The sequence below is a fragment of the Roseovarius autotrophicus genome (assembly GCF_018069895.1).
Classification (GTDB): Bacteria; Pseudomonadota; Alphaproteobacteria; order Rhodobacterales; family Rhodobacteraceae; genus Roseovarius; species Roseovarius autotrophicus.
The window spans coordinates 56,155-109,935 of sequence record NZ_JAGQDH010000007.1 but is presented as its reverse complement, the minus strand read 5'-3'; the positions used below and the strand labels follow the sequence as shown (position 1 = coordinate 109,935).

Sequence of the window (53,781 nt, the reverse complement as noted above, 5' to 3'; positions counted from 1 at the left end):
TGCCCGTTCAGCACATGGTTCCAGTCATAGCCCAGTTGCCCCAGATACCACGCGACGACGCCGACGCGGGTATTGAACATGAACATCCACAGCACCCCCGCCACTGCAGGCGCGACCGCATAGGGCCAGATCAGCAGGGTGCGATAGGCCCCGGCGGATTTCACCAGCCGGTCGGCCATCACCGCCAGAAACAGCGCGGGCACCATCGCCGCCAGCGTAACCAGTGCCGAAAAGATCGCCGTGGTGCGGAAGGCGGCGCGGTAATAGGGATCCGAGAGCAGGAAATCGAAATTACCCATGCCCACGAATTGCGAGGACAGGCCGAACGGATCGGGAATGAACAGAGATTGCCAGATCGCCTGTCCCGCCGGATAGAAGAAGAACACCGCCGAGATCGCCACTTGCGGGGCGATCAGGCAGAGCGGCAGAAGCCAACCCTTGAAGGTGACGCGTTTTTCCATGGTGCGGATCGTCGGGGGCCGGGCGCGTGGCCCGGCCCGCTCCTTGTCTTAGCGGTTGGCTTGTTCGAAGCGGCGCAGCAGCGCGTTACCGCGTGTCACGGCGGTGTCGAGCGCGGCTTGTGCGGTCTTGTCGCCGGCCCAGACGGCCTCGAGTTCCTCGTCGATGATGGCGCGGATCTGGTCGAAGGAGCCAAGGCGCAGGCCCTTGGAGTTCTCGGTCGGCTCTTTCGCGGTCATCTGCCGGATCGCCACGTCGGTGCCGGGGTTGGCCTCGTAGAACCCCTGTGCCCGGGTCCGCTCGGCCGCAGCCATGGTGATCGGCAGATAGCCGGTGTCCTGATGCCACTTGGCCTGGATCTCGGGCGAGGAGAGGAAGTTCATGAAGGCGGCCACGGCCTTGTATTCCGCAGCGTCATGCCCGCCCAGCACCCACAGCGAGGCGCCGCCGATGATGGTGTTCTGCGGCGCGCCCTCGACGCCGTCCCAATAGGGCAGGTGGCGGATTTCGAACTCGAACTGCGCCTCGGCCTTCACCCCGGCATAGCCGGCTGAACTTTCGGTGAAGAGTGCGCAGCTGCCGCTGCGGAAATTGGCGCCTGCCTCGTTACGGCGTCCGGCATAGACGAACTTGCCGTCCCTTGCCCATTCGCCCATCTTGGCGATGTGCTGCACCTGCACCGGCCCGTTGAAGGCCAGCTCGGTGTCCAGCCCGTCAAACCCGTTCGCCTGCGTGGCGAAGGGCACATTGTGATAGGCCGAGAAGCTTTCCAGATGCACCCAGCTTTGCCAGGAGGTGGTGTAGGGGCAGCTGTGGCCCGCCTCCTTGAGTTGGCCGAGCACCGCATCGACGTTCTGCCAGGTGCTCAGGTCGGTATCGGGGTCGATCCCGGCCCCGGCGAGCGCGTCGCGGTTGACATAGAGCACCTGCGTTGACGAGTTGTAGGGCAGCGACAGCATCTGCCCTTCTGCGGTGGTGTAATAGCCGGTGACGGCGGGCAAATAGGCGTCGGGATCGAAGGGCAGGCCCGAGTCGGTCATCACCTGATAGACGGGATTGATCGCGCCCTTGGCGGCCATCATCGTGGCTGTGCCGACCTCGAAAACCTGAAGGATATGCGGCTGTTCGCGGGCGCGGAAGGCGGCGATCCCGGCATTGAGCGTCTCGGAATAGTTGCCCTTGTGGGTGGCGGCGACGGTGTAATCGGACTGGCTGGCGTTGAAGGTTGCGACCTGCTCGGCCAGCAGGTCGCCCAGACGGCCTGTGAAAGCGTGCCAGAACCGGATTTCGGTCTGCGCCGTGGCGGCAAGCGGTGTGATGATGGTGGTGGCGGCGAGCAGCGCGCCGAAGGCCCGTTTGATCATGGTGTCCTCTCCATTGGCGGTGCGCAGCCGGGCATCCCCTGTCGGCTGCGGGATTCTTGCATTCTTCACGCTACACGCAATTTGACATAAGGCAATGATGTATTTACGCTTGCGTTCATAATATCATATTATCGTCACACTTCCCTTCATCCTGATCGGAGCCGCTCGTTGTCGTCCCGCCTGCGCTTGCGCCAGCTCGAAGCCCTCGATCGTGTCGCCGCGACCGGCTCGATGACACGCGCCGCCGAGGAACTCGGGATTTCCCAACCGGCGGTCAGTCGGCTGCTGTCGGATCTCTCGGGGCAGGTGGGCTTTGCCCTTCTTGACCGGCGCGACGGACGGCTTGTGCCGACGCAGGAGGCGCGGTTTCTGTTGCCTGACATTCACCGCGTGCTGGAAACGCTCGACCGGATCGGCGAGGCGAGCCGCCATCTCAATGACCGCAAGGCGGGGCATCTGCGCCTTGCCTGCCTGCCGGGTTTTGCCAACTCGCATCTTCCCGGCGTGTTGGCGCGGTTTCTGGCCGATCGTCCTGGCGTGACCGCCACGGTCGAGCCCGACCGCCCCGAGCGCATCCTCGAATGGATCGTGGGCGAGCAGTTCGATTGCGGCATTACCGACGGGTTCGAGGGGCATCCGGCAGTCCTGTCCGAGGTGGTGCCGATCCGAACGGTCTGCATCCTGCCGCCGTGCCATCCGCTGGAACGCAAGGCGACGATCACGCCTGCCGATCTGAAGAAGGAGCGGATGATCCATACGCGCCGCGACAGCGCCTTTTTCCGTGCGTTGAACGAGGCGTTCCTGAGCGAGGGCGTCACCATGACCACGCTCATCGAGATCCGCCAGTTCACCGCCGCCTGCGAGCTTGTGCTGCGCGGGGCGGGCGTCTCGGTGATCAGCGCGCTCGACGCGGCGGGTTATGAGGCGCGTGGGCTGATCCATCGCCCCTTCGTGCCCGAGGTGGTGCATCGGCTGGCCCTGGTGCGCCCGGTCCATGGCGCGCCCTCGCTGTTGACGCTGGAATTCATGGACGCCTTCCGCGACAGCCTGCGCCCGTTCGAGGCGGGCTAGGGTGGTGCGTCGCCATGCGGGCGGGCGCGGGGTTGTCAGCGGGACCAGATGCCCCGAAAGCGACCCGCGTCGAACGGTGCGAGGGAAATCCCTGGCGTGCGCCCTGCGGCGAGGGCGGCGACCAACTCGGCGGTGCCCGCCGACTGGGTCAGACCAAGATGGCCGTGGCCAAAGGCATAGATCACCCGGTCAGCGCGCGGCGCGCGCGAGATGATCGGCAGGCTGTCGGGCAGCGACGGACGAAACCCCATCCATTGCGTGCCGCCCTGCGGATCGAACCCCGGCAGGAAATCGCGGGCCTTGCGCACCAGCGTTTCGGCGCGCTTGTAGTTCGGTGGCAGCCTCAGCCCGCCAAGTTCGACAGCGCCGCCCACCCGCAGCCCGTCTCCGATCCGGCTGACGACAAAGCCGTGCTGGCTGAAGGTCAGATGCGTGCGCAGATCGAAGCTGGCGGAAGGGAAGGTTGTGTTGTAGCCGCGCTCGGTTTCCAGCGGGATCCGGTCCCCCAGCGTGCGCGCCAGATGGTGCGACCAGGCACCTGCGGCCAAGACGACCTGATCGGCGCGGATCGTGCCACGCGCGGTCTCGACCGCGACGCCCGCCTCTGCCTGCCGCAAGGCGCGGATATCGACGCACTCGATCACGCCACCAGCGGTCACGAATTGCTGCGCCAGATGTTCGGTCCACCGCGCCGGATCGACGGTGTTCATCCAATCGGGCGTATAGCCCGCATGGGTGAAGCGCGGGCTGAGACCGGGCTGGATCTCGGCCAAGGCACCGGGGCTTTCCAGCAGGTCGAACCGCACGCCATGCTGGCGGCGCAGCTCCCATGCGGGCAGGCTGGCGCGATAGGCGGCCGCGCCTTCATAGACCTGCAATTGCCCCTCGCGGCGCATCAGTGGCTCGCCCGCGACATCCACGATCAACCGCTCCAACGCGGCGCGAGAATGGTGCATCAGGCCCGCCTGTGCCGCGACCGCCGCCGCATAGCGATCCTGCCAACTCGCCCGCCAGAACCGCAGCATCCACGGCAAGAGTGGCAGCACATAGGCGGGCGGGATCGACAGCGGCCCCAAGGGATCAAGCAGCCATTTTGGCGCCTTGCGCAGGATGCCGGGGGTCGCCAGCGGCTCGATGTCGGTATAGGCAAAGGCCCCGGCATTGCCGCGCGACGTCTCAGCGGCGACACCCTTGCGGTCGAGAATACGCACAATGTGACCATCGCGTTGCAGCGCAAGGGCGCACGTCACGCCGATGATACCGGCACCGATGACGAGGATTTCAGAGCGGGCCATGGGGCACCTTTGCCGTAAGGGTCAGAGACGGATACCGTTGCGGAACGGATCGTTGGGGTCAAAAAGCAACGTGCTTTCCGCCATCACATAGGCCCGCCCGGTGATCGACGGGATCACCCCGCCGTTCGGGCCGGGGGTATAGGACAGCCGGTAAGTGCTGCCGATCACGCTTTCCTGCACAATCTCTTGCCCCACTTCCAGACGCCCCTCGGCGGCGAGACAGGCCAGCCGCGCCGAACAGCCCGTGCCGCAGGGCGAGCGGTCATAGGCATTATCGGGGCACAGGACAAAGTTGCGGCTATGCGCCCCCCCGTCGTCAGAGGGGCCGTAAAAGATCACATGATCCACCTCGATCCCCTGCGCCTGCACCGCCGCGCGCACCGCGATGGTGACATCGGTCAGCGCCCGGATATTGCCGGAATGGACGGGAACGGGACTGGGATCGACAAGGAAAAAGAGATTGCCGCCATAGGCCACATCGCCGGTGACAGCGCCGATGCCCTCGACATTGACCGTGATGCCGGTATGGGTGCGGCGGCTCTCTATATTGGTGACGGTGACGGTATTGGCGTCGATCAGATCAACGGTGACGATACCCACGGGCGTCTCGATCCGATGCGTGCCGGGTTTGATCCGGCCCATATGCGCCAGCGTCACCACAAGCCCGATGGTGCCGTGACCGCACATGCCCAGCACCGCCTCGGCGTCGAAATAGATCACGCCGGTCACACAGGTCGGATCAACCGGCGGCACCAGCAGCGCGCAGACCATCGCCACCTGCCCCCGCGGCTCCAGACTGACCGATTGGTAGAAATCGCAGTGCTCCGAAGCCAGCCGTCGGGCGCGCTCTGACAGGGGACCAGATCCGAGCGTCGGCCCCCCGTCGAGGATCACGCGCGTCGGCTCGCCGCCGGTATGGCTGTCGATCACATGCATTCGGCGATCACCCCGCCCTGTTTTGTCCAATTGGCAAACCATGTGTTGAACTGATGGAACTGCGCCTCGCAGAACCGCGCCTGAGAGGGTGAGAGCGCATCGGTTTCGTTGATGTTGAGGTGGTATTCCTCTTCGCCCTTCAGCACCATCAGATGCTTGAAGTAAAGCACAAGGTCCACACCCTCGTCGAATTTGGCGATGACATGCAACGCATCGGCCAATTCACGGGCGCGCAGATCCGCCTCGGGGCAACCCGTTGCCGCGCGCCGCGACAGCGCCACTTGCAAGAGCGCCTCTTTGGGGAAAATCGTGCCGATGCCGGTGATGGCGCCGACCGCGCCGCATTTGACAAAGCCGTGATAAACCTCGGTATCGACGCCCACCATCAGGATCACGTCATCATCCTGCGAGGTGATGTGCTCGGCGGCGTAGCTGAGGTCGTTCTTGCCGCCGAACTCTTTGAAACCGACGAGGTTCCTGTGCTCTGCGCGCAGGGCAAAGAACAGATCAGCCTTGGTCGAATAGCCATAATAGGGGCTGTTGTAGATGATCGCGGGCACATCCGGGGCGGCCTCCAGAATGGCCTTGAAATGGTTGCGCTGTGCCGCCACCGACAGGCCCCGCGACAGAACGCGCGGGATCACCATCAGGCCCGCGGCCCCCACCTCTTGCGCATGTGCCGCATGGGCCACGGCGGATTTCGTGTTGATCGCCCCGGTGCCCACGACCACCGGCACGCCCGCGCCGGTTAGGCGCGCGACACCCTCCATCCGTTCCTCGTCGGTCAGAAGTGGCCAGTCTCCGCAAGAGCCACAATAGACCACGCCGGACATGCCCGCCGCGATCATCTCTTGGCCTTTGCGCACGAGCGCGTCGAAATCCGGCTTGCGATCCGGGGTGCAGGGGGTCAACAGGGCGGGAATGGTGCCGTGAAAGACGTCTTTGTTCATGGGGAAACTCCTTTGGATGGGCGTTGGGCCTGTGGCGGCGGTCAGTGGCCCGTAGGGGCCGGAGCCGCGGCAATCCACGGCGGAGGGGTTGTGGGGGCCATACCCGATTGCGCGGTCTGCGCACATTGTGCGAGTGATCCAAACCGCACGGCGCGATTGCTAAGACCCGGCGCATAATGCGCGTATTTGCCGGAGTTGGTCATCAGAACCTCTGCCGAGGGGGGAAAGACCGGCTCGGAAATCGAGCACCAGCAGATATCGGGCACGATGGTCACACCGGCGGCCTCGAGCCGCGCCTTGACACCATTGGCGGCAATCAACGCCAGCGTGCCACGCCCCAGCGTGATGATGGTGGCCACCGCCGGATTGACCTGCCGCCCCGCCATCATATCCGCAAAGGCCACGCATTCGGTGGCGGAAAAATGCGGGCTGCCAAGCGCCACCAGATCGACCTTGTCGGCGCCCTGATTGAACCCTTGCCAGAGACGGGCGAAATCCTGTGCCGTAATGCGCGCGTGATCGGCATCGGGCGTGGGGGGCATATCCGCCTCGGGCGTGATCCCCTTGATATGCATCATGGGTGACGCAGAGGTGGTGCCATAGGCGGCGCAGAGTGCCTTGAGATCATCGTCGGAGGGGTTCAGCCCCTCCAGCCCGCGCAAGAGCGGGATACGGTCGGGGGCGACCTGTCCGACAATCCAGCCCAGCATCGGCCAAAAGGCATCGTCGCTGCCTGCGGGCACCTCGATGTCGATGATCCGGCGCGGCGCGCGGTTCTGGTCGAGATAGACGCCCGACCGCGCGGCCCGCCCCGTGAGCGCGATGCAAAGGTCCATGAAATCGGCGTGTTTGACGGTGCGCGCGCCCAGAACCGTGTTGGCATAGATCACCGCGTTGCTTTCGGCCCAGGCGATATCCTCGCCCGCGACCGGCTTGTCCTCGAGCAGATAGGGCGCGCAGGTGAAACTGGGACGCGCGCCCATCTCGACATAGGCATCGGCCAACTGGCTGGCGGGCAGGCCGAAATCTTCGGCCACGCCCTGCGCGCGCCAATTGGCGTGATCGACGGAAATGGCGTTCATCGTGGTGGGCACGCGCACCCGCCCGCCCTTGTCCGCCATGGCACGGGCAAAGGTCAGAAAGGCGGGGCTGGCATAGATACAGCCGTCGATATGCACGCGGGTCACATCGGTCAGGCCCGGCGCGCCTTGGGCGGCGGCAAGTGTGGTGATGATCTCCATCGCCAGTTGCGCCGCCTCGCCATGTTCCCCGGCAAGAAAGGCGCGGTCGGTCTCCGTGAGGGCCAGCCCCTCAGAGGCAACGGGGGTCAGCGGCCAGTCCAGATCGCCCGCGCGCAGATGGGTGGCGGTGATCGTGGCGCGGGGTTCCCGCGCCAGCCGGTCATAGTCCGCGCCCGAGAGACGCAGGACGGCAATGGGCCGATCAAAGAGGCGGGTGGCCACAAGCGCGCCCAGTGTCAGAATATCCTCACCCTCGCGGAAAATCAGCGCCTTGGGCGCTGCCCCGGCAAAGGCCAACCCCAAGAGCACGCCGCTGCCGGTGCAAGAACCGCGACTTGTCGGCATCATCACCACATGACCGGCCAGCGATTGCCCCTGTTGCGGGTGATGCGCGTCGATGATCTGGCCGGTCATCGGATCGACGCCCCCCCAGACGCTCAGACCCTCCTTGCAAACCAGGATTGGGCCTTCGGCATTCGCGGCAACGATCAGGTCGGGCATGGGGCCACCTCATGAGAGAAACGGCTGCGCCGCGCGGCCTGATGCGGGAAACGCGATCATGCGATTTTTGTTTCCCCTCGGCAGGCCCGCGTTGCTATTGTTGCGCAGGGCACAAATATGTGCTTAAACAATCATAACTGGTAAGAAAAGAAAAATAATGGCGAAAACAGAAAAAACCGGCCCGGTCGCAACCGATGACGATTGGCAGGCAGAGCGCCAACAATTGCGCACCGACCTTGGTGCGCGCATGAAGGCGGTGCGGCAGGCCTGCGGCTTCACCCTTGAAGTGGCGGCACAGCGGACCGGGCTTGCACTCTCGACCATCCACAAGATCGAGAATGGCCGCGTGTCGCCCAGCTATGAAAACCTCGTCAAGATCGCCCGCGCCTATGAAATCGGGATGGAGCGGCTTTTCTCCGCCGATCACGAACCCACGCAAACCACCCGCCTCACGGTGACCAAAGCCGGGCAGGGACGAAAGGTGCGCGCAAAGAATTTCGAATACGAGATCCTGTGCAACGCCATCGCCGAGAAGAAGATCATCCCGCTTGTCACCCGAGTCGAGAACCGCGCGCCGCTGATGCGCGACGATCTTGAATCGCACGACGGAGAAGAGGTGCTTTATGTGCTGTCGGGGCGGGTGGAACTCGTGGTCGAGCATTATGAGCCGGTGATCATGGAGCCCGGTGATTGCGCCTATTTCGACAGCACGATTCGCCACGGGCTGCGCGCGCTCGACGATGACGAGGCGCGGGTGTTCTGGGCCTGCACCTATACCGACGTGGCCAACTGATCCGATAATCCCCGACCCGAAGGAGGTGCCGCAATGGCCGATCCGAAGACCATTCCCGTAGCCGAGTTGCTGGCACAGGTCACAAAGATCTTCGAGAGGTGTGGACTGCGCCCCGAAAGCGCCGCCGCCGTGGCCGGGGTGATCGTCGCGGGTGAGCGCGACCATTGCAAATCGCACGGGATCTACCGCATCGAGGGCTGTCTGCGTGTTCTCGCGGCGGGCAAGGTGGTGCCCGATGCCGTGCCGGTGATCCACGATGCAGGCAAGGCGGTGATCGAGGTGGACGCGGGCGGCGGGTTTTCCAATCCCGCCTTCTGCGCCGCAAGGGCTGCGCTGGCGGCACGGGCGAAGGAAGTTGGCCTGGCCGCGCTCGTGATTCGTGATTGCCTGCATTTCTCGGCGCTCTGGCACGATGTCGAGGCTCTGGCCGAGGACGGGCTTGCCTCGCTCTCGATGTGCCCAAGCTATTCCTTCGTCGCGCCCGCGGGTGGTACGAAACCCCTTCTAGGCACGAACCCGATCGCCTTTGGCTGGCCGCGCCCCGGTCCGCATCCCTATGTGTTCGATTTCGCCACCAGCGTTGCCGCGCGCGGCGAGATCGAATTGCACCGCCGCGCCGGCACGCCCATTCCCGAGGGCTGGGCGATCGACCGCGACGGCAACCCGACCACCGATCCCGAAGCTGCGCTCGGGGGGGCGATGCTGACCTTCGGCGCGCACAAGGGATCTGCCATCTCGACCATGGTCGAATTGCTTGCGGGTGCGATGTTGGGAGAGTTCATGAGCAAGGAGGCCCTCGATTTCATGGGCGGCACCGATCTTCTGCCGCGCCATGGCGCGCTGATCCTGGCGCTCGATCCGGCGAGTTTCGCCGCGCGCAGCGGCCGCGATCCGATTGCCGAGGGAGAGCGGCTTCTGACGGCGATCGGTGCGCAGGGCGCGCGCCTTCCCTCCCAGCGTCGCTTTGCCGCCCGCGCGGTATCGCTGCGCGACGGCATTCCCCTAAGTGCCGCCGAACTGGCGCAGCTGGCGCGGTTCGAAACCCTCGGGCTTGCCGCTCTGACCGCCTGATCCGGCGCGGATGTCAAAGGCGGGGCACCGCGCCCCGCACCTTTTCCGCGGGCTGCGCCTCAGCGCACGGCGGCCAGGAATTTCCGCGTCTCGGGATGCTGCGGATCGACGAAAATCTGATCCGGCGCGCCGATTTCGGCCAGGATTCCCTGATGAAAGAACGCAACCCTGTCCGAGACATCGCGGGCAAATCCCATCTCATGGGTCACACAGATCATGGTCATGCCCTCTTCTGCCAGCATCTTGAGGGTTTCGAGAACCTCGCCCACCAACTGCGGATCAAGCGCCGAGGTCACTTCGTCAAAGAGCATGTAATCGGGCGACATGGCCAGTGCGCGCGCAATCGCCATACGTTGCTGCTGCCCACCCGAGAGGCGGGACGGATAAGTGGTCAGCTTATCGCCCAACCCCACATGGCGCAGTTGCTTTTCGGCGATTTTCGCGGCATCGGCGCGGGGCATGCCCAGCACCTTGCGCGGGGCAAGGGTCACGTTTTCCAGGACCGTCAGGTGCGGAAAGGCGTTCCACTGCTGGAACACGATGCCGACCTTGCGCCGCAGCTTGTTGAGATCGGTCGATCTGGCATGAACCTCGATTCCGTCGATCAGGATCTTGCCGGAATCTATCGCTTCAAGCCCGTTGATGCAGGTCAGCAGCGTCGATTTGCCCGACCCCGAGCCGCCGATCACGGTCACGACCTCGCCGCGTTGCACCGTCAGGTCGATCCCCTTGAGAACCTCCAACTCGCCAAAGGATTTGCGGACATTCTGGATCTCAATCATTGGACCACCTTTTTTCGAGATAGCCGCCGAAACGGGCAAGCGGGAAGCTGATTATGAAATAGAACGCGCCACAGATCAGCAGCAGGAACAGCGGCTCTTGCAGGCGCGTGATCAGGATTTGGGTGGATTTCAGAAGTTCGGTCACCTGCACCACATAGACGAGGGCCGAGTCCTTCATCACCCCAAGCGCCAGACCGATCCACGATGGCAGCGCCACCCGCGTGGCCAGCGGCAGCACGATATAGCGCATGTCCTGACCCCATGTCAGGCCCAGTGACCGCGCGGCGCGGCGGGTGATCTCGGGCACGGCATCAATGCCGCCGCGCACGATCTCTGCGCAATAGGCCGAGGTGTAGAGAGACAGCACGATACAGGCGACGGTAAAGCCCGAGATCTGGAGCTGAAGCACCATGCCGATGAAGGCATTGCCCAGCACAAGCTGGATCAGCAGCGGCACCGAGCGGAAGATGTCCAGCACGAATGTCAGTGGCGCCGCCAGGATCGGACCAAGCTGCACCCGGATCACCCCGAACAGGATGCCAAGCAGCGTGCCGATCACGACCGAGATCGCGGTGACGATGATCGTCATGCCCGCGCCCCGCGCGAGGAAGATCAGATCATTGACGGTAAGGGCGGTGTCGAACATGGCGTGTCCCCCCTCAATACCGGAAGAGACGCGCCGCGATCAGGCGGCCGCCAAGGGTGATCGTCTTGGTGATCAGATAGAAGATCACGGCCGCCAGCGCGAACAGCTCGAACGTGCGGAAGGTCAGCGCGTTTAGATCCTGCGTCACACCGTAAAGGTCGGTATTCATGCCCACAGTCACGCCTAGCGAGGTCATCAGGATGGCCCAGACCATCTGGTTCGTCATCGGCAGGAACGAGATGCGAAGCATCTGCGGCATGATGATGTAGCGGAACGACTGCAATTCGCTCAGGCCCAGCGAGCGGCCCGCGCGCGCCTGCGTGTCGGGGATCGCCTTCAGGGCGCCGCGAAAATTCTCGGCCAGGTAGCCCGCGTTGTTGAAGGTGATGCCGATCAGGATCGACACGAACGGGCTGAAATGAATGCCGAAACTCGCCACGCCGAAATGCGCCATGTAGATCTGGAACAGCGCCGGTGTGTTGCGCGCGACCTCGACCCAGGTGGTGGCAATGGCGATCAGCGGGCGCGACCCGGACAGGCGCAGCAGGGTCAGCACGATTGCCAGGGCGATCCCCATGATCATCGACAGGATCGCGATTTCCATCGTGACCAGCGCCCCGTCCAGCATCTGCGGCAGGCGATTGAGCGCCTGTTTCCATTGAAAGGTATAGTCGAACATCAAAAGACCCCGCCCCTTGGGGAAACAGCAAGTGGCGGCGCGGGGGGGCCGCGCCGCCTGTCGGATCGCACCCTGTCAGCGATAGACGTTGGGGACCACCAGTTGCGGAACCTCGCCGCCGACCCATTTTTCATAAAGCTCGTCGTAGCGACCAGTGCGGACCTGCTGGTTCACGAAGAGGTTGAGGTAGTTGAGAAAGCCATACTCGTTCCGCTTGGCGAACAGCGCCACATAATCCGTGTCGAACGGGGCAAATCCCACGACCGAAATATCCCCGAAATTGCCCGATTGCACATTGGCCTGTGCCACGGTCGAGGTGGATACGGTGGCGTCGAGCTGGCCTTGGCTGAGCGCCAGGAAAACATCGGCCTGGGTTTGATACGGGCGGAAGTTGCCTTCGCCCCATTCCTTGACCTGCGCCTCAAGCGCGATGGCCTCATAGGTGCCCGCAACAGCCCCCACAGTATAGCCCTTCATCCCGTCGTAAGAGGTGATGCCGGTTTTGTTGTTGGCGGTCACGGCCATTTCAAAGGCGAAATAGGGGATTGAGAAACCGACCGTCTTGGCCCGCTCCAGCGTGTCCGAGGTCGAGGCCACGCCGACATCCACCCGGCCCGACATCAGCGCCGGAATCCGCTCTGGGAAGGGGGTTTCCACGATCTCCGCCGTAACGCCGAGGGCGGCAGCCAGATCCTTGCAGTAATCGACGTCAAAGCCGATGGGCTGGTTGTTGGCGTCACGCATCCCCATGGGCGGAAAGTCGAGAACGACAGCGCAGCGCAGTTTGCCCGAAGAGATGATGTCGTCGAGCTTGTCGGCCTGTGCCGTTCCGGCAAGGCCGGCCATGCTCAGGACGGCGGCAATCAGGGTCAGTTTGTTCATGTTGAGGCCCTCTCTGTTGACTGCGACTCACCATGGAGCGTTTGGTTCTTTTTTGCAATAATTTTCCTATAAGAAAAATACTGGCACATGAGGAAAATGTTTGATAGTCACGGCGCAACTGTCGAGGGTTCTGAATTTCCTCGTGAATGTCGTGCGCCGGACCCGCTTTGGCGCCCCGGCCCGAGCGAGGGATGTCGGCCTTTGCCAACGGAAAGGAGACGACATGAGTTTCATCCCACACGGCAAGCACCTGATCGCCGGCGTCTGGCAGGCCGGCGAGACCAGTTTTGCGTCCGAGCCGGCACAGGGGCCTGGCCACCGCTTCTCGGTCGGGACACCGGCCCTGGTTGGCGCGGCCTGCGCCGCAGCCGAGGAGGCGTTCTGGAGCTATGGTCAAACCGAACGCGCTGCCCGGGCGGAGTTTCTCGACGCCATCGCCGACGAGATCGAGGCCCGTGCCGAAGCCATCACCGATATCGGTTGCCAGGAAACCGGTCTGCCCGAGGCGCGGCTGAACGGAGAACGCGCGCGCACAAGCGGCCAGCTCCGGCTTTTTGCCGCGCATCTTCTCAAGGGTGACTATCTTGATCGCCGCCATGACGCGGCGTTGCCTGACCGCATGCCCGCGCCGCGCCCCGATCTGCGGATGATGCAACGCCCCATCGGCCCGGTCGCGGTGTTCGGCGCGTCCAACTTCCCGCTCGCCTTTTCCACGGCGGGGGGCGATACGGCGGCGGCGCTCGCGGCGGGCTGTCCGGTCGTGGTCAAGGGCCACTCGGCCCATCCCGGCACCGGCGAGATCGTCGCAGAGGCGGTTCTGGCGGCAATCGCAAGGACAGGCATGCCGCAGGGCGTTTTCTCGCTCATTCAGGGGGGCGCGCGCGACGTTGGCCAGGCGCTGGTGCAGCACCCGCTGATCCGTGCCGTGGGTTTTACCGGTTCGCTTGCCGGCGGTCGGGCGCTGTTCGACCTGTGCGCGCAGCGTGAAGAACCGATCCCCTTCTTCGGAGAGTTGGGTTCGGTCAACCCGATGTTTCTTCTGCCGCAGGCCGTCGCGGCGCGTGGCCCGGACATCGGCACGGGCTGGGCCGCCTCGCTTGCCATGGGCGCGGGCCAGTTCTGCACCAATCCCGGCATCGCCGTCGTCGAGGCGGGCCCGGCGGGCGATGCCTTCGTCGCCGCCGCCGCCGAGGCGCTGAGCGGCGAGGCTGCACAGTGCATGCTCACCGTCGGCATCGCACAAGCCTACAAGTCTGGCAAAGCCCGCTTCGAACAGCGCCAGACCGTCAAGCCAGTGCTGGTCACGGACAGCGAGGGACGCCATGCGCGCCCCAACCTTTACGAGACCGATGCGACCACCTTCTTGCAGGACCATACCCTGAGGGAGGAGGTCTTTGGCCCGCTCGGCCTTGTCGTCCGGGTGAGTGGCCCGGACGAGATGGAACATCTGGCGCGCGGGTTCAGCGGCCAGCTGACCTGCACGATCCACATGGATTCGGGGGACACGGCGCTGGCGCGGCATCTGATGCCGATACTCGAACGCAAGGCCGGACGTGTTCTGGTCAACGGCTTCCCGACCGGAGTCGAGGTGTGCGATGCCATGGTCCATGGAGGTCCCTATCCTGCCTCGACCAATTTCGGCGCGACATCTGTCGGAACGCTCTCGATCCGCCGCTTCCTGAGGCCGGTCTGCTATCAGAACATGCCTGATGCGCTCTTGCCGGATGATCTCGCGGGTTGACTTGAACGCGCGAAGCATTCCGAATGCAAGTGTGCTGCCCGGTGACCGGCACCGGGCAGAGCCGACAACCCTGCCTGACCGGACTGGAACACGAATGCCCATCATCCGAATCGATCTTTGTCCCGGACGCGAGCATGACATCGGGAAGGACATCTCCAGCGGGATCGCCTGCCTCCTGGACGCGCGGGCCGGTATGTGGCCCGCCGCGACGACCGTGATTTTCCCCAAGATCACCGCGACCAACCGGGTGGTTGGCGGCAAGCCTTGCGCCGCGCCCGGTCGGGAGGGCCGATGATGCGGTCGCGCCTCAACATCAGCGTCATCGGGTGCCATGCCGAAGGCGAGATCGGCGATGTCATCATCGGCGGGGTTCTGCCGCCTGAGGGTGCCACCATGATGGAGCGCATGGTCGCCATGGCGCGCGACCACGACCATATCCGCCAACTTCTGATCTGCGAGCCGCGCGGATCGGTTGCCCGTCATGTCAACCTGATCGTGCCGCCGATCTCGCCCGGTTGCGTGGCCGGGGCGATCATCATGGAACCGACCGAGTATGTGCCGATGTCAGGATCCAACACGATCTGCATTGCGACGGTGCTGCTTGAGACCGGCATGGTGCCGATGCAGGAGCCGCTGACGCGGTTCAGGCTCGATATGCCCGGCGGGGTGATCGAGGTCAGCGCCCGGTGTGAGGGCGGAAAATGCCGATCGGTCACCTTCCGGAACGCTCCGGCCTTCGCTGCGGTCCTCGATGGCGCCCTTGAGGTGGAGGGCTGTGGAACCATTCCGCTCGACATCGCCTATGGCGGGATGTTCTTCGGCATCGTGGATGCCAAGGCGCTCGGGTTCGAGGTGCGGCCCGACGAGGCGCGCGACCTGGCCATGCTTGGCGAGAAGATCCGCAAGGCCGCGCGCGAGCAGTTCGAGGTGGTACATCCCGATTTCCCGAATGTGCGCGGGGTTTCCATCGTTCAGTTCGCCATGCCCTTCGAGGGCAGTGGCCGGGTGACGCGCAACACCTGCATCGTGTCGCCGGGCCGCTCAGACCGGTCTCCGACCGGCACCGGAACCTCGGCCCGCATGGCCGTGCTGCAGGCAAGGGGGCAGATGAAGGCCGGGGACGAACTGATTCATGCCTCGATCATCGGATCGCGCTTCATCGGCAGGATCCTCGAGGTTGCACAGACCGGCGGGCGCACGGTGATCATCCCGCAGATCACGGGGCGCGCCTGGATCACCGGGCAGCATTCCTACCTGCTTGATCCCGAGGATCCCTGGCAGAGCGGCTACATGCTGCCGGACACCTGGGGCGTGACGCCCATGCTGAAACAATAGGCTGGCCTTGCGGGGCCTGCGGGCCGGTGCCTGTCAGCCCGCGGCCGGATCCGGGGCACTGTAGCCATAGATCGGGTCAAGCCGCTCGGCCATCATCGCGTCGATGGCGGCGATCTGGGCATCGTCGAAATAGTCGCGATATCCGCCGACCTTGGCGCGGCGCACCTTGAAGCTGTCGGGATTGTCCTGATCGCGCGGGGCCATGCGCCCGCCCGAGAGGCGGAACGACTGATCGGTTTCTTTCTTCTTCATGTTCTCGTAAGAGGCGAAATCGACCGCATCCTGCACCTGCGCCCCGGTGGCGGGAATGTCGAGAAACCGCGCCACCCGCGTCATCGCCTCGACGGGATCGGCGCGCATGTCCTCATAGCGCACCAGTTCCAGCGCGCGCACATTGGGCATCTCGCGCGCCCAGAGGTTCATGAAGGCGATGACCTTGGGCAGCCCGCCGCCCTCGTGCATCACGAAATCATAGATCGGGCTGTCGTCGCCGTCGGGCAGGTAGTCGTTGAGCGCCTTCTTGCCCGGCCGCATCCGGTAACGCCACTGAAAGAACTGCGACACCGCCACATCGCGCGGATCGCGCATCAGCAACAACACCTTCTTGTCGTAGAAATCGGACTTGTTGTCGGTGTTGCCGGTATAGTCGCCGATATAGTTGTCATGGGTGAAAAACACGCGCGGGATACGGGCGTCCATGTTGTGGAAGTTGTCGAAGCCGATGAGGATATCCTCGGGCAGGGCGTAAACCTGCTGATAGAGCCGCGAGACCATCACCCGCAACCACGTCCGCCCGCTCTTGCCAAAGGACACGACGACGGCATCGGCGTGCTTGAGGCGCGTGAAATGCTGATAGCCGCGCAACCTGCGCTCGGCGCGCAGCCGGTCCTCGTCGCTGGCGCCCGCAAGGGTAAGCCGCAGGTCGAGCAGGCGGCGCGCGGCCTTGCGCCAGATAACCTTGCTGGCCTCGGGCAGGGTGGCGCGCAGCAGGCGGAATGTGTCGCTCATGGTGTCATCGGGACGGGCGCGCCGTCTCGCCTTCGGTCAAGGGATCATCGGTGCCCCGCTTAGACAGGTTACGGCGATTTTGCGACCGGAAAACGCAAGGCAGGGCGAAATGCCGCCGGACCTAGCCGGAGGCTTCCTCGAGCGCAGCCGCGATCGCCGGGCCGAAGAGCCGCTCGCCGCAGGGGCTGAAATGGTCTACGTCCAAAAAGGTGAGGCATCCGTCCTGCACGAGCGTATCTTCGTCGAAGGCAAGCGCATCAATTAGCGAAATGTAACGATAGGCTGGCTGGCCCGCCGCCTTGGCCTTGAGCCTCTCGTCGAGCACCGCGAAATGCGCCAGTGACACCGGATTGAAGCGCAGCCGGTTGGGGTGGTAGTTTTTCAGGTTGTCGAGATCGACGCGCGCCTCGGCGAAGGGGCCGAGCCAGACCACGTCGAGCATGGCGGGAAACCGCGTGAGATAGGCCGCGGTCACCGCGATGTCATCCATTGCGATGCGCAGGGGTTCGCCGGGGAGGAAGGCCGCGTTCTTGTCACCCTTGCCGCGATGATCGAGGATGTAATGCGAGCCCGAGACGTGGAAGATCACCGAAGCGACGCTGTCGCGGTTTTCTTCCAGAAAGGGCAAGATCGGTTCGTAGGGGCATTCCGGCTTGGGCTTGAATGGGCGGCACCCGCCACGCCAGAGCGCGACGAGGAAAGGCGCAGCATCAGTGCTGCGCAGAGCGTTGAAGATGTTGCTTGTGTGCGAGTCGCCCAGCACCAGCAAAGCGCGGCCATGGGTGCGTGCGCACCTCTCGAAGCGGGCGATGAAGGCGGCATCGGGCTGTTGGGCGGCAAACTGGCATTCTGCCTTGGTCATCGACTGTACAGTGGTTTGTGGCTGGTATTTCTCAAAATTGGCGCGGGTGACGGGATCGAGCCGGTGCTCGAGATAGAAGGCGCGGAAACCCTCGGTCTGCTGCCCCGCCAGTCCCAGCCCGCCGAGCAGCACCATCGACAAGGCCGCCGTTCCGAAAAGGCGACCGGCGGGGACCCCCTGCATCCGGCGGATCGGGCGCTCGACATGGCGCCAGCTCAGCCAGGCGAGTGCGAAGGCAAGCGCGCAGACGCCCAGCATCAGCGCCGTATCGTCGCGCCCGGTGCCGATCCGGGTGAAGGCCAGCAGAGGCACATGCCAGAGGTAGAGCGAATAGCTCACCAGCCCGACGAACACCATCGGGCGCAGGCTGAGCAGCCGACCCGCAAGGCTCTGCGGCGTGGCGCAAAGGATCACCATCACCGCCCCCAGCACCGGCGGAAGGGCGGCAAGGCCCGGAAAGCGCGTTTCGCCGTCATAGGTAAGGATCGCGAAGAGGATGAGCGCCAACCCCAAAAGCGCGCCATGACGCAGCCGTCCGCCCGCCCGCAGCGCCCGCCCGCGCGGCGATGCAAGCCAATAGGCCGCGAGCGCCCCGGCCATCAGTTCCCACAGCCGGGTTTGCAGCATGAAGAAGGCACGATCCGCCTTGCCCTGCGCGATATCCCAATGCGCGAGCGCCAGACTTGCCAGCGCCAGCACGGCAAGGAGCGCCACCTGCCGCCGCACGCCCATGCGCCACGTCAGCAGCACAAGCGCCGGAAAGACGAGGTAGAACTGTTCCTCGACGGCAAGGCTCCAGGTGTGCAGGAGCGGCTTGACCTCGGCGGCGGTGGCGAAATAGCCGCTGATGTCGTAGAAGAACACATTGGCCAGAAACACCGTTGCGGCAACCACGCTGCCTGCGAATTCCGCCATGGCCGAGGGGCCGAGCAGCACGAAGGCCAGCGGGTAGCACGCCGCCATCATCACGAAGAGCGCCGGAAAGATCCGCCGGATGCGGCGCGCGTAGAAATTCACCAGCGAGAAGCGCCCCGCGCGCCGCTCGGCCAGGATGATCGAGGTGATGAGATAGCCCGAGATAACAAAGAACACGTCCACCCCGACAAAGCCGCCGGAGGCCCAGGCGAGCCCCGCGTGATAGAGCACGACCGGCAGGATCGCCACGGCGCGCAGCCCGTCGATCTCGGGCCGGTAGGAGAGGGCATGGTCACTCATCTGTGCGGATCGCGGCGGCTTCAGGCCATGCGCTCCACGGTCTGATATTCCTTGCGGCGGTTCTTGGCAAAGCCGAATTTCTTGCGCCGTCCGGTCTTGGTCGAGGTGACAAGCCGGTAGGAGATATCGGTGTGGCGCATCGCCACCGCATGGAACAGCCCCGCCCACCACGCGGGCTCGCGGAGGGTGCAGTGCACGTTTTCGCCATTGGGCAGGACTTTCACCGCCGGGTAGCAGGCGACGTTGGCATAGACGAACTTGTTGGCATAAGCGAACATCTCGTCCACGATCCAGGGCACGTCCGGGGCGGTGATGTGTTCGAGCACGTCGGTGCAGATCACCCCGTCATAGGCGTGATCGGGCAGGTTCTTGAACGGCTCGTGTCCCGGATCGTAGCAGCGGATTTCCTTGACACCCCAATAGTCCTCGATGCTCGGCACCGTCTCGCCGCTGCGCAGCTTGATGTCGCGGCGCAGATAGCCGCCGCCCTTGCCCGCGCCGTAATCGAGGATGGTTTCCGCGCCTGTGCGCGCGATCATCTCCTTGATGCCCGGCGCGTGCTGAATGAGCATCTTGCCCGAGAACGTGTCCTGTCCGGATTTCTTCGACGAGGTTTCGCCTTCTTCGTGCAGCGTCTCATACATCGCGACCATCTCGCGGTATTCAGGGCTTGGATTGTTGCGACCGTAGCTGCTCATCGTCTTGTCCTCGGTGCTTGGATTGTTCTGGAGGAGCGCATACCCGGTCTTGCCACGGGATTCGACCGCAAATTTTTTCCCCGGGCGACAAGACCGGCTAATTCCCGCAACATCTGCACAAGATGCAGGTGCCAAAACATGCAAACGCCGCGCGGTTTGCCGCGCGGCGTGCCGTCTTCGATATCCGACCTTACTCGGAGAAGGTCGCCAGATAGGCGGCCACGTCCTCGGCGCCCTTGCGCAGCTTGAAGGTCATCTTCGAGCGGCTGCCCAGAAATTCGTTCGGGTCGGTCGAGAAGGCGGCAAGGCTTTCCTCGGTCCAGACCTCGCCGGCCTCGGCCTTGGCCTTCAGCCCGTCGGAATAGCCGAAACCCTCGACGCTGCCTATCACGCGCCCGACCACGCCATAAAGGTTCGGCCCGGTCTTGCCGCCACGCACGATCACCTCGGAGGGGGATTCGATCATGTGGCAGGCCTTGCACTGATTGAAGGTCTTTTCGCCGGCGGCGGCGTCGCCCTCGGCCAAGGCGGGCAGGGCGAGGGTGATGAGGGCGGCAGAGGTGGCAAGCATGGTTTTCATCGTGTCTTCTCTCCGTTGGTTTGTCATGGTCGTCGGGTCGGACCTGTCGGGCAACCTAAACTGCCGTGCCCGCGATGCAAGCCACAAGCGGTAAAAGGCGGCGGATTGCCTCAGCCAAGCGCCTCGGCGAAGCGGCGCCGCAGCGCCGTGTCGAGATCGTCCATGGTGACCGGCAGGCCCAGATCGACAAGGCTGGTCACGCCGTGTTCGGTAATGCCGCAGGGCACGATACCCGAGAAATGTTCGAGCTCCGGCTCGACGTTGATCGAAATGCCGTGAAAGCTGATCCATTTGCGCAGGCGGATGCCGATGGCAGCGATCTTGTCTTCCTGCCGTGCGCCGCTGGCCGTGAGGGGCCGGTCGTCGCGCGCCACCCAGACCCCGACGCGGCCAGGGCGAATCTCGCCACGGATGTTGAACTCGGCCAGGGTGGCGATGACCCATGCCTCAAGCTGGCGCACGAAGCAGCGCACGTCACGTCCGCGCGCGTTGAGATCGAGCATGACATAGACCACCCGCTGTCCGGGGCCGTGATAGGTATATTGCCCGCCGCGCCGGGCCTCGAACACGGGAAAACGGTCAGGCGTGATCAGATCGGCGGGTTTCGCGGAGGTTCCGGCGGTGTAGAGGGCGGGGTGTTCCAGCAGCCAGATCGCCTCGGCGGCCTCTCCGGCGGCGATTCGCGCCACGCGTGCCTCCATTGCGGAAACTGCCGCCGGGTAGGGGATCAGACCGGCGGAATAATGCCATTCCACGCCATTTTGATCGATCGCGAAGGGGCAGTTCAACATTGGCGCGTCACTCGGTGGCGGTTGGGGGTGAAATCCGTGGTAGTCTGGACGACAGTTCCAAGGAATCTGATTAAGGGAGAAGAACAATGGTTACAAAGCGATTTGTCATTGCGGCGCTGATGACGAGCGTCGCGGCCCTGCCCGGCACCCAGGTGGCGGCGGATCTCAAGGACGGGATTGTCGGCGGGCTTGTCGGCGGTGCGGTCAGCGGCATCATCGTCAACGAAAGCGCCAAGGCACGCGAGCGCAACCGCGCGCCCACGACCACGACCACGACCACGCCGCAACAGGTTTACCGCGCGCCCACGGTCTCGAGCCAGCAGGTTCGCGAGGAACAGACCGCGCTCAACTATTTCGGCTTTCCGGCGGGCACGCCGGACGGGGTGAGCGGGCGCAACACCCGCAACGCGATTTCGCAGTATCAGGCGCATATGGGCTATCCCGTTAACGGGTATCTGGCCGAGCACGAGCGGCAATTCCTGATCTCGTCCTATTACCGCGCGCAATCGGGCGGCGTGGCCACGTCGCAACTCATTGCCGAGCGCGGGCAGGGCACGCGCGGATTGCTGCACGCCTATCGCGACGAGGCGGCGGGCGGGCCGCAGGCGCAATCGCCGGTGATGGCCGCGATTCCGCAGGGGGCACAGGTGCAACCTTCGGCGGGGTTCGCCGCGCTGCCCAATTTCATGGCCTCGGGCGGGGACGGGCCGTCGCTGGCCTCGCATTGCAATCAGGTAAGCCTTGTCACCAGTTCGAACGGCGGTTTTGTCACCGCCGCCTCGATGCAGGACCCGCGCCTTGCGCTGAGCGAACAGTTCTGCCTCGCGCGGACCTATGCCATCGCCGAGGGCGAGACCATGGCCGCCTCGCTCAAGGGGATCACCCCCGCCCAGCTTGAGGAGCAGTGCCGTGCCTTCGGCCCGGCGATGCGCGACCATGTTGCGGCGCTCTCGCTTCAGGACCGGGGCGAGGTGATCGACGGTGTGCGCGGCTTCGTGCTCCAGACCGGGCAATCGCCTGCGCAGCTTGCCGGCACCGGCAAGGTCTGCCTTTCGGTTGGCTATCGGGTTGACAACATGGCCGTGGCGCTTGGCTCGGGGCTGCTGCTGACTGCGCTCGGACAAGAGGCCTATGGCGAGTTGATCGGTCATCACCTCAACGAGGGTTTCGGCACGACGCGGCGGCCTGACCTTGCGCAGGGCTGGTATCTTGCCGCGATCGAGGCGATCGAGAACGGCGCGACGCCGGTGTTTGCGCCAGGCAATGACGGGCGCAGCGAGTTGCTGCGCCGTGCGATCCCTGGCGGTGTCGCGGCGCCGGGCGGCACCGTGCAACCCGCCGCCGCCCTGCCGACCTTCAAGCTGGATTGAGGGCTGGCGAACAGGCGATGAAAAAACCGGAGGGGCGATGCGATTTGCCCCTTCACAAGCCCCGGCGCATTGCTTATACGGCGCGACACCTACCTGATCACGTGCGGTCGTGGCGGAATTGGTAGACGCGCAGCGTTGAGGTCGCTGTGGGGTAACTCCCGTGGAAGTTCGAGTCTTCTCGACCGCACCATTCACCCGGCAAGATAAATGGAATATGCCCGGCCGGGCTGCGCTGCATGGTGTTGCGGGCGGGTAGATCAGCGCTTTTCCGGTCAGGTTCACAGGCGGACGGTGCCGCCCGGACATCCCCGCTTGCGCGGGGATGATGAAGGTCGCGAAGGCGGACGGGTCAGCCCTCCATCGCCTCCAACTCGTCGATCATGCCTTCGATCATCGCAAGCCCCTTGTCCCAGAACGACGGATCCGAGGCGTCAAGGCCGAAGGGGGCGAGCAATTCCTTGTGGTGCCTGGAACCGCCCGCGCGCAGCATGTCGAAATACTTCGCCTCGAACCCCTCGGGCGCGGATTCGTAGGCGGCGTAGAGCGCGTTCACCAGGCCATCACCGAAGGCATAGGCATAGACGTAGAAGGGTGAGTGGACGAAATGCGGGATATAGGCCCAGAAGGTCTCATACCCGTCCATGAAATCGAACGCCGGCCCGAGGCTTGTCGCCTGCACCGACATCCAGAGCGCGTTGATGTCGTCGGGCGTCAACTCGCCCTCGCGGCGCGCGGCGTGCAGCTTGCACTCGAAATCGTAGAAGGCGATCTGGCGCACGACCGTGTTGATCATGTCCTCGACCTTGCCCGCGAGCAGCACCTTGCGCTCGGCCTGGTCCTTCGCCCCGGCCAGCAGGCGACGGAAGGTCAGCATCTCGCCAAAAACGCTTGCCGTTTCGGCCAGCGTGAGCGGCGTGGAGGCCAGAAGCTCTCCCTGCGGCGCGGCAAGGCGTTGATGCACGCCATGGCCAAGCTCATGCGCAAGCGTCATCACGTCGCGCGGCTTGCCCAGATAGTTGAGCATCACATAGGGGTGCGCATCGGTCACTGTGGGATGGGCGAAGGCACCGGGCGCCTTGCCCGGCTTCACGCCCGCGTCGATCCAGCCACGCTCAAAAAACGGCGCGGCAAGCTCGGCCATCTCGGGGGCGAAATCGGCATAGGCGGCCATCACCGTCTCGCGCGCCTCCTCCCAGCCGATGAGGCGGGTTTCCTCCATCGGCAGCGGCGCGTTGCGGTCCCAGACCTGCATCCGGTCAAGCCCGAGCCATTTGCGCTTCAACTCGTAATAGCGGTGCGAGAGGCGCGGATAGGCGGCAACGACAGCGTTGCGCAGCGCCTCGACCACCTCAGGTTCGACATCGTTGCTGAGGTGCCGTCCGGTCTGCGCCGTCGGCATCTTGCGCCAGCGGTCGAGCACTTCCTTTTCCTTGGCCTGCGTGTTGTGGACGCGCGAAAAGATGCGGATATTCTCGCCAAAGACGCGGGCCAGTTCGCGCGCGGCGGCCTCGCGTTTGCTGCGGTCATGGTCGGTCAGCAGGTTGAGCGTGCCCTCGATGGTCAGATCCTCGCCATCGACGGTGAACGAAAGGCCCGCGATGGTTTCGTCAAAGAGCCGCTCCCACGCGTCGCCGACAACGCCCAGATCGTGCAGGAACTTCTCCAGCTCGTCCGAAAGCTGATAGGGTTTCATCGCGCGGATGCGGCGCAGGACCGGCGCATAGCGTGCCAGATCGGCGTTTTCGGTATACATCGCCCCAAGGGCGCTCTCATCCAGCCGGTTCAGTTCCAGCGAGAAGAACACCAGAGGCGTGGTGAAATTCGTGACCTTCTCCTGACAATCCGACAGGAACTTGGCCCGCGCGCCATCGGTCGTCTGCTGGTAGTAGCGCAGCCCCGCATAGGACATGATCCGCCCCGCTATGCCGCTGATCGCCTCGTCGCGGTGCAGGCAGTCGAGCAGACCGGCGGCATCGAGTTGGGCCAGCCGGCCCTCGTAATCGGTGGCGAAACTGGCACACGCGTCGCGCAGCCAGTCGAGATCGCGGGCAAGCTCGGGCGCGTCGGGGCTGGTGTAGAGGTCGCTCAGATCCCATTCCGGCAGCGGGCCCAGGTTTCTGGCCCCGGATGGGGCATTGGCGTCGCGGACGGGAAAGGGCAGCGTGAACATGCAGGAACCTCGCGTTGTAATCCGGCATCACACATAGGCGGGGCGACGGCGGGTCTCAACCCCGCATCGCGGCTCAGCCATGATGCGCCAGAAGCGCGCGCAGAGTGTCGAGCGTGTCAATCTCGGTCGCGGGCTTGTCCTGACGCCAGCGCGCCATGCGTGGAAAACGCAGCGCCACGCCGGATTTGTGGCGGGGGCTGGCCTGAATGCCCTCAAAGGCGATCTCGAACACCTGTTCGGGTCGCACCTGCCGAACGGGGCCGAACCTTTCCACCGTGTTGCGCCGCACCCAGGCAGTGATCTGGCGGAACTCGGCATCGGTGAGGCCGGAATAGGCCCTGGTGAATGGCACGAACGCCGCGCCGTCGCGCACGGCAAAGGTGAAATCGGTATAGAGATTGGCGCGCCGCCCATGGCCCGCCTGCGCATAGATCATCACCGCGTCGAGCGTGAGCGGATCGAGCTTCCATTTCCACCAAAAGCCCTTCTTGCGTCCCGCGTGATAGCGGCCCGATCGGCACTTGAGCATCAGCCCTTCGGCGCGGTGATCGCGGGCTGTGGCGCGGGTGGCGGCAAGCGCGTCCCATGTGGCGAAGGGGATCGCGGGTGAGGGGCGCAGGGGTGTGCCCTCGGGCAGGGCGCTTACAAGGGCGTCCAGCCGCGCGCGCCGCTCAGTGAAGGGCAGGCCGCGCAGGTCGCGCCCGGCCTCTTCCAGAAGGTCATAAGCCATGAGGGTCGCGGGGGCCTCGCGCAGCAGGCTTTTCGGCACGCTCTTGCGCGTGATCCGCTTTTGCAGCGCGGCAAAGGGCAGGGGGGCCGCGCCGTCATGGGCAAGGATCTCGCCGTCGATCACGGTGCCCTCGGGCAAGAGGTCGCGCAGGCGCGCCAGTTCCGGAAAGCGATCCGTGATCAGTTCCTCGCCACGCGACCAGATGAAAATCTGTCCGCCGCGCGCGATCACCTGCCCGCGAATACCGTCCCATTTCCACTCCGCCAGCCAGTCACCCGGCGCGCCGAGCGCCTCGGGCACGCCCTCAAGCCCGTAGGCAAGGCAGAACGGATAGGGGCGCGACAGGCTGTCGGCGGGGTCATGGGTGTCGATCAGCGCGGCCCAGGTTGTCGTCTCGGGCGTCCAGTCGCCCATCAGCCGATGCGCGATTTCCACCTCGTCGCGCTCCGTGGCGGCGGCCAGCGCGCGCGTCATCAACCTGCGGCTGACACCGACGCGAAAGCCGCCGGTCAAGAGCTTGTTGAACACCAGCCGTTCCAGCGGCGCCATCCCGTCCCAGGCGGCGAGGATCTGCGCCTTGCGCGTGGCCTCGTCGGCCCCGCTCAGCCCGCGCAGACACGCCATCCACCCGGCAAGCCCCTGATCGTGGCGCGTGGCGGGGGCTGGCAGCACCAACGCGATGGTTTCGGCCAAATCGCCCACCACCGCATAGCTGTCCTCGAAAAGCCACAGCGGTAGCCCCGCGCGCTCTGCCGCCCAGTCCCGCAGTCGCGTGGTGGTGATCGCGCGGCGCGGGCGGCGGCCCGAGAAAAGCGCGGCGCACCAAAGGCGGTCGGCGTCGGGGGCGCTGCGGAAATAGCTCTCCAGCGCCGCGAGCTTGACGGTGGTGCGCGTGCTTTGGTCAAGCGCGGCATAGAGGGCGGCGAAGTCCTTCATGCTTCTTCCTCCTCCAGGCTCTCGCCGGTGAATTCGGTGCGCAAGACGCGCGCGTCATAGCCTTGCGAGGCCAGCCAGCGCGCGAACACCTCCGTGTAGCCATGGGTGACATGGACGGTCCCGGCCCCGGTCGCGGCGATGGCACGGTTGAGGCCCGCCCAGTCGGCATGGTCGGAGATGACAAAACCGCGGTCGGCGGCGCGCCTGCGGCGCACGCCCCGAAGCCGCATCCAGCCGCTGGCCAGCGCGGACGAGGCGGGGCGAAACCGCCGCGCCCAGGGGCCCGCCAACGCGCCGGGCGGGGCCATGACCAGCGCGCCGCGCATCGCGCGCAGGTCGGTCGCCTGGGTGACGTGTTGCGTTTCGGGAAGCGAGAAGCCCTGCGCGCGCAGCACCGCATTGGTGGCCTCGATCGCGCCATGGGTGAGGATCGGCGCAATGCCTGGGTCGAGTATCGCAAGCACCCGCTGCGCCTTGCCAAGCGCATAGGCGCCAAGCAGCGAAAACCGCCCTTCGGCGGCATTGGCGGCCCACCAGCCGTTGATCTCGCGCGCCACATCCTCTGGGTCGGGCCAGTCGAAGACCGGCAGGCCAAAGGTGCATTCGGTGACGAAATGATGGCAGCGCACCGGCTCGAACGGGGTTGAGAGCGGGTCATGTTCCAGCTTGTAATCGCCCGAGACGACCCAGACCTCGCCCGCCACCTCGACCCGGATCTGCGCCGAGCCGGGGACGTGGCCCGCCGGGTGAAACGACACGTTCGCCCCGCCGATCCGGCGCATCTCGCCATAGCGGATCGTGTCGAGCGTGATCGCGCCAAGCCGGTGGCGCATCACGGGTCCGGCGATGTCAGTGGCGAGATAGGCGCCGTGCCCGCCCCTGGCGTGATCGGTGTGGCCATGGGTAATGAGCGCGCGCGCCACCGGGCGCCACGGGTCGATGTGGAAATCGCCGGAAGGGCAGTAGAGGCCGTTTGGTGTGAGGGTCAGGACCATGGCGCAATTCTAGCGCAGCTTGCGCACGGGGCCAGCCCTTGCGCCGGGGCGCGGGCGGGATATGGTGCGCGGGTAACGCAAGACGGAGGGACAGGCGATGCGGTTTGCACGATATGGTGCGCGGGGGCAGGAGCGGCCCGCGATCCTGGATGGCGAGGGGCGGCTGAGAGACCTTTCCGGCGTGGTGCCCGATCTGGCGGGCGCGGTGCTGGGCAAGCTGCCGCGCGTCGATCCGGAGACGCTGCCGCTGGTCGAGGGCACGCCGCGCCTTGGCGTGCCGGTGGCGGGTGTGGGCAAGATCGTGGGCATCGGCCTCAACTACAGCGATCACGCGGCCGAACTCGGGGCCGAGCCGCCGAAGGAGCCGGTGGTGTTCCTCAAGGCGATCACGGCACTCAATGGCCCTTACGACCCGGTGATTCTGCCGCGCGGCTCTCGGAAAGGTGACTGGGAGGTGGAACTGGGCATCGTTATCGGCACCCGCGCGAAATATGTGACCGAGGCGGATGCTCTTTCGCATGTGGCGGGCTACACGATCGTCAACGATGTCTCGGAGCGGGCGCTGCAACTCGAAGGCTCGGGACAATGGACCAAGGGCAAGAGCAGCGACACCTTCGCGCCGGTGGGGCCGTGGCTGGTGACGCCCGACGAACTGGATGTGCAGGCGCTTGACCTCGTGACAGAGGTGAACGGCGAGGCCATGCAGACCGGCAGCACATCGCGCATGATCTTTGGCGTCGCTGAAATCGTCTCCTATCTCAGCGGGTTGATGACGCTGGAGCCGGGCGATATCATCGCCACGGGCACGCCGCCGGGGGTGGGCATGGGCCACAAGCCGCCGCGTTTCCTGAAAGACGGCGACGAGATGGTGCTGCGCATCACCGGGCTGGGCGAGCAGCGGGTGCAGGTGCAGGCGCAGCGATAGGGCGGGGCTGGGCTTGGCCTTCTGCTGACGCGAAGGGCCGGGCATCAATGCGCGGGATAAAGGCGCGGAATGCGCCGCCGCGCATTGGCAGCAAGCACCTGGCTGTCCGCTCAATGCCACTCTTGACCGCGCCATCCCCGAACCGGGCGACGACGGCCCGGTCAGGACACTGCCGCCGCCCGTGCCGTGCCCGCATTCCCGTAGAAATCGCAGATCATGCCGAACAGCCGTGCCTGCGTGGCGGGCGTGTCCATCAGCGTCTCGTGGCGCCCGCCGGGGACGATCTCGAAGTGGCTGCCCGGCCAGCGGGTCATGCGGTCATGCACGCGCCCCGCGTCGACGATATCTTCGTCGCTGCCGATGATGGTAAGGCATGACAGCGCCGGCGAGGGCATGCGGGCCAGGGCGCGCGTCTCCTTCAGCGCCTCGTGAAGCCAGCGCAGGCTGGGCCCGCCAAGGCCAAGTTCAGGATGCGCCCGAAGCTGGCAGGCCATGTACTCCCACATGTTGCGGTCATTGGTCAGCTTGTTGGTCTCGAACGGTTCGGTCAGGACGTAATGCTCGGGGCGGGTGCTGGGGGCGTAGAGATGACCGAGGCCGATCTGGCGCACGCTCCAGGCCAGGGACCAGGCCACCGGGCGCAGCGCCTGTGACATCTGGATGCCCCACATCGGCGCGGAAAAGACGGCGCTGCTGACGTCAAGCCCGGCCATCACTGCGCGCAGACCGATACAGCCGCCCATGGAATGCGCGAGCAGATGCCAGGGGCGCGGCAGGTCGAGCGCGCGCGCGGCGTGCATCATTGCGGCCACGTCGTGTTGATAATCCTCGAAATGGTGGACATGGCCCGCCATCGCATCATCAACGAGCCGGTCGGCCAGACCCTGCCCGCGCCAGTCGATCGCGAGGGTGGCAAATCCGCGCGCGGCGAATTTTTGCGCGGCACGACCGTATTTCTCGATGTACTCGGTGCGCCCCGGAAAGAGCAGCACCGTGCCCTTCGTGGCCGCGCGGTGCCAAAGCCCCAACCGGAGACGCGCACCGTCCGCCGCGCGCAGCCAGAAAGCAGCCCCGTCGCCGGGGCCGTCCGCCACCTCCGCGAAGAGCGGCGCCGATTCCATCAGGCGAGCACGCTGCCGAGTTTCATCGCCATCCCCATGTCGCCGTCAACCGAGAGCCGCCCGGACATGAACGCCGCCGTCGGGTCCAGATCGCCCGAGAGAATCGCCTCGAACGTGTCGGCATCAGCCGAGAGTGTCACCTCGGTGTCATCGTCGCTGGCGCGCGCGCCAGCGCCATCGACAACGATGCTGCCTTCGCCCTCGATCACGAATTTCGCGGCTCCTTCGAACCCGTCATCGCCCATCTTTTCATTAAGCGCCTTCACGGCGGCTGCAATCACGTCGCTCATCTGTGCATCCTTTCACGATTGCCATGACGGGGCTTTGTTTCCCGGCATTCTGCGCTACATTGCGCGTGTTATGGGAAACGTCATCAAATATCTCAACCGTATCGTTGCGGCATCTCTGGCGGTAGTCACGATTTCCTTACCCGCCTGGGCCGAGGATAACCGGCTTGACGCGCTTTTCGCGCAGCTTTCCGCGGCCGAACCGGCCGAGGCGCGGCGGATTGCCGCCGAGATCGAACTTGAATGGTCGCGCTCGGGCTCTGCGGCGATGGACCTGCTCCTGCGCCGGGGCGAGGATGCGATCGAGGCGGGCGATCTGGCCATGGCGATCGAACATCTGAGTGCGGCGATCGATCACGCGCCCGATTTCGCCGAAGCCTGGCATCTGCGTTCGGTCGCGTTTTTCCAGCAGGAACGCTATGGTCTGGCGCTCCATGACATAGAGCAGGCCCTGGCGCGCGAGCCGCGCCATTTCAATGCGATGTTCGGTCTTGGCGTGCTGATGGACCGCCTGGGAGAACCCGCGCTTGCGCGCGAGGCGCTGTTGCGCGCCCATGCTATACATCCCCATCACAAGGACGTAAGCGAGACCCTGGAGCGCGTGTCGCGCAAGCTGGGCGGCGCGGACCTCTGATCAGGGCCACAGGCGAAAGGAACGGGGCGGATGTCCGAGCAGTCGAGAACCCTTGCGGTTCTGGGCCCGACCAATACCGGCAAGACCCATTACGCCATCGAGCGGATGCTGGGCTACCGCACCGGGATCATCGGCCTGCCGCTGCGCCTTCTGGCGCGCGAGGTCTATGACAAGATCGTCGCCGCGCGCGGCCCCTCGGTGGTGGCGCTTGTCACCGGCGAGGAGCGCATCGTGCCGCCGCGCGCGCAATACTGGGTCTGCACCGTCGAGGCCATGCCCGAGGGGATGGGCGCGGATTTCGTGGCCATCGACGAGATCCAGCTTTGCGCCGATCCTGAGCGCGGCCATGTCTTCACCGACCGCCTGCTTCGGATGCGCGGGACACGCGAAACGCAGTTTCTGGGTAGCCATACCATGCGCCCGACCATCGCCGCGCTGGTGCCGGGGGTGGAGTTTCTGGGCCGCGAGCGCATGTCGCAGCTTGCCTATAGCGGCCCGCGCAAGATCTCGCGGATGCCCGCGCGCAGCGCCATCGTCGGGTTCTCGGTCGAAAACGTCTATGCCATCGCCGAGTTGATCCGGCGGCAGAAGGGGGGGGCTGCGGTGGTGATGGGCGCACTCAGCCCCCGCACGCGCAACGCGCAGGTGGCGCTCTATCAGAACGGCGATGTGGATTATCTGGTGGCCACTGATGCCATTGGCATGGGGCTCAACCTCGATATCGACCATGTGGCGTTTTCGTCGCTGACCAAGTTCGACGGGCGGCGGATGCGCCCGCTCTTTCCGCACGAACTGGGCCAGATCGCCGGGCGGGCTGGACGCGGGATGCGCGATGGCACATTCGGCGTCACCGGCGAGGCCCCCGATCTGGAACCGGAACTGGCGCTGGCGATCACCGATCACCGCTTCGCCCCGGTGCGCCGCCTCGAATGGCGCAACGCGCGGCTTGCCTTCGGCTCGACCGCGGCGCTTATCGCCTCTCTCGAGGCGCGGCCCGAGCATGAGTTGCTGGCGCGCGCCCGCGAGGCGGATGATCTCGGCGCGCTCAAGACGCTTGCCGAGGTGGCCGATGTGCGTGCGCGTGTCTCCGATGCGCCCGCCGTGCGGCTGCTCTGGGATGTCTGCCGCATCCCCGATTTCCGTGGCATCAGCGCCGCCGAACATGCCAGCCTGCTGGAGCGCATCTTCTGCGACCTGCACGAGTTGGGGCGCGTGCCAGACGACTGGCTGGCCGCGCAGATCAACCGTATCGACCGCACCGACGGCGACATTGATACGCTCTCGAAACGCCTCGCCCATATCCGCACCTGGACCTATGTCGCGCAGCGCAAGGGGTGGGTCGATGACGAAACCCATTGGCGTGAGGCGACGCGCGCTGTAGAAGATCGTCTGTCGGACGCGCTGCATGGGGCGCTGACCCAGAGATTTGTGGACCGGCGCACATCCGTGCTCATGCGCCGGCTCAAGCAGAAGGAGGCCATGGTGGCCGAAGTGAACGATCAGGGCGCCGTCAGCGTCGAGGGCGAATTCGTGGGCCGTCTCGAAGGGTTCCGCTTTATCCGCGACAAGGCCGCCGCCGGGCAGGAGGCGCGCACGCTGGAGCAGGCAAGCCTTGCCGCCCTTGCGCCCCATTTCCACCTCAAGGCGGACCGCTTCTACAACGCGCCCGACACCGAGATCGACTTTACCGAACAGGGCGGCCTCATGTGGGGCACCGACGCAGTTGGCAAACTTGTCGCCGGGGCGGACCCGATGAAACCGCAGGCCGTGGCCTTTGTCGATGATGAGGCCGGGCCGGATGTGGCCGCCAAGGTGCAGCGCCGGTTGCAACATTTCATCGACCGCAAGGTGGCGACGCTGTTCGAGCCGCTGACCGCGATTGCCCGCGACGAGACGCTGACCGGGATGGCGCGCGGCTTCGGCTTCCGGCTGGTCGAGGCGATGGGGATCATCCCGCGCGGCGAGGTGGCCGAGGAGGTCAAGGCGCTTGATCAGGAGGCACGCGGGCTTTTGCGCAAGCATGGTGTGCGCTTCGGTCAGTTCACGGTGTTCCTGCCGCTCCTGCTCAAGCCCGCGCCGACCCGGCTGCGGCTGGTGCTGTGGTCGCTCAGCACTGGCCTTGCCGAATTTCCCGAAGCCCCGCCGCCGGGCCTTGTGACCGTGCCGGCACAGACGGGCGCGCCGAGGGGGTATTTCACCATGGCGGGCTATCGCGCGGCGGGCGAGCGGGCGATTCGCATCGACATGCTGGAGCGGCTGGCGGATCTGCTGCGCGGCGCCGATACGCGGGGGGGCTTCGAGGCCACGCCCGACATGCTCTCGATCACCGGCATGACGCTGGAGCAATTCGCCGGGCTGATGCAGGGGCTGGGCTACCGCGCCGAGCGTGGCGAGCGTGAAAAGGTCAAACCTGTGGACCAGACCGTGGCCGAGGCCGCCGCCGCCGACACCACAGCGACAGAGCCCGCATCCCAGAACCCCGAGACGCAGGCCGAGGCTATCCCAGACGAGGTCGCGCCCGCGCCGGCGGTGGCAGCCCAGCCCGAGGTGGAGGTTGCGCCCGAGATTGCCGAGACCCCCGAGGCAGACGCCCCCGGCGAGACGCCCGCGATGGCCGCGCCCGAGGTCGAGGTCTTCTACACCTTTACCTGGGCTCCGCGTGGCCGTGGCCGCCCCGACCGCCCCGCGCAGGCCGAGCGCGGCGAACGTGGTGAACGTGCCAAACCGGGCAAGCGCGGTGATCGGCCCAAGGGCGGAAAACCCGGCAAGGGCAAGCCGCGCGAACCCCGCGAGGACCGCCCCAAGACCTTCTCTGCGCGCCCTGAGAAAAAAGACCGCATCGACCCCGACAATCCCTTCGCGGCGGCGCTGATGGGCCTGAAAACGAAGGGGTAGGCAGGGTGGCCCCTGCCGCCTTTACGGCGTGATGAGGGTCACGCCGTCCATGGCGGCGATGACCTCGACATCGGCATCGTAGAGCGCGGTGAGATGATCGACGAGTTCGGCATCCCAGCCGGGCACGTCCAGTTCTTCCTCGATCGCCGCCTCATCGGCGAACTTGTCCAGAAACGCCGCCACCACGCGGCGTTTCTGCGCCTCGGTCAGGCCGGGGCGGCCTTCGATATAGGTTTCGAATCGCTTGAGGCCCGGCGGAGTCATGATCTCGGGAAGAAGCGCGAACTCCCCCTCCAGCGGCACGGTGGCGTCCACGCCTGCCATGTCTCGAAGGATCTGCCCCCAGATCAACGGCGTATCCTCGTTGCACCAGACGGTCAGCGTCATCTCGGGAAAGGCTGTGCGCAGGCGCGCAACGGTCTCGGACCAGCGCAGCGCGGCGGGATCGTCCCCGCGCAGCAGGTCGCCCACGCTGGTAAAAGGCGTATCGGGCACCAGCGCCGGCAGAAAGGTGGCCGGATTGCGCAGCGCGAGGAAAAGCTCGATCTCGTCATCCGCGAACATCTGACGGAACTGCGCCAGCCGCATTTCGGCGGCGGCATAGAAGCGGCCGCTGCCAACGGTCATCTTGGGCGTGCCGAAGAAACCCTGATTGGACAGCACGAGCCGCGCGGTTCCCTCTTCCGCCCCTGCCGCGCCAAGCACAGAGAGGCGCGCATCCGCGGGCAGGGCATTGGCCTGCGCGGTCTGGAACAGGTCGCGGATAGGGCGGCGATAGCTTTCCGGATGGGGCACATGGGTGCCACGCTGCCGAAGGGTGCCGAAATTGTCGCGCAGACAGGTGACAAGCCTGTCCTCATCGGTCTTGTGCGCGCCTGCGTGGATGACGATCTGCATACCTCTGTTTCGCCTCTGCCGGGTGATGACGTGCCACTATAAGACGATTTCGGCCAAGGAAAACATCAATCGGTTGGACGCCCCTGCTTGCCCGCGCGCGGGAATGGCGGTAATCAGCGTGACATGATCATGCCGCGTTAGCTCAGCTGGTAGAGCAGCGCTCTTGTAAAGCGAAGGTCGGGGGTTCGATCCCCTCACGCGGCACCAGTCTTCTTCGGCGAAATCGTGGTGAAATGACGTGCGCGACGGCTTTCCCCCGCGCCGCTCTGGCGCTAACCTCCGGTCCGACAGGCAAGGAGGCGAAATGACCGAGATCATTCTGGTGCGGCACGGGCAGGCCAACAGCCACGCCTCCGACGAGGCGGGCTATGACCGGCTCTCGGCGCTTGGCGTGCAGCAGGCCGAATGGCTGGGCGCGCATCTGCGCGCCACCAACCCGCATTTCGAACACGTCGTCACCGGCACGCTCAATCGCCAGAAGGGAACGGCCGAGGCCATGGGTTATGCGGGTTACGAGAGTGACGCGCGGCTTGACGAGTTGAGCTATTTCGCGTTGGCGCAGGCCGTCGAGGCGCAACACGGCATCCCCGCGCCCAAGGATGCCACCGAGTTCGCCCGCTATCTGCCGCAGGTCATCACCCATTGGGCCGAGGGCGGGTTGAGCGGCCTGCCCGAGACGTTCGACGCCTTCACCGCGCGGGTCGCCTCGGTCATCGACGATCTGAACGGGGCAGGGGGTCGGGTTCTGGTGGTGACATCGGGCGGCGTGATAGGCATGGTGATGCGGCACGCGCTGCATCTGGGGATTCCGGGGCTTTCGAAGGTGATGCTTCAGGTGATGAACAGTTCGCTGCACCGGGTGCATCATGTGCACGAGATGCTGATGGTAGGCGCGTTCAACACCACGCCGCATCTTGACACGCCCGAGCGCGCGCATGCGCGCACATTCATCTAGGAGGATACGGGGATGCAACTCTATTACGCCCGTGGCACCATCGCCGTGGCCGTGGCCATCGCGCTGCATGAGGCGGGGCTGGGGTTCGAGGCGGTGCGGCTCGACTTCAAGGCCGGTGATCAGACGCGCCCCGACTATCACGCGATCAACCCAAAGGGACGGGTGCCCGCTTTGGTGACAGACCACGGTATCCTGACCGAGACGGGGGCGATTATGGATTATATCGCCGATCTCGCCCCGCAGGCGCGGTTGCGGCCCGAGGATCCGTATGAGGCCGCGCAGATGCGCGCGGCGATGTATTACCTCGCCTCCACCATGCATGTGAACCACGCGCATCGCGCGCGCGGGCTGCGATGGGCCGACGAAGACAGCTCCATCGCTGACATGAAGGCCAAGGCGGTGCGCACCATGACCGAAAGCGCGCAGTTCGTCGAAACCCATATGCTGCGCGGGCCGTTTGTGATGGGCGGGGCGCTCTCGCTGGCCGATCCCTATCTTTTTGTGGCGGCAAGCTGGCTGGAGGGCGACGGGGTGGATCTTGGGCTATTCCCCAAGATCCGGGCCTTCCGCGAGGCGATGGCGGCGCGCGCCTCGGTGGCGCGGGTCGTGGCCGACGGCATGATCTGAGGGGGCACGAATGACACATCTCTGGGTGCGCGCCGAGCAGCGCGCGAACGAGGAACGGGTGGGCATCACGCCAGAGGGCGCGGCGGCGCTGATCGCGCGGGGCTTTGCCGTGACGGTGGAGGAGAGCGCGGCGCGCGCCATTGCGATTGACGGCTACCGTGCGGCGGGATGCGCAATCGCGCCCGAGGGCGCGTGGCCCGAGGCCCCGGCGGACGCGATCATCTTTGGCCTCAAGGAGTTGCCCGAGGACGGCACGCCCCTGCCGCATCGCCACATCATGTTCGGCCATGCCTTCAAGGGGCAGCACGCGGGCCGGCGTCTGCTGGAGCGGTTCCGTGCGGGGGGCGGGGCGCTTTACGATCTGGAGTATCTGGTGGATGAGGACGGTCGCCGCGTCGCGGCCTTCGGCTATTGGGCAGGCTATGCCGGGGCGGCGGTGTCGCTGATGGCCTGGGCGGCGCAGGCGGATGGCGGGATATGTCCGGCGGTGGCCACCTATGCCGGGCGCGATGCGCTTCTGGGCGATCTTGCGGCGCGTCTCGATCCTCTCGCCGCGCGGCCCTCGGCCATGGTCATCGGCGCGCTTGGCCGTGTCGGCACCGGCGCGGGCGATCTGTGCGAGGCGATGGGGCTGCACGTGACCAGATGGGACATGGCCGAAACCGCCCATGGCGGACCGTTTCCCGAAATCCTCGATCACGAGATATTCCTCAACTGCATCTTCGCCCGCCCCGGCACGCCGGTCTTCGTCCCGAAATCGGCGCTCGGCGCGCCCCGCCAATTGACCGTGATCGGCGACGTGGCCTGCGATCCCGACAGCGATTACAACCCGGTGCCGGTCTATGCGCGCGCAACCACATGGGCCGCACCAGTGCTGCGGGTCCATGAGACCCCGCCGCTCGATGTCATGGCGATCGACAACCTGCCCTCGCTCTTGCCGCGCGAATCATCAGAGGATTTTGCGGCCCAACTGCTGCCGTCTCTGATGGCGCTGGACGGTATCGGCGCAGGGGTCTGGGGCCGGGCGCGGGCGGTGTTCGACGCAAATATGAAGGAGATACCGGCATGACGATCCATTGGTGCGGCACCGGGCTTTCGGCGATTCCGGGCCTCAGGCGGCTGATCGAGGCGGGGTATCCGGTCACGGTCTGGAACCGTTCGACCGAGAAGGCGCGCGTGGCGGTGGGCGATCTGACCGGTGATATTCGCGGCTTTGACATGGACACGCTCGGCGCGGCGCTGGTGCCCGGAGATGTGGTGGTGTCGATGCTGCCAGTGGACTGGCATGTGCCGCTGGCCACGCTCTGTCTTGAGGGGGGGGCACATTTCGTGTCGTCCTCCTATATCTCGCCCGAGATGCGCGCACTTGACGGGGCGGCGCGCGCGGCGGGGCTGCGCCTTGTCAACGAGATCGGGCTTGATCCCGGCATAGATCATCTGATGGCGCATCATCTGGTGGCCGACTATCGCGCCTCGGGGGCCTGTGATTCGGCCAACGAACTGTCCTTCCTGTCCTATTGCGGCGGTGTGCCGAAACATCCCAACCCGTTCCGCTACAAGTTCAGCTGGTCCCCTCTTGGCGTCTTGAAGGCGCTGCGCTCGCCTTCGCGCTCGATCCGCGATTTCACGGAACTCAAGGTGGCGCGACCCTGGGACGCGATCACGCGTTATGACGCGCCTCTGCCAGCGCCCGAAAGCTTCGAGGTTTATCCCAACCGTGATTCTCTGCCCTTCATCGCCGAGTATCGCTTTGATCCCGACTGGAATATCCGCGATTTCGTGCGCGGCACGCTGCGCCTGAATGGCTGGTCCGAGGCATGGCGCGACGTCTTTGCCGAGATCGAGACGCTGGAGGGCGAGGCGGGCGAAGCGCGGCTGCGAGAGATGTCGGAACAGTTCTGGCAGGAGAACGCCTATGCCGAGGGCGAGCCGGATCGTGTCGTGCTCTGCGTGGATCTGAAGGCCGTGCGTGGCGGCAAGACCGTCTGGCACAAGAGCTATGTCATGGATGCCTGGGGCGATGCGCGCGGCACGGCGATGGCGCGGCTGGTATCGGTGCCGGTGTCGCTGGCGGTCTGCTCGGTGCTGGCGCGCGAGATCCCGGCGGGGGTGAGTGCCGCGCCGCATGATCCGAGGCTGGTGGCGTGCTATCTGGCCGAGGTGGACCGCCTGGCGCAGCATCTGCAAGTGGTCGATCACCTCTGAACCGCAAGGGAGCAGCCATGGCGACGCGCACCGGGCCATGCAACCTGATCACCGATGTCGCCGGACTGCGCGTAGGGCAGGCCGAGGATCATGCGCTGCGCTCGGGTGTGACCGTGCTGCTGGGCGAGCGGCCGCTTGTGGCGGGGGTGCATGTGATGGGCGGCGCGCCGGGCACGCGCGAGACCGATCTTCTTGTGCCCGACCGCGCGGTGCAGGAGGTGGATGCGCTGGTGCTCTCGGGCGGCTCGGCCTTCGGTCTCGATGCGGCCTCGGGCGTGGCGGACGGTTTGCGCGCCATGGGACGGGGATTTGCCGTGGGGGCGGCACGGGTGCCGATCGTGCCCGGCGCGATCCTGTTCGATCTGCTCAACGGCGGCGATCATGGTTGGACCGAGAACCCCTACAAGGCGCTCGGGCGCGCCGCGCTCGAAGTGGCCGGCGAAATGTTCGAGATCGGTACGGCAGGCGCGGGCACAGGGGCCACGACCGCGACGCTCAAGGGCGGGCTCGGCTCGGCCTCTGCTGTCCTGCCCTCGGGGGTGACGGTGGGGGCGCTGGTGGCGGTGAACGCGCTCGGCTCGGCCACGGTGGGGCAGGGGCCGCAGTTCTGGGCCGCACCTTTCGAGATCGGGGACGAGTTCGGCGGGCTGGGTGTGCCGCGCGCCTTTCCCGACCCGATGGCCGCGCCGACCAAGCTTGCGCAGCATGGCAACACCACCATCGGGATCGTGGCGACAGATGCCACACTGACACAAGCGCATTGCACGCGGCTTGCCGTGGCCGCGCATGATGGTCTGGCGCGGGCACTGGTGCCGTCCCATACGCTGATGGATGGCGACGCGATATTCGTCGCCGCCACGGGCACGCGCCCCGCGCCGGACCTGGCCGAACAGGTGGTGCTTGGCCATGCGGCGGCCTGCGTGATGGCGCGCGCGGTGGCGCGCGCCGTTTACGCGGCCCGACCCATGGCGGGGGACACGGTGCCCGCCTGGCGCGCTCGGTTCGGGTAAGGGCCCGGTATCGCCGTTCGGGCCTGTCGGCGGCGCAGATCAGGGCTTGCCTTCGGATGCGGAAGACGCTCAGTCTGGCGCGACATCGAGGAGGAAAGCGGGATGGAAATGAACCTTGGGATGCGCCCCGAGATGCGCGCGCGGTTGGAGCGGGTCGCAGCGATGGTGCGCGACGAGATCGCGCCCCTGGAGGCGGAATTTCACGCCGAGGTGGAGAAGGGCGACCGCTGGCAGTTCACACCCCGGCAGGCGGACATCCTCGACGGGCTGAAGGCGCGGGCGAAAGCCGATGGCTTGTGGAATTTCTGGCTGACCGAGGGCGAGGCGGGCTTTGGCCTCAGCACCGTGGAATACGCCTATTTCGCCGAGGAGATGGGCAAGAGCCCGCTCGCGCCGGAGGTGTTCAACTGCAACGCGCCGGACACGGGCAACATGGAGGTGTTTCATCGCTACGGCACGGTGGCGATGAAAGAGCGCTGGCTCAAGCCGCTGCTGACGGGCGAGATCCGGTCTGCCTATCTGATGACCGAGCCGGATGTGGCGAGTTCCGACGCCACCAATATCACCATGTCCTGCCGCCGCGAGGGCGCGGAATATGTGCTCGACGGCGAGAAATGGTGGGCGACCGGCGCGGGCGATCCGCGCTGTGCAGTCTATATCGTGATGGTGCGCACCGGCGGTGACAACCTGCCCAAGCATCAGCGCCATTCGATGATCGTCGTGCCCGCAGATAGCCCCGGCATCGAAAAGTTGCGCGCGATGGAGGTTTACGGCCATGATGATGCGCCGCACGGGCATATGCATATCCGGTTCACCGGCGTGCGCGTGCCGGTGGAAAACATGCTTCTGGGCGAGGGGCGGGGGTTCGAGATCGCGCAGGGGCGGCTTGGACCGGGGCGGATACACCACTGCATGCGCGCGATCGGGCTGGCCGAGGCGGCGCTTGAAATGCTGTGCAAACGCAGCCTGTCGCGGGAGGCTTTCGGCAAGCCGTTGGCGCAGCTTGGTGCGAATTACGACATCATCGCCGAGGCCCGCATGGAGATCGAGCAGGCGCGGCTTTTGTGTCTCAAGGCCGCGTGGATGATGGACAGGGGCGACGCGCGCGCCGCAGCGCCCTGGATTCACCAGATCAAGGTGGTGGCCCCGCGCGTGGCGCTCAGGGTGATTGACGAGGCGGTGCAGATGTTCGGCGCGCAGGGCATTTCGCAGGACGTGCCGCTGGCGGCGATGTGGCATCATGTGCGCACGTTGCGCCTCGCTGACGGGCCGGACGCGGTGCATCGCCGTCAGGTGGCGCGGGCAGAGTTGCGGCGGCACACGCAGGAACGGATCTGATCCCGGGCAGCCAGGAGCGCAGGCACGCCGGACCGGCTTCGCCGCTGAGCATATCCGCACAGCCGGTTTCGCGTCTGGGCACGGTACTCACGATCTGGTGAAGGGTCCGGCTGTTTTCTTCCTCTCCGGCACGTCATAGCTATCGCGGTGCCGCAATCAAAGGAGGCGCAGATGACTGCCGAGTACAAGGTTGACCTTCCGCAAGTAAGTGACGAGACCGCCCAGGGCAAGGCGAAGGACTTGCTTGATGGGGCGCGCGCCAAGCTGGGATTCGTGCCGAACATGTATCGGGGCATGGCCAACGATCCGGGGCTTCTGAGCACCTATCTGCACGGCTACGCGCTGTTTCGCGAGCAAGGCCATTTCACCCCGCCGGAACAGGAGGTGGTGTTTCTGACGATCTCCGAGGCCAATGGGTGCGACTACTGCACCGCCGCCCATTCGATGCTGGCGGTCAAGGTGTCAAAGCTGTCGGAGGCACATACGCAGGCGATGCGTGATGGCAAGCCGCTCGATGATGCCAAACTTGAGGCGCTGCGCAATTTCACGCACCACATGTGGGAGACGCGCGGCCTGCCGACAAAGGCCGAGGCCGAGGCGTTCAAATCCGCGGGCTATGGCGATGTGCATATTCTCGAAATCATCCTCGCCCTCGCGGTCAAGACGATCTCGAACTATGCCAACCATGTGAACCATACAGACCTGGACGAGAAATTCGCCGCGTTCGAGGTGGGCAAATCGGTCGAACCGGCCTGAGCCTTACGGTCTGCGCCCCTGCCTGTCAGGGGCGCAGAACATCTCGTAAAGCACTTCGAGGATCCGCAGCGCGCGCGGGTCCGAAAGGCTGTAATAGATGGTCTTGCCGTCGCGCCGCGTCTGCACCAGCCCTTCGTGCCGCAGCCTCGCCAGTTGCTGAGATACCGCTGCCTGACGCGCACCCAGCAGCAGTTCCAGTTCGCTGACCGATTTTTCGCCCGGCACCAGATGGCAGAGCATCATAAGCCGCCCCTCATGGCCGAGCGCACGCAGAAAATCCGCAGCCTCCTGCGCGCTTTGCTGCATCTGCGCCATGTCGGCATCGGCAACGGAGAGATCTGGCAGTGTCATTCTGGTATCATCCTCGCGCCTGATATTTACTTTCATCTGTGCCGTGCGGCAATCGACAAAGCCGTGAGAGAGTGCCCCAATTGCGCGCGTGCCCTTGCAGGGGGTGGGGCGCGCCACTAAGACTCCGTTAGCCACCGGTCGCTATGATCGGTTTATTTTTACGACTCGTGCCTTTCGGGGTCCGGGAGAAACCAGCAGGCGGGACAGGATGAGAGACCCTTTCGAGACATACATGAATACCCTTGTGCCCATGGTCGTGGAACAAACCAGCCGGGGCGAGCGCGCCTATGATATCTTCTCGCGGCTTCTGAAGGAGCGGATCATCTTTCTCAGCGGGCCGGTGCATGACGGCATGTCGAGCCTGATCGTCGCGCAACTGCTGCATCTTGAGGCGGAAAATCCGTCCAAGGAAATCAGCATGTATATCAACAGCCCCGGCGGCGTGGTCACCTCTGGTCTGTCGATCTACGACACGATGCAATACATCAAGCCAAAGGTCAGCACGCTTGTCGTGGGTCAGGCGGCGAGCATGGGTTCGCTGCTGCTGACGGCGGGCGAGCCGGGGATGCGCTTTTCGCTGCCCAACAGCCGGGTCATGGTGCACCAGCCCTCTGGCGGCTATCAGGGACAGGCCACTGACATCATGATCCACGCCCGCGAGACGCAAAAGCTCAAGGACCGGCTGAACGAAATCTACGTCCGCCACACCGGGCAGAAATTCGAGTCGGTCGAGGCCGCGCTCGAGCGCGACAACTTCATGTCGCCCGAAGAGGCCAAGGACTGGGGCCTGATCGATGAAATCGTTGCCAACCGTGTGAAACCGGGAGAGGGCGACGACAAATGATCGGTGATCGCCCGTGCACGGGCGATCTCGAAATTCGCATTGTGGTGCTTTCCGCCCTGACTTAAGCTGGCCGGAGGCACAAGACGAGATGACGCGCGGGCAGCGGCGCTGAAAGGAAAGCCATGGCGAACAATTCCGGCGACAGCAAGAACACGCTCTATTGCAGCTTCTGCGGCAAGAGCCAGCACGAGGTGCGCAAGCTGATCGCGGGACCCACGGTGTTCATCTGCGACGAGTGCGTCGAACTGTGCATGGACATCATCCGCGAAGAGACCAAGAGCGCCGGTCTCAAGGCCACCGATGGCGTGCCTTCGCCGCATGACATCTGCAAGGTGCTCGATGATTACGTCATCGGTCAGGCACGCGCCAAGCGGGTGCTCTCTGTCGCGGTGCACAACCACTACAAGCGGCTCAACCAGTCGGGCAAGAACGACATCGAGTTGCAGAAATCCAATATCCTGCTCATTGGCCCTACCGGCTGCGGCAAGACGCTGCTGGCGCAGACGCTGGCGCGCATCCTCGACGTGCCCTTTACCATGGCCGATGCCACCACGCTGACCGAGGCGGGCTATGTGGGCGAGGATGTCGAGAACATCATCCTGAAACTGTTGCAGTCCAGCGAATACAATGTCGAACGCGCGCAGCGCGGCATCGTCTATATCGACGAGGTGGACAAGATCACCCGCAAGTCGGAAAACCCTTCGATCACCCGTGACGTGTCGGGCGAGGGCGTGCAGCAGGCGCTGCTGAAACTGATGGAGGGCACCGTGGCCAGTGTGCCGCCGCAGGGCGGGCGCAAGCATCCGCAGCAGGAATTCCTGCAGGTGGACACCACCAATATCCTGTTCATCTGCGGCGGCGCCTTTGCCGGGCTCGACAAGATCATCGCGCAGCGCGGCAAGGGCAGCGCCATGGGCTTCGGCGCCGATGTGCGCGACAACGATTCGCGCGGTGTGGGCGAGATCTTCAAGGATCTGGAGCCGGAGGACCTGCTCAAGTTCGGTCTGATCCCCGAGTTCGTCGGCCGTCTGCCGGTGCTCGCGACGCTCGAGGATCTCGACGAAGAGGCGCTTGTTATCATTCTGACCGAGCCCAAGAACGCGCTTGTGAAGCAATATCAGCGCCTTTTCGAGATGGAAGGCACCAAGCTCAGCTTCACCGACGACGCGCTCAAGGCCATCGCCAAGCGCGCCATCGCCCGCAAGACCGGCGCGCGGGGCTTACGCTCGATCCTCGAGGATATCCTGCTTGATACCATGTTCGACCTGCCCAGCCTCTCGAATGTCGAGGAGGTGGTGGTGAACGAAGAGGCGGTGAATTCCGACGCGGCCCCGCTTGTCATCTATGCCGAGACGCGCGGCAAGAAGGAAGGCAAGAGCGCCGGCTGATCCCGGCACACGGGCCGGACAAGGCGGGGTGCCGCCCCCCCCCCTGTTTTGTGGAGCAAGACATGAAGCGGATTTTTTCGGGTAGTCCTTTCGAGGAAAAGATCGGGTACGCGCGTGCGGTGGTGGCGGGCGGCCTTGTGCACGTTGCAGGCACGGTCGGGCAGGGCGACACGGTGACCGAGCAATGCCGCGCGGCGCTTGCCACCATCGAGAAGGCGCTCGCAGAGGCGGGGGCAGGGTTTGGCGACGCGGTGCGCGTGACCTACTACCTTCCCGATGCCACCGAGTTCGAACCCTGCTGGCCGATCCTGCGCGAGACCTTCGGCGCCAACCCGCCGGCCGCGACCATGGTGGAATGCAATCTGATCGACCCGAAATACCGCATCGAGATCGAGTTGACCGCCCGCGCCCCGGTCTGACGTCGTTCCCCGCGACCCTCGGGCATCTGGACCTTGTGGTGCGCTTCGTCCTATAAGGTCGTGACACGAGTCAGGAGTCGTCCATGGGTATTCTAAACACGCTGTTGCGCGCCGTCACCTGGTGGAACGGGCAGACGCTCAACACCCAGTTCTATACCTGGCGCAAGGGTGTGCGCGTGGGCGAGGATGAGCAGGGCAACGTTTTCTACCAGAGCCGCGACGGCAAGCGCCGCTGGGTGATCTTCAACGGCGAGGCTGAGGCGAGCCGTGTGGGCCCCGACTGGCATGGCTGGCTGCACCACACCTTTGCCGAGTCGCCGTCCGAGCGCCCCCTGCCGCGCAAGGCTTGGGAAAAACCGCATCAGGAAAACCTGACCGGAACGCCCTTGGCCTATGCGCCCGCCGGGTCGATCCGGCGCGCAACCCCGGCGGAGCGGCGCGATTACGAGGCGTGGCAGCCGGAATAGGGGCGTCAGCATGTCCGAGAACAAGGCAGAGATCCTGGTGGGTGGGCTTGTGCTCGTCGTGGCGGTCGGCTTTCTTGTCTATGCGGGCAAGACAACCGGCATGACCGGCGGTGGCGGTGACTACAGCCTCACCGCTTCCTTCCGCAGCGCCGATGGGGTGAGTGTGGGCACGGATGTGCGCCTTGCAGGCGTCAAGGTGGGACGTGTGGCCGATCTTCGGCTTGATCCCGAGACCTATCGTGCCAAGGCCGTCTTTACCGTGCGTAACGGTATCAACGTGCCCGATGACAGCGCGGTGGCGATCTCTTCCGAGGGGTTGCTGGGCGGCAACTATGTCGAGATCCTGCCCGGTGGTTCGCCTTTCCATTTCGAGGCGGGCGACGAGATCGAATTCACCCAAGGCTCTATCAGTCTCGTGTCGCTCCTGATGAAATTCGTTACGGGCAGCGACGAATGAGGCGGATGATCGCGGCGCTTGGCGCTCTCGTGCTGGCCGTTCCGGTCGCGGCGCAGGAGGCGGCAGCGCCGGGCACGGGCGCAGTTCTGCGTGCGCTGGACAAGATCACCACCGAGGTGCGTGATCTGGAGCTTGCAAATGGCGAGGCGGCGGAATTCGGCCCTCTGACGGTGGAACTGGGGGAGTGTCGCTATCCCATGGAAAACCTGGCCAGCGACGCCTATGCCCTCCTCAATATCCGCGCGACAGAGACTGGAACGGTGCTCTTTTCGGGCTGGATGCTGGCCTCATCGCCTGCGCTTAACGCGCTGGAACACCCGCGCTATGATATCTGGGTGCTGCGCTGCACCACCTGAACCGGGTCGCGCTCAAGCGGCAGCGCGTGAATATCCGCCGCCCCTGACAGCGCCTTCGCAAGCCGCGCGTGATAGGCGGCGCGGCTGATCTCGATAGCGCCGAGGCTGGCCAGATGATCGGTCAGGAACTGCGTGTCGAAGAGGGTAAAGCCGCAGCGGCGCAGATGGTCCACCAGATGTGCGAGCGCCAGTTTCGAGGCATCGGTGCGCCGCGAGAACATGCTCTCGCCAAAAAACGCCCGCCCCAGCGTCACGCCATAGACCCCGCCCGCAAGCGCGTCCTGCTCCCACACCTCCAGCGAATGCGCGTGCCCCCGCGCGTGCAAGGCCAGATAGGCCGCGCGGATGGGTGCGCTGATCCAGGTATCCATCCGGTCGGCGCAGGCATCGATAACGCCTTTGAAATCCGCGTCGAGCGTCACCCGGTAGCCCCCCCGCCGCATCCGCCGCGCGAGCGAGCGAGAGACGTGGAACCCGTCGAGCGGCAGCACGCCGCGCCGTTTCGGATCGACCCAGAACACCTCTGCGTCGTCACGATGCTCGGCCATGGGGAAAACGCCCCCGGCATAGGCGCGCAACAGCAGTTCCGGGGGCAGAAAGGCGGGCATCACGCCCTGAGATTGGTTTCCAGCCAGCGTTCGAGCCAGTGGATATTGTAGATCCCGCGCTGGATGTCCTCTTCCTGCAAGAGCGCGTGGAACAGCGGAACCGTCGTGTCCACCCCGTCCACGATCAACTCGCCAAGCGCGCGCGCCAGTCGGTTGAGCGCAGCGGGCCGGTCGATCCCGTGAACAATCAGCTTGGCGATGAGACTGTCGTAATAGGGCGGGATCTTGTAGCCGTCATAGAGCGCCGAATCCATCCGCACGCCGAGACCACCCGGCGCGTGAAACTGCGTGATCCGGCCGGGGCGCGGCGCGAAATCGGGCAGTTTCTCGGCATTGATGCGAACCTCGATGGCGTGGCCGTTGATACGCAGGTCGTCTTGCGTGAACGACATCGGCAGCCCCTCGGCCACGCGGATCTGTTCCTGCACGAGATCCACGCCGAAAATCGCCTCGGTGACGGGATGCTCTACCTGCAAGCGCGTGTTCATCTCGATGAAGAAGAACTCTCCGTTCTCGTAGAGAAACTCGATCGTGCCCGCGCCGCGATAGCTGATGTTGGCGCAGGCATCGGCACAGATCTTGCCGATGCGCGCGCGCTCTTCCTCGGTGATGCAGGGGCCGGGGGCCTCTTCGAGAACTTTCTGGTGACGGCGTTGCAGCGAACAGTCGCGCTCGCCCAGATGCACCGCGCGGCCCTTGCCGTCGCCAAACACCTGCACCTCGATATGGCGCGGGGTGGTGAGGTATTTCTCGATATAGACCTCGTCATTGCCAAAGGCGGCCTTGGCCTCGGAGCGCGCGGTCAGGAATGCCTTTTCAAGCTCGGAGGCATCGCGCGCCACCTTCATGCCGCGTCCGCCGCCGCCCGCCGTGGCCTTGACGATCACCGGAAAGCCGATCTCGGCACAAAGCGCCTTGGCCGCAGCCATATCGGCAATGCCCCCTTCGGAGCCGGGTACACAGGGCACGCCAAGCGCCTTCATCGTATCCTTGGCGGTGATCTTGTCGCCCATGATGCGGATATGTTCCGCCGAGGGGCCGACGAAGGTCAGGCCGTGATCCTCAACGATCTGCACGAAATTGGCGTTTTCGCTGAGAAACCCATAGCCCGGATGGATCGCCTGCGCGCCCGTGATCTCACAGGCGGCGATGATCGAGGGGATCGACAGATAGCTCTCGGACGATGGCGGCGGGCCGATGCAGACCGATTCGTCGGCCATGCGCACATGCATCGCATCGGCATCCGCCGTGGAATGGACGGCGACAGAGGCGATGCCCATCTCGCGCGCAGCGCGGATCACCCGGAGCGCGATCTCGCCGCGGTTGGCCACAAGGATCTTGTCGAACATGTGTGCCTCACTCGATGATCATCAGGGGCGCGCCGTATTCCACTGCCGCGCCATCCTCGATCAGGATGCGCTTGACGGTGCCCGCGCGCGGGGCGGGGATGTGGTTCATGGTCTTCATCGCCTCGATGATCAGAAGGGTATCGCCCTCGGCCACCTGCGCGCCGACGCTGACAAAGGCGGGCGCGCCCGGCTCGGCCTGCATGTAGACAGTGCCCACCATCGGCGAGGTGACGGCACCGGGATGGCTTGCCGGGTCCTCGGCGGGGGCGACAGGCGCGGCGGCAGTCGCAGCGGCAGCAGCCGGGGCGGTGTGGGTCACGGGGGCGGGGGCGGCGGCATAGGTCACGGCCTCGCCCTTGCGGCTTACCCGCACCTGAAGCGTGTCATCCTCGCCATATTCGCGCTTGACCGAAAGTTCGGTCAGGTCGTTCTCGTTGAGAAGTTCCGCGAGGGCCTTGATGAAGGCCACGTCCGATTCGTGCGATTTGTTCGACATTTGCGTCCTCGGTGAGAGCAAGGCAGGCGCGGCGCGCCCGCATGGCGTGAGTTTGGCCGCTTATAGGCCATGCGAGAGGATGAGAAAAGCGGCCAATTGCCGTGGCGGGAGCGCGGCTCAGAGAGGCATTCCCGAGAGCTTGGCCACCAGTTCAGCCAGTTTGCGGGCATGGAACTTTTCCAGCAGGCGCGCGCGATAGACCTCTACCGTGCGATAGCTCAGCCCCAGTTCCAGCCCGATTTCCTTGGAGGTCAGCCCCCGGCAGGTCAGGATCGCCACTTCACGTTCGCGTTGGGTCAGCCGCACAAGGGGGCGCTCTTCCGACAGATCGGCGAATGACCAGACCCCGCGCTGAAACGGGGCCGAGGGCGTGAGCGAGGCCCCGCGCACCCGGCACCAGAAAAGCTCTCCATTCCGCCGTCGCATCACGCGTTCGTCGGCATAGCGACCGGTTCGGCGCATGATCGCCAGCGCATCCGCGCCGATCCGCCGGTAATCCTCGATGGAGGGGTAGAAGCGCGCGAGCGGCACGTCGCCATAATCGTCGGGCGCGCCGCCGAATATCGCCGCGAATTGCCGGTTGCATGCCCGGATGATGCGATGTTCGAGCACGGCAATGCCAATGGGGGCGTGCTCGAAGGCTAGGGTTCCGATCTCCATGGGTGCCGTTATGCCGCGCGGCGCAGGGCCCTCCAAGCGATTTGCGTAGTCCTACGGAATTGCGCTGCCACGCGGGCGGTGCTTTGCTGCCCCCGACAAGGGAGGATTGGCCATGAATATCGGTCTCTGGCTCGACCGGGCGGCGCGCGGCGCGCCCCATCGTCCGGCGCTCTTTCTCGGGCGCGACGCGGTGGCCGATTACGCGGGCTTTGACGCGCGTGCGCGCGGCGTCGCGGGTCGGCTTATGGCGCAAGGGGTCGGGCCGGGGGACCGGGTCGCGCTTTTCATGGGCAATGCGCCCGAGTATCTGACCGCACTTTACGGTATCTGGTATGCGGGCGCAGTCGCTGTGCCGATCAACGCCAAGCTGCACGGGGCCGAAGCCGCGTGGATCATCGACAACGCGGGCGCGCGCGTGGTGCTGGCAGATGCGCCCCGCCGCGCGGTGCTTCAGGCCGAAGGCGTGCCTGCGCAGCCCGTCACCGAGGGTGCGCCGGTGGCCGACATCGCCCCGCGCGCGCCGCAGGATCTTGCCTGGCTCTTCTACACCTCCGGCACCACCGGGCGGCCCAAGGGTGTGATGATCACCCACCGGATGCTGGCCTCCATGTCGCTTGCCTATCTCGCCGACGTGGATGCGGTCTCGCCCGAGGACGCCACGCTTTACGCCGCGCCGATGAGCCATGGCGCGGGGCTTTATGCGCTTGTCCATGTGCTGCGCGGCGCGCGCCATGTCTGCCCCGCCTCGGGCGGCTTCGACGAGGGCGAGATCCTCGATCTTGCCCGCCATTATGGCCGCATCCACATGTTCGCCGCCCCCACCATGGTGCGTCGTCTGACGGCCCACGCCAAGGACACCGGCGCGCGCGGCGAGGGGTTGCGCAGTATCGTCTATGGTGGCGGGCCGATGTATGAGGCCGATATTCTTGACGCGGTGGATTGGTTCGGCCCGGTCTTTATCCAGATCTACGGTCAGGGAGAGGCCCCCATGGCGATCACGGCACTTGGCCGCGCCGAGGTGGCGGACCGCACCCATCCCGACTGGCGCGCGCGGCTTGGCTCGGTCGGGCGCGCGCAGTCGGTGGTGGAGGTGCGCATCGCCGACGAGACGGGTCGAGACGTGCCCGAGGGCGAGGTGGGCGAAATCCTTGTGCGCGGCGATCTGGTCATGCCCGGCTACTGGCAGAATGCGGCGGCGAGCGGCGAGGCGCTGCGCGACGGCTGGCTCTGGACCGGCGATCTGGGCGCAATGGATGCCGACGGGTATCTGACGCTGCGTGACCGGTCCAAGGACATGATCATCTCGGGTGGCACCAACATTTATCCCCGCGAGGTCGAGGAGGTGCTGCTTGCCCATCCCGACGTGACCGAGGCGGCGGTGGTGGGCGCGCTCGATCCCGACTGGGGCGAGGTGGTGGTGGCCTTCGTGGTGGGCGATGTGCCGGCGGAGGCGCTCGACACCCATTGCCGCGCGCTGATCGCCCGCTTCAAGCGCCCGAAACGCTATGTGGCCGTCGAAAGCCTGCCGAAAAACAACTATGGCAAGGTGCTGAAAACCGCCCTGCGCGCACGGCTGCAAGAGGGTCAGGACCCGAGAACGAAGGAATGGACGAGATAGAGCAGCCCCCCGAACATAATCAGGTTCAACACGATCCCCGCCACCAATCGCAGCACCGCCGTGCGTCGCGCTTCAGCCGGGTCGAGCCGGTCGAGATGCCGGTGAAGATCGGCAAAGGCCGCGTTGACGGTGCGGTGATCGACCAGCCGCGCAAGGCGGGCATGGCCCATCCAGTCCTGCGCACCAAGGATCATGGCAGCGGCGCGACGCTGGCGGCGGGGCAGGCGCCGCCCGGCGCGGCGAATCTGACGCTCGAGATGCGGCCCTTTCACGCGCAGTTTTGTAGCAAGCGCCGCGCGCAACTTCGCGATCTTCCAATGAAACTCTGTTGTGTCAATCACTTGCGAACCTGCTTTATTCAGCCTGCCACGCCCTGCCACTCTGGCCAAGAGGCGCGCGTGGCGTTAAGGATAGCCCATGTTGACCCATATCGACCATGGGGTGCCAACCGAGCGCCCCGGACTGCTTGTCGCGCACGGGCTCTATGGTTCGGCGCGCAATTGGGGTGTGATCGCCAAACGCCTGTCCGATACCCGCCGCGTTGTTGCCGTGGACATGCGAAACCATGGTGCCAGTCCATGGTTTGAAACGCATTCCTACGAGGATATGGCCGCCGATCTGGCCGAAGTCATCGCGGCGGACGGCGGGACTTGGGATGTCATGGGGCATTCCATGGGTGGCAAGGCGGCGATGGTGCTGGCGCTCACGCGGCCAGAGCTTGTGAACCGGCTGATCGTGGCGGATATCGCGCCCGTTGCCTATGGCCACAGCCAGATACAGTATGTCGAGGCGATGAAATCGGTTGATCTGAGCAGGGTTGAGAGACGCTCTGATGCGGGCGCGCAACTCCTGGAGGCGGTCGATAATCCCGATCTCGTGCCGTTCTTTCTTCAGGCACTCGACGTGAAGGAGCGGCGCTGGGCGCTCAATCTCGACACGCTAGGGCGCGAGATGCCGAAGATCCTCGGGTTTCCCGACATTTCAGGCGTTTACGAGGGGAAATGCCTGTTCCTGACCGGCGCGGAATCGGGCTATGTCGCCCCCGAGCACCGCGCCCGGATCAAGGCGCTTTTCCCGCGCGCGCAATTTGCGAAACTCCCCGGCGCGGGCCACTGGCTCCACGCCGATAGGCCGCGCGAATTCGAGGCGGCAGTTCGCGAATGGCTGGGATAGACGCGCGGTGCGCGGCCGGAGCGTCTTGAACCGGGCTTTCCTTGTGCCGGATGCGGTAAAGCCTTGGCCGGGCAGGTCGCGTGCAACGACGTGGTGATCCTGCGCCAGTGCCGGAATGAGCGCGCGAAAGCTGTGGGTCGAGGCACCGGCTGGTCGATCTCATCACGGTGTTGCCGAAATTCGCCTGGCTGCGCGCGGATCGCTCGGTCTATGCCCATGCCGCGCGGCGGGTGCGCGACGAGCGGTTGCGCATGGCGCTGTCGTTCCATCCGCTGTTCATCGGTGGCGATCCGTTTCATGTCACCTCGATGTATGCGCAGCCCGCGCGCGACTGGTCGGACACGCTCCACGCCACGCTTGCGGGTCTCAAGGCCCGCGACGCCGCGCGCCGTGACGCGTTGAAGCGCGGCGGTTCCCCCGCTATACCAGCGGAATGATCTATGTCCTTTTCGCCATTTTCCTTGCCGCCTGTTTCGCTGCCGGATCGACGGGGGGCCTGTTTCCGCCGGGCGAATGGTATGCGCGCCTCAGCAAGCCGCGCTGGACGCCGCCAAACTGGCTTTTCCCGGTGGCCTGGACGACGCTTTACATCTGCATGGCGGCGGCGGGGGCGCGCGCGGCGATGAGCGAGGGGAACAGCCTTGCGATGGCACTCTGGGCCTTGCAGATCGCGCTCAACGGGTTGTGGACGCCGGTGTTTTTCGGGCTGCGGCGGATGCGGCTTGGCCTGATGGTGCTGGGGGCGCTGTGGGTCTCGGTGGCGGCGACGCTTCTGGCGCTGTGGCAGGTGGACATTTGGGCGGGGCTGTTGTTCGTGCCCTATCTGGTCTGGGTCAGCGTGGCGGGGGCGCTCAATCTTGCAGTGATCCGGCTCAACCCGCAGGAGGCGGGCTGAGCCTGCGGCTTACTCGTCGAGCGAGCCGTGCACGGCGACAAGATCAAGTTCGGCGTCCTGTGGTTCGATCACGCTGTAGCTCTCGCGCACGCCCGTCTCGGTCAGTTCGCGCAGGACGGTGAGCAGCGTGTTGGGCGCGTGCTCCTCGCATAGCTCGGCCATCTGCGCGATTTCGTCGCGCGCCACGGGCCACGCGGCGGCCAGATCGGGTGCGCCGTAAAGCGCGACGAAATGCGCGGCGAGGGATTCGGTCAATGCCTCGGCCTCGGACGGTTCCACCTGAGTGACGGCCACAAAAGTGACGCGCCCGAAGGTCTCCAGCCCCAGCCAGCCATTGGCAAATGCCTGCCGGGATTTGCCGGTAAGATCCGCCTTGGTCCAGTTGGAGAACTCGAAGCCGCCCGAAAGGCACCATTCGCCGGTGCGCGCGGGGCTGTGATAGACGCGCATGTCGCTTTCATCGAAATGGATCGCGCGGGCGAGTTTCATCAGGCTGCCTCCAGAACCGTTGTGAGGGGGATGAGATGGGTGGTTTCCTGGTCGCGCAACAGCATCCCGAAATCCTCGTCCACGCCAAGCCAGGTGCCGGTGAGGTTGCCTTGGGTGGTCTCTTCGCCCATGCCCCAGGCCAGACCGCGCCACTCGGCATGGAGCGCGCGCGTGCCCTCGTCCTCCCAGCGGGTGATCCAGACAAGGGTATGGCGCGCCCAGGCCTCGAGCAGCGCGACCGGCTCCACCTCGGCACAGCCTTCCTCGTAGAGGGCGGTTTCGTCTGGGTGTTCGCCGGGGCGGTCGGTCAGCAGGACGAGTGGCACCTCCAGCCCGATCACTAGCCAGTCGGGCAGGGCGGCGGGATCGCTTGTGCCCGCCGCGACGCGCAGCCGCCCGCAGCGTGCGCCGTTCACCCGGATGCCGCCTGCCCAGTCGAGATGCACCGCCACCTCGGGCGGCCCGAGCGCACCGAGCGCGTTCTGGAACCCGACGCCGCAGGCGGGCAGCATCGCCATGGCGCGGCCGAGCGGCACCTCGGGGGCGAGGACAAGCGCGGCGGCGATGCGGTCGGCGGTGATATTATGCACAACCGTGCCCGCGTCGCAGCCAAGCGCGGCCATGGCGCGGGCCTTGTTGAACGGCTCGATCGCGCCGGTAACCGCAATCCCGGTGAGAAGCGGCGGGAAGGACGGGGCTGCGCCCTGCGTGCTCATGCCAGACCCCGCGCCACCAGATCGCGCGCCACCTTGCGGAAGGACTGAGCCTGCGCGCTCTCGGGTTTGGTCACCACGATGGGCGCGCCGCCATCCGAGGCGAGGCGGATATCGAGATGCAACGGGATTTCCGCCAGAAGCGGCACACCCAGCCTCTCGGCCTCGGCCTTCACGCCGCCATGGCCAAATATATGCTCCTCATGCCCGCAATTGGAGCAGATATGTGTGCTCATGTTCTCGATCAGGCCCAGCACCGGCACCTTGAGCTGCTGGAACATGTCGATGCCCTTGCGCGCATCCAGAAGCGCGACATCCTGCGGCGTCGAGACCACGATGGCCCCATCCACATGCGCCTTTTGCGCAAGGGTCATCTGCACGTCGCCGGTGCCCGGCGGCAGATCGACGATCAGCACATCGAGCGCGCCCCATTGCACTTGCATCAGCATCTGTTGCAGCGCGCCCATGAGCATCGGGCCGCGCCAGACCACGGCCTGCCCCTCGTTCACCATGAGGCCGATGGACATCATGGTGACGCCATGGTTGCGCAAGGGCAGGATGGTCTTGCCATCGGGGCTTGCGGGGCGGCCGGAGACGCCCAGCATCCGGGGCTGCGAGGGGCCATAGACATCGGCATCCAGAAGGCCCACGCGGCGACCCTCGGCGGCAAGCGCGCAGGCGAGGTTGGAGGACACGGTGGATTTGCCCACGCCGCCCTTGCCCGACGCGATGGCGATGATCCGGTCC

The 53,781-nt window shown here is 65.4% G+C and carries 55 protein-coding genes, 2 tRNA genes and 1 pseudogene (2 of these 58 cut by a window edge); 28 read left to right on the top strand and 30 right to left on the bottom strand.

Features of this window, described 5'->3' with window-relative positions; translation table 11 throughout:
* Positions 1-461, bottom strand: partial view of a sn-glycerol-3-phosphate ABC transporter permease UgpA gene (gene ugpA / locus KAK09_RS10170; RefSeq protein WP_210878826.1) — the 5' portion only. 421 nt of this gene lie to the left of the window's left edge; only the first 461 of its 882 coding nucleotides appear in the window; it begins with the start codon at positions 459-461; its stop codon lies off the left edge, out of view.
* A gap of 48 nt (positions 462-509) precedes the next feature.
* On the bottom strand, positions 510-1,823 hold the full coding sequence (gene ugpB / locus KAK09_RS10165; RefSeq protein ID WP_210878825.1) for a sn-glycerol-3-phosphate ABC transporter substrate-binding protein UgpB: 1,314 nt from the start codon (positions 1,821-1,823) through the stop codon (positions 510-512).
* A 168-nt stretch (positions 1,824-1,991) separates the two neighbouring features.
* Between ugpB and KAK09_RS10160 the strand changes: the two genes are divergently transcribed.
* The gene (locus KAK09_RS10160; RefSeq protein ID WP_210878824.1) at positions 1,992-2,894 is read left to right on the top strand and encodes a LysR substrate-binding domain-containing protein; all 903 of its coding nucleotides are present in this window, start codon (positions 1,992-1,994) and stop codon (positions 2,892-2,894) included.
* Between the two features lie 35 nt (positions 2,895-2,929).
* Here KAK09_RS10160 and KAK09_RS10155 read toward each other — a convergent pair whose 3' ends face one another.
* From KAK09_RS10155 to lhpI, 4 genes are read right to left on the bottom strand one after another with little or no spacing between them, the layout of a single operon-like run.
* Positions 2,930-4,189 (bottom strand): NAD(P)/FAD-dependent oxidoreductase, encoded by a 1,260-nt coding sequence (locus KAK09_RS10155; RefSeq protein WP_210878823.1) that lies wholly within the window; start codon positions 4,187-4,189, stop codon positions 2,930-2,932.
* A gap of 21 nt (positions 4,190-4,210) precedes the next feature.
* Positions 4,211-5,125 carry a 4-hydroxyproline epimerase gene (locus KAK09_RS10150; protein WP_210878822.1) on the bottom strand — a complete coding sequence of 305 codons (915 nt, stop codon included), beginning with the start codon at positions 5,123-5,125 and terminating at the stop codon, positions 4,211-4,213.
* Positions 5,116-6,075, bottom strand: coding sequence for a dihydrodipicolinate synthase family protein (locus KAK09_RS10145; RefSeq protein WP_210878821.1), 960 nt, complete (start codon positions 6,073-6,075; stop codon positions 5,116-5,118). The genes KAK09_RS10150 and KAK09_RS10145 overlap by 10 nt, the downstream gene beginning before the upstream one ends.
* Before the next feature lie 41 nt (positions 6,076-6,116).
* Entirely contained in the window at positions 6,117-7,817 is a 1,701-nt protein-coding gene (gene lhpI / locus KAK09_RS10140; protein ID WP_210878820.1) for a cis-3-hydroxy-L-proline dehydratase, read from the bottom strand.
* A 157-nt stretch (positions 7,818-7,974) separates the two neighbouring features.
* Between lhpI and KAK09_RS10135 the strand changes: the two genes are divergently transcribed.
* Both KAK09_RS10135 and KAK09_RS10130 read left to right on the top strand, forming a co-directional pair.
* On the top strand, positions 7,975-8,610 hold the full coding sequence (locus tag KAK09_RS10135; protein WP_210878819.1) for a helix-turn-helix domain-containing protein: 636 nt from the start codon (positions 7,975-7,977) through the stop codon (positions 8,608-8,610).
* A gap of 33 nt (positions 8,611-8,643) precedes the next feature.
* Positions 8,644-9,681, top strand: a complete 1,038-nt coding sequence (locus KAK09_RS10130; protein ID WP_210878818.1) for an Ldh family oxidoreductase — start codon at positions 8,644-8,646, stop codon at positions 9,679-9,681.
* A gap of 59 nt (positions 9,682-9,740) precedes the next feature.
* Here the strand turns inward: KAK09_RS10130 and KAK09_RS10125 are convergent, their stop codons facing one another.
* From KAK09_RS10125 to KAK09_RS10110, 4 genes are all read right to left on the bottom strand, one after another.
* Positions 9,741-10,463: an amino acid ABC transporter ATP-binding protein gene (locus tag KAK09_RS10125; protein WP_210878817.1), complete on the bottom strand. Its 723-nt coding sequence runs from the start codon at positions 10,461-10,463 to the stop codon at positions 9,741-9,743.
* Positions 10,456-11,109 carry an amino acid ABC transporter permease gene (locus KAK09_RS10120; protein WP_210878816.1) on the bottom strand — a complete coding sequence of 218 codons (654 nt, stop codon included), beginning with the start codon at positions 11,107-11,109 and terminating at the stop codon, positions 10,456-10,458. Before KAK09_RS10120 ends, KAK09_RS10125 begins: the two co-directional genes overlap by 8 nt.
* A 13-nt stretch (positions 11,110-11,122) precedes the next feature.
* Positions 11,123-11,788, bottom strand: coding sequence for an amino acid ABC transporter permease (locus tag KAK09_RS10115; protein ID WP_210878815.1), 666 nt, complete (start codon positions 11,786-11,788; stop codon positions 11,123-11,125).
* Positions 11,789-11,863: 75 nt separating this feature from the next.
* On the bottom strand, positions 11,864-12,670 hold the full coding sequence (locus KAK09_RS10110) for an ABC transporter substrate-binding protein (protein WP_210878814.1): 807 nt from the start codon (positions 12,668-12,670) through the stop codon (positions 11,864-11,866).
* Between the two features lie 223 nt (positions 12,671-12,893).
* On the opposite strand from KAK09_RS10110, the gene KAK09_RS10105 reads away from it, so the two are divergent.
* Positions 12,894-14,411 carry an aldehyde dehydrogenase (NADP(+)) gene (locus KAK09_RS10105; RefSeq protein WP_210878813.1) on the top strand — a complete coding sequence of 506 codons (1,518 nt, stop codon included), beginning with the start codon at positions 12,894-12,896 and terminating at the stop codon, positions 14,409-14,411.
* Between the two features lie 291 nt (positions 14,412-14,702).
* Complete coding sequence (locus KAK09_RS10100) at positions 14,703-15,746, top strand: proline racemase family protein (protein ID WP_336244444.1); 1,044 nt, start codon at positions 14,703-14,705, stop codon at positions 15,744-15,746.
* A gap of 33 nt (positions 15,747-15,779) precedes the next feature.
* Here the strand turns inward: KAK09_RS10100 and KAK09_RS10095 are convergent, their stop codons facing one another.
* From KAK09_RS10095 to lipB, 5 genes are all read right to left on the bottom strand, one after another.
* Positions 15,780-16,754, bottom strand: coding sequence for a sulfotransferase domain-containing protein (locus KAK09_RS10095; protein ID WP_210878812.1), 975 nt, complete (start codon positions 16,752-16,754; stop codon positions 15,780-15,782).
* Positions 16,755-16,875: 121 nt separating this feature from the next.
* The gene (locus tag KAK09_RS10090) at positions 16,876-18,831 is read right to left on the bottom strand and encodes an acyltransferase family protein (RefSeq protein WP_210878811.1); all 1,956 of its coding nucleotides are present in this window, start codon (positions 18,829-18,831) and stop codon (positions 16,876-16,878) included.
* 20 nt (positions 18,832-18,851) lie between these two features.
* On the bottom strand, positions 18,852-19,529 hold the full coding sequence (locus KAK09_RS10085) for a class I SAM-dependent methyltransferase (RefSeq protein WP_210878810.1): 678 nt from the start codon (positions 19,527-19,529) through the stop codon (positions 18,852-18,854).
* 190 nt (positions 19,530-19,719) lie between these two features.
* Entirely contained in the window at positions 19,720-20,109 is a 390-nt protein-coding gene (locus tag KAK09_RS10080; protein ID WP_210878809.1) for a c-type cytochrome, read from the bottom strand.
* 110 nt (positions 20,110-20,219) lie between these two features.
* Positions 20,220-20,900, bottom strand: coding sequence for a lipoyl(octanoyl) transferase LipB (lipB, locus tag KAK09_RS10075; RefSeq protein ID WP_210878808.1), 681 nt, complete (start codon positions 20,898-20,900; stop codon positions 20,220-20,222).
* 86 nt (positions 20,901-20,986) lie between these two features.
* Here lipB and KAK09_RS10070 point away from each other — a divergent pair, with 86 nt between their 5' ends.
* Positions 20,987-22,270: a peptidoglycan-binding domain-containing protein gene (locus KAK09_RS10070; protein WP_210878807.1), complete on the top strand. Its 1,284-nt coding sequence runs from the start codon at positions 20,987-20,989 to the stop codon at positions 22,268-22,270.
* Between the two features lie 103 nt (positions 22,271-22,373).
* Positions 22,374-22,460: transfer RNA gene (locus KAK09_RS10065), tRNA-Leu, on the top strand.
* Between the two features lie 159 nt (positions 22,461-22,619).
* On the opposite strand, the gene KAK09_RS10060 is transcribed toward KAK09_RS10065, so the two are convergent.
* From KAK09_RS10060 to KAK09_RS10050, 3 genes are all read right to left on the bottom strand, one after another.
* Positions 22,620-24,440 (bottom strand): M3 family oligoendopeptidase, encoded by a 1,821-nt coding sequence (locus tag KAK09_RS10060; RefSeq protein WP_210878806.1) that lies wholly within the window; start codon positions 24,438-24,440, stop codon positions 22,620-22,622.
* Positions 24,441-24,513: 73 nt separating this feature from the next.
* On the bottom strand, positions 24,514-26,106 hold the full coding sequence (locus tag KAK09_RS10055; protein ID WP_210878805.1) for an ATP-dependent DNA ligase: 1,593 nt from the start codon (positions 26,104-26,106) through the stop codon (positions 24,514-24,516).
* Complete coding sequence (locus tag KAK09_RS10050) at positions 26,103-27,101, bottom strand: ligase-associated DNA damage response exonuclease (protein ID WP_210878804.1); 999 nt, start codon at positions 27,099-27,101, stop codon at positions 26,103-26,105. The genes KAK09_RS10055 and KAK09_RS10050 overlap by 4 nt, the downstream gene beginning before the upstream one ends.
* Positions 27,102-27,198: 97 nt before the next feature.
* Between KAK09_RS10050 and KAK09_RS10045 the strand changes: the two genes are divergently transcribed.
* Entirely contained in the window at positions 27,199-28,026 is an 828-nt protein-coding gene (locus KAK09_RS10045; protein WP_210878803.1) for a fumarylacetoacetate hydrolase family protein, read from the top strand.
* 161 nt (positions 28,027-28,187) lie between these two features.
* Here KAK09_RS10045 and KAK09_RS10040 read toward each other — a convergent pair whose 3' ends face one another.
* Positions 28,188-29,147, bottom strand: coding sequence for an alpha/beta fold hydrolase (locus tag KAK09_RS10040; protein ID WP_210878802.1), 960 nt, complete (start codon positions 29,145-29,147; stop codon positions 28,188-28,190).
* Complete coding sequence (locus KAK09_RS10035) at positions 29,147-29,437, bottom strand: SCP2 sterol-binding domain-containing protein (RefSeq protein WP_210878801.1); 291 nt, start codon at positions 29,435-29,437, stop codon at positions 29,147-29,149. The genes KAK09_RS10040 and KAK09_RS10035 overlap by 1 nt, the downstream gene beginning before the upstream one ends.
* A 70-nt stretch (positions 29,438-29,507) precedes the next feature.
* Between KAK09_RS10035 and KAK09_RS10030 the strand changes: the two genes are divergently transcribed.
* Both KAK09_RS10030 and KAK09_RS10025 read left to right on the top strand, forming a co-directional pair.
* Positions 29,508-30,068: a tetratricopeptide repeat protein gene (locus KAK09_RS10030; RefSeq protein ID WP_210878800.1), complete on the top strand. Its 561-nt coding sequence runs from the start codon at positions 29,508-29,510 to the stop codon at positions 30,066-30,068.
* A 30-nt stretch (positions 30,069-30,098) separates the two neighbouring features.
* Positions 30,099-32,963, top strand: coding sequence for a helicase-related protein (locus tag KAK09_RS10025; protein WP_210878799.1), 2,865 nt, complete (start codon positions 30,099-30,101; stop codon positions 32,961-32,963).
* 21 nt (positions 32,964-32,984) lie between these two features.
* Here KAK09_RS10025 and KAK09_RS10020 read toward each other — a convergent pair whose 3' ends face one another.
* Entirely contained in the window at positions 32,985-33,860 is an 876-nt protein-coding gene (locus tag KAK09_RS10020) for a hypothetical protein (protein WP_210878798.1), read from the bottom strand.
* A 131-nt stretch (positions 33,861-33,991) separates the two neighbouring features.
* Between KAK09_RS10020 and KAK09_RS10015 the strand changes: the two genes are divergently transcribed.
* The 8 genes from KAK09_RS10015 to KAK09_RS09980 all read left to right on the top strand — a co-directional run bounded on the left by KAK09_RS10015 (position 33,992) and on the right by KAK09_RS09980 (position 40,751).
* Positions 33,992-34,067: transfer RNA gene (locus KAK09_RS10015), tRNA-Thr, on the top strand.
* Positions 34,068-34,164: 97 nt separating this feature from the next.
* Positions 34,165-34,815, top strand: coding sequence for a histidine phosphatase family protein (locus KAK09_RS10010; RefSeq protein ID WP_210878797.1), 651 nt, complete (start codon positions 34,165-34,167; stop codon positions 34,813-34,815).
* A gap of 12 nt (positions 34,816-34,827) precedes the next feature.
* Complete coding sequence (locus tag KAK09_RS10005; RefSeq protein ID WP_210878796.1) at positions 34,828-35,442, top strand: glutathione S-transferase family protein; 615 nt, start codon at positions 34,828-34,830, stop codon at positions 35,440-35,442.
* A 10-nt stretch (positions 35,443-35,452) separates the two neighbouring features.
* Positions 35,453-36,511, top strand: a complete 1,059-nt coding sequence (locus KAK09_RS10000; RefSeq protein ID WP_210878795.1) for a saccharopine dehydrogenase — start codon at positions 35,453-35,455, stop codon at positions 36,509-36,511.
* Positions 36,508-37,647 (top strand): saccharopine dehydrogenase family protein, encoded by a 1,140-nt coding sequence (locus tag KAK09_RS09995; RefSeq protein ID WP_210878794.1) that lies wholly within the window; start codon positions 36,508-36,510, stop codon positions 37,645-37,647. The genes KAK09_RS10000 and KAK09_RS09995 overlap by 4 nt, the downstream gene beginning before the upstream one ends.
* 17 nt (positions 37,648-37,664) lie before the next feature.
* On the top strand, positions 37,665-38,657 hold the full coding sequence (locus KAK09_RS09990; RefSeq protein WP_210878793.1) for a P1 family peptidase: 993 nt from the start codon (positions 37,665-37,667) through the stop codon (positions 38,655-38,657).
* A gap of 102 nt (positions 38,658-38,759) precedes the next feature.
* The gene (locus KAK09_RS09985) at positions 38,760-39,995 is read left to right on the top strand and encodes an acyl-CoA dehydrogenase family protein (RefSeq protein WP_210878792.1); all 1,236 of its coding nucleotides are present in this window, start codon (positions 38,760-38,762) and stop codon (positions 39,993-39,995) included.
* 171 nt (positions 39,996-40,166) lie between these two features.
* Entirely contained in the window at positions 40,167-40,751 is a 585-nt protein-coding gene (locus KAK09_RS09980) for a carboxymuconolactone decarboxylase family protein (protein ID WP_210878791.1), read from the top strand.
* 3 nt (positions 40,752-40,754) lie between these two features.
* Here KAK09_RS09980 and KAK09_RS09975 read toward each other — a convergent pair whose 3' ends face one another.
* Positions 40,755-41,102 (bottom strand): ArsR/SmtB family transcription factor, encoded by a 348-nt coding sequence (locus tag KAK09_RS09975; protein ID WP_210878790.1) that lies wholly within the window; start codon positions 41,100-41,102, stop codon positions 40,755-40,757.
* Positions 41,103-41,310: 208 nt separating this feature from the next.
* Between KAK09_RS09975 and KAK09_RS09970 the strand changes: the two genes are divergently transcribed.
* The 6 genes from KAK09_RS09970 (at position 41,311) to KAK09_RS09945 (ending at position 45,033) form a co-directional block, all read left to right on the top strand.
* Positions 41,311-41,946, top strand: a complete 636-nt coding sequence (locus tag KAK09_RS09970; protein WP_210878789.1) for an ATP-dependent Clp protease proteolytic subunit — start codon at positions 41,311-41,313, stop codon at positions 41,944-41,946.
* Between the two features lie 122 nt (positions 41,947-42,068).
* Positions 42,069-43,334 carry an ATP-dependent Clp protease ATP-binding subunit ClpX gene (clpX, locus tag KAK09_RS09965; RefSeq protein WP_210878788.1) on the top strand — a complete coding sequence of 422 codons (1,266 nt, stop codon included), beginning with the start codon at positions 42,069-42,071 and terminating at the stop codon, positions 43,332-43,334.
* Positions 43,335-43,396: 62 nt separating this feature from the next.
* A complete protein-coding gene (locus tag KAK09_RS09960) occupies positions 43,397-43,753 on the top strand; it encodes a RidA family protein (RefSeq protein ID WP_210878787.1) in 357 nt (118 codons plus the stop codon).
* A gap of 83 nt (positions 43,754-43,836) precedes the next feature.
* The gene (locus KAK09_RS09955) at positions 43,837-44,220 is read left to right on the top strand and encodes an NADH:ubiquinone oxidoreductase subunit NDUFA12 (RefSeq protein WP_210878786.1); all 384 of its coding nucleotides are present in this window, start codon (positions 43,837-43,839) and stop codon (positions 44,218-44,220) included.
* 10 nt (positions 44,221-44,230) lie between these two features.
* On the top strand, positions 44,231-44,677 hold the full coding sequence (gene mlaD, locus KAK09_RS09950) for an outer membrane lipid asymmetry maintenance protein MlaD (protein ID WP_210878785.1): 447 nt from the start codon (positions 44,231-44,233) through the stop codon (positions 44,675-44,677).
* Positions 44,674-45,033 (top strand): DUF2155 domain-containing protein, encoded by a 360-nt coding sequence (locus KAK09_RS09945; protein WP_210878784.1) that lies wholly within the window; start codon positions 44,674-44,676, stop codon positions 45,031-45,033. Before mlaD ends, KAK09_RS09945 begins: the two co-directional genes overlap by 4 nt.
* Here KAK09_RS09945 and aat read toward each other — a convergent pair.
* The 4 genes from aat to KAK09_RS09925 all read right to left on the bottom strand — a co-directional run bounded on the left by aat (position 45,000) and on the right by KAK09_RS09925 (position 48,146).
* Complete coding sequence (aat, locus tag KAK09_RS09940; protein ID WP_210878783.1) at positions 45,000-45,641, bottom strand: leucyl/phenylalanyl-tRNA--protein transferase; 642 nt, start codon at positions 45,639-45,641, stop codon at positions 45,000-45,002. The genes KAK09_RS09945 and aat overlap by 34 nt on opposite strands.
* The gene (accC, locus tag KAK09_RS09935) at positions 45,641-46,990 is read right to left on the bottom strand and encodes an acetyl-CoA carboxylase biotin carboxylase subunit (protein WP_210878782.1); all 1,350 of its coding nucleotides are present in this window, start codon (positions 46,988-46,990) and stop codon (positions 45,641-45,643) included. The genes aat and accC overlap by 1 nt, the downstream gene beginning before the upstream one ends.
* A gap of 7 nt (positions 46,991-46,997) precedes the next feature.
* Positions 46,998-47,486: an acetyl-CoA carboxylase biotin carboxyl carrier protein gene (gene accB / locus KAK09_RS09930; RefSeq protein WP_210878781.1), complete on the bottom strand. Its 489-nt coding sequence runs from the start codon at positions 47,484-47,486 to the stop codon at positions 46,998-47,000.
* Between the two features lie 117 nt (positions 47,487-47,603).
* On the bottom strand, positions 47,604-48,146 hold the full coding sequence (locus KAK09_RS09925) for a LuxR C-terminal-related transcriptional regulator (RefSeq protein WP_210878780.1): 543 nt from the start codon (positions 48,144-48,146) through the stop codon (positions 47,604-47,606).
* Between the two features lie 112 nt (positions 48,147-48,258).
* Between KAK09_RS09925 and KAK09_RS09920 the strand changes: the two genes are divergently transcribed.
* A complete protein-coding gene (locus tag KAK09_RS09920) occupies positions 48,259-49,764 on the top strand; it encodes a class I adenylate-forming enzyme family protein (RefSeq protein ID WP_210878779.1) in 1,506 nt (501 codons plus the stop codon).
* Here the strand turns inward: KAK09_RS09920 and KAK09_RS09915 are convergent.
* The gene (locus tag KAK09_RS09915; RefSeq protein WP_210878778.1) at positions 49,731-50,105 is read right to left on the bottom strand and encodes a hypothetical protein; all 375 of its coding nucleotides are present in this window, start codon (positions 50,103-50,105) and stop codon (positions 49,731-49,733) included. The two genes, KAK09_RS09920 and KAK09_RS09915, sit on opposite strands and share 34 nt — an antisense overlap.
* A gap of 76 nt (positions 50,106-50,181) precedes the next feature.
* Between KAK09_RS09915 and KAK09_RS09910 the strand changes: the two genes are divergently transcribed.
* From KAK09_RS09910 to tspO, 3 genes and pseudogenes are all read left to right on the top strand, one after another.
* A complete protein-coding gene (locus KAK09_RS09910) occupies positions 50,182-50,937 on the top strand; it encodes an alpha/beta fold hydrolase (protein ID WP_210878777.1) in 756 nt (251 codons plus the stop codon).
* 137 nt (positions 50,938-51,074) lie between these two features.
* Positions 51,075-51,251, top strand: a pseudogene (locus tag KAK09_RS19110) (phytoene desaturase); the annotation flags it as partial.
* 119 nt (positions 51,252-51,370) lie between these two features.
* Positions 51,371-51,832 (top strand): tryptophan-rich sensory protein TspO, encoded by a 462-nt coding sequence (gene tspO / locus KAK09_RS09900; RefSeq protein WP_210878776.1) that lies wholly within the window; start codon positions 51,371-51,373, stop codon positions 51,830-51,832.
* A 9-nt stretch (positions 51,833-51,841) separates the two neighbouring features.
* On the opposite strand, the gene KAK09_RS09895 is transcribed toward tspO, so the two are convergent.
* The 3 genes in view from KAK09_RS09895 to apbC are tightly spaced (each overlapping or abutting the next) and all read right to left on the bottom strand, a layout consistent with a single transcriptional unit that may run on beyond the window.
* Positions 51,842-52,321 (bottom strand): DUF6505 family protein, encoded by a 480-nt coding sequence (locus tag KAK09_RS09895; RefSeq protein WP_210878775.1) that lies wholly within the window; start codon positions 52,319-52,321, stop codon positions 51,842-51,844.
* Positions 52,321-53,037 carry a biotin/lipoate--protein ligase family protein gene (locus KAK09_RS09890; protein ID WP_210878774.1) on the bottom strand — a complete coding sequence of 239 codons (717 nt, stop codon included), beginning with the start codon at positions 53,035-53,037 and terminating at the stop codon, positions 52,321-52,323. The genes KAK09_RS09895 and KAK09_RS09890 overlap by 1 nt, the downstream gene beginning before the upstream one ends.
* Positions 53,034-53,781 carry the 3' portion of an iron-sulfur cluster carrier protein ApbC gene (gene apbC / locus KAK09_RS09885; protein ID WP_210878773.1) on the bottom strand. 314 nt of this gene lie beyond the right edge of the window, so the window shows 748 of its 1,062 coding nt (coding positions 315-1,062); the start codon falls outside the window, past its right edge; it ends in the stop codon at positions 53,034-53,036. The genes KAK09_RS09890 and apbC overlap by 4 nt, the downstream gene beginning before the upstream one ends.

What these genes read in the sequence shown, in the direction of transcription:
- ugpB (WP_210878825.1), bottom strand. Translation starts at nt 1,823, where the DNA reads ATGATCAAACGGGCCTTCGGCGCGCTGCTCGCCGCCACCACCATCATC.
- KAK09_RS10155 (WP_210878823.1), bottom strand. Translation starts at nt 4,189, where the DNA reads ATGGCCCGCTCTGAAATCCTCGTCATCGGTGCCGGTATCATCGGCGTG.
- KAK09_RS10150 (WP_210878822.1), bottom strand. Translation starts at nt 5,125, where the DNA reads ATGCATGTGATCGACAGCCATACCGGCGGCGAGCCGACGCGCGTGATC.
- KAK09_RS10145 (WP_210878821.1), bottom strand. Translation starts at nt 6,075, where the DNA reads ATGAACAAAGACGTCTTTCACGGCACCATTCCCGCCCTGTTGACCCCC.
- lhpI (WP_210878820.1), bottom strand. Translation starts at nt 7,817, where the DNA reads ATGCCCGACCTGATCGTTGCCGCGAATGCCGAAGGCCCAATCCTGGTT.
- KAK09_RS10135 (WP_210878819.1), top strand. Translation starts at nt 7,975, where the DNA reads ATGGCGAAAACAGAAAAAACCGGCCCGGTCGCAACCGATGACGATTGG.
- KAK09_RS10130 (WP_210878818.1), top strand. Translation starts at nt 8,644, where the DNA reads ATGGCCGATCCGAAGACCATTCCCGTAGCCGAGTTGCTGGCACAGGTC.
- KAK09_RS10125 (WP_210878817.1), bottom strand. Translation starts at nt 10,463, where the DNA reads ATGATTGAGATCCAGAATGTCCGCAAATCCTTTGGCGAGTTGGAGGTT.
- KAK09_RS10120 (WP_210878816.1), bottom strand. Translation starts at nt 11,109, where the DNA reads ATGTTCGACACCGCCCTTACCGTCAATGATCTGATCTTCCTCGCGCGG.
- KAK09_RS10115 (WP_210878815.1), bottom strand. Translation starts at nt 11,788, where the DNA reads ATGTTCGACTATACCTTTCAATGGAAACAGGCGCTCAATCGCCTGCCG.
- KAK09_RS10110 (WP_210878814.1), bottom strand. Translation starts at nt 12,670, where the DNA reads ATGAACAAACTGACCCTGATTGCCGCCGTCCTGAGCATGGCCGGCCTT.
- KAK09_RS10105 (WP_210878813.1), top strand. Translation starts at nt 12,894, where the DNA reads ATGAGTTTCATCCCACACGGCAAGCACCTGATCGCCGGCGTCTGGCAG.
- KAK09_RS10100 (WP_336244444.1), top strand. Translation starts at nt 14,703, where the DNA reads ATGATGCGGTCGCGCCTCAACATCAGCGTCATCGGGTGCCATGCCGAA.
- KAK09_RS10095 (WP_210878812.1), bottom strand. Translation starts at nt 16,754, where the DNA reads ATGAGCGACACATTCCGCCTGCTGCGCGCCACCCTGCCCGAGGCCAGC.
- KAK09_RS10090 (WP_210878811.1), bottom strand. Translation starts at nt 18,831, where the DNA reads ATGAGTGACCATGCCCTCTCCTACCGGCCCGAGATCGACGGGCTGCGC.
- KAK09_RS10085 (WP_210878810.1), bottom strand. Translation starts at nt 19,529, where the DNA reads ATGAGCAGCTACGGTCGCAACAATCCAAGCCCTGAATACCGCGAGATG.
- KAK09_RS10080 (WP_210878809.1), bottom strand. Translation starts at nt 20,109, where the DNA reads ATGAAAACCATGCTTGCCACCTCTGCCGCCCTCATCACCCTCGCCCTG.
- lipB (WP_210878808.1), bottom strand. Translation starts at nt 20,900, where the DNA reads ATGTTGAACTGCCCCTTCGCGATCGATCAAAATGGCGTGGAATGGCAT.
- KAK09_RS10070 (WP_210878807.1), top strand. Translation starts at nt 20,987, where the DNA reads ATGGTTACAAAGCGATTTGTCATTGCGGCGCTGATGACGAGCGTCGCG.
- KAK09_RS10060 (WP_210878806.1), bottom strand. Translation starts at nt 24,440, where the DNA reads ATGTTCACGCTGCCCTTTCCCGTCCGCGACGCCAATGCCCCATCCGGG.
- KAK09_RS10055 (WP_210878805.1), bottom strand. Translation starts at nt 26,106, where the DNA reads ATGAAGGACTTCGCCGCCCTCTATGCCGCGCTTGACCAAAGCACGCGC.
- KAK09_RS10050 (WP_210878804.1), bottom strand. Translation starts at nt 27,101, where the DNA reads ATGGTCCTGACCCTCACACCAAACGGCCTCTACTGCCCTTCCGGCGAT.
- KAK09_RS10045 (WP_210878803.1), top strand. Translation starts at nt 27,199, where the DNA reads ATGCGGTTTGCACGATATGGTGCGCGGGGGCAGGAGCGGCCCGCGATC.
- KAK09_RS10040 (WP_210878802.1), bottom strand. Translation starts at nt 29,147, where the DNA reads ATGGAATCGGCGCCGCTCTTCGCGGAGGTGGCGGACGGCCCCGGCGAC.
- KAK09_RS10035 (WP_210878801.1), bottom strand. Translation starts at nt 29,437, where the DNA reads ATGAGCGACGTGATTGCAGCCGCCGTGAAGGCGCTTAATGAAAAGATG.
- KAK09_RS10030 (WP_210878800.1), top strand. Translation starts at nt 29,508, where the DNA reads ATGGGAAACGTCATCAAATATCTCAACCGTATCGTTGCGGCATCTCTG.
- KAK09_RS10025 (WP_210878799.1), top strand. Translation starts at nt 30,099, where the DNA reads ATGTCCGAGCAGTCGAGAACCCTTGCGGTTCTGGGCCCGACCAATACC.
- KAK09_RS10020 (WP_210878798.1), bottom strand. Translation starts at nt 33,860, where the DNA reads ATGCAGATCGTCATCCACGCAGGCGCGCACAAGACCGATGAGGACAGG.
- KAK09_RS10010 (WP_210878797.1), top strand. Translation starts at nt 34,165, where the DNA reads ATGACCGAGATCATTCTGGTGCGGCACGGGCAGGCCAACAGCCACGCC.
- KAK09_RS10005 (WP_210878796.1), top strand. Translation starts at nt 34,828, where the DNA reads ATGCAACTCTATTACGCCCGTGGCACCATCGCCGTGGCCGTGGCCATC.
- KAK09_RS10000 (WP_210878795.1), top strand. Translation starts at nt 35,453, where the DNA reads ATGACACATCTCTGGGTGCGCGCCGAGCAGCGCGCGAACGAGGAACGG.
- KAK09_RS09995 (WP_210878794.1), top strand. Translation starts at nt 36,508, where the DNA reads ATGACGATCCATTGGTGCGGCACCGGGCTTTCGGCGATTCCGGGCCTC.
- KAK09_RS09990 (WP_210878793.1), top strand. Translation starts at nt 37,665, where the DNA reads ATGGCGACGCGCACCGGGCCATGCAACCTGATCACCGATGTCGCCGGA.
- KAK09_RS09985 (WP_210878792.1), top strand. Translation starts at nt 38,760, where the DNA reads ATGGAAATGAACCTTGGGATGCGCCCCGAGATGCGCGCGCGGTTGGAG.
- KAK09_RS09980 (WP_210878791.1), top strand. Translation starts at nt 40,167, where the DNA reads ATGACTGCCGAGTACAAGGTTGACCTTCCGCAAGTAAGTGACGAGACC.
- KAK09_RS09975 (WP_210878790.1), bottom strand. Translation starts at nt 41,102, where the DNA reads ATGACACTGCCAGATCTCTCCGTTGCCGATGCCGACATGGCGCAGATG.
- KAK09_RS09970 (WP_210878789.1), top strand. Translation starts at nt 41,311, where the DNA reads ATGAGAGACCCTTTCGAGACATACATGAATACCCTTGTGCCCATGGTC.
- clpX (WP_210878788.1), top strand. Translation starts at nt 42,069, where the DNA reads ATGGCGAACAATTCCGGCGACAGCAAGAACACGCTCTATTGCAGCTTC.
- KAK09_RS09960 (WP_210878787.1), top strand. Translation starts at nt 43,397, where the DNA reads ATGAAGCGGATTTTTTCGGGTAGTCCTTTCGAGGAAAAGATCGGGTAC.
- KAK09_RS09955 (WP_210878786.1), top strand. Translation starts at nt 43,837, where the DNA reads ATGGGTATTCTAAACACGCTGTTGCGCGCCGTCACCTGGTGGAACGGG.
- mlaD (WP_210878785.1), top strand. Translation starts at nt 44,231, where the DNA reads ATGTCCGAGAACAAGGCAGAGATCCTGGTGGGTGGGCTTGTGCTCGTC.
- KAK09_RS09945 (WP_210878784.1), top strand. Translation starts at nt 44,674, where the DNA reads ATGAGGCGGATGATCGCGGCGCTTGGCGCTCTCGTGCTGGCCGTTCCG.
- aat (WP_210878783.1), bottom strand. Translation starts at nt 45,641, where the DNA reads ATGCCCGCCTTTCTGCCCCCGGAACTGCTGTTGCGCGCCTATGCCGGG.
- accC (WP_210878782.1), bottom strand. Translation starts at nt 46,990, where the DNA reads ATGTTCGACAAGATCCTTGTGGCCAACCGCGGCGAGATCGCGCTCCGG.
- accB (WP_210878781.1), bottom strand. Translation starts at nt 47,486, where the DNA reads ATGTCGAACAAATCGCACGAATCGGACGTGGCCTTCATCAAGGCCCTC.
- KAK09_RS09925 (WP_210878780.1), bottom strand. Translation starts at nt 48,146, where the DNA reads ATGGAGATCGGAACCCTAGCCTTCGAGCACGCCCCCATTGGCATTGCC.
- KAK09_RS09920 (WP_210878779.1), top strand. Translation starts at nt 48,259, where the DNA reads ATGAATATCGGTCTCTGGCTCGACCGGGCGGCGCGCGGCGCGCCCCAT.
- KAK09_RS09910 (WP_210878777.1), top strand. Translation starts at nt 50,182, where the DNA reads ATGTTGACCCATATCGACCATGGGGTGCCAACCGAGCGCCCCGGACTG.
- tspO (WP_210878776.1), top strand. Translation starts at nt 51,371, where the DNA reads ATGATCTATGTCCTTTTCGCCATTTTCCTTGCCGCCTGTTTCGCTGCC.
- KAK09_RS09895 (WP_210878775.1), bottom strand. Translation starts at nt 52,321, where the DNA reads ATGAAACTCGCCCGCGCGATCCATTTCGATGAAAGCGACATGCGCGTC.
- KAK09_RS09890 (WP_210878774.1), bottom strand. Translation starts at nt 53,037, where the DNA reads ATGAGCACGCAGGGCGCAGCCCCGTCCTTCCCGCCGCTTCTCACCGGG.